The 57671-nt window shown below is 58.9% G+C and carries 44 protein-coding genes (2 of these 44 only partly in view); 28 read left to right on the top strand and 16 right to left on the bottom strand.

Annotated elements, in window-relative coordinates:
• The 4 genes from AWX27_RS10360 to serS all read left to right on the top strand — a co-directional run.
• Positions 1–1867: the 3' portion of a DNA translocase FtsK 4TM domain-containing protein gene (locus AWX27_RS10360; RefSeq protein WP_060421728.1), read on the top strand. The gene continues 1775 nt to the left of window position 1, outside the view; 1867 of the gene's 3642 nt are visible here — the last part of the coding sequence; its start codon lies off the left edge, out of view; the stop codon is at positions 1865–1867.
• A 198-nt stretch (positions 1868–2065) separates the two neighbouring features.
• Complete coding sequence (lolA, locus tag AWX27_RS10365) at positions 2066–2677, top strand: outer membrane lipoprotein periplasmic chaperone LolA (protein WP_019454555.1); 612 nt, start codon at positions 2066–2068, stop codon at positions 2675–2677.
• 67 nt (positions 2678–2744) lie between these two features.
• Positions 2745–4031, top strand: a complete 1287-nt coding sequence (locus AWX27_RS10370) for a replication-associated recombination protein A (RefSeq protein ID WP_060421860.1) — start codon at positions 2745–2747, stop codon at positions 4029–4031.
• A gap of 109 nt (positions 4032–4140) precedes the next feature.
• Positions 4141–5433, top strand: coding sequence for a serine--tRNA ligase (gene serS, locus AWX27_RS10375; RefSeq protein ID WP_038880767.1), 1293 nt, complete (start codon positions 4141–4143; stop codon positions 5431–5433).
• A gap of 51 nt (positions 5434–5484) precedes the next feature.
• On the opposite strand, the gene AWX27_RS10380 is transcribed toward serS, so the two are convergent.
• A complete protein-coding gene (locus tag AWX27_RS10380; protein ID WP_060421731.1) occupies positions 5485–5850 on the bottom strand; it encodes a DUF1801 domain-containing protein in 366 nt (121 codons plus the stop codon).
• Positions 5851–6013: 163 nt separating this feature from the next.
• On the opposite strand from AWX27_RS10380, the gene AWX27_RS10385 reads away from it, so the two are divergent.
• Positions 6014–7165: an MFS transporter gene (locus AWX27_RS10385; RefSeq protein ID WP_033637849.1), complete on the top strand. Its 1152-nt coding sequence runs from the start codon at positions 6014–6016 to the stop codon at positions 7163–7165.
• Between the two features lie 48 nt (positions 7166–7213).
• Here AWX27_RS10385 and pflA read toward each other — a convergent pair whose 3' ends face one another.
• From pflA to ycaO, 4 genes are all read right to left on the bottom strand, one after another.
• A complete protein-coding gene (pflA, locus tag AWX27_RS10390) occupies positions 7214–7954 on the bottom strand; it encodes a pyruvate formate lyase 1-activating protein (protein WP_015377324.1) in 741 nt (246 codons plus the stop codon).
• 281 nt (positions 7955–8235) lie between these two features.
• Positions 8236–10518 carry a formate C-acetyltransferase gene (gene pflB, locus AWX27_RS10395; RefSeq protein WP_016928324.1) on the bottom strand — a complete coding sequence of 761 codons (2283 nt, stop codon included), beginning with the start codon at positions 10516–10518 and terminating at the stop codon, positions 8236–8238.
• Between the two features lie 54 nt (positions 10519–10572).
• Positions 10573–11433: a formate transporter FocA gene (focA, locus tag AWX27_RS10400; protein WP_019454548.1), complete on the bottom strand. Its 861-nt coding sequence runs from the start codon at positions 11431–11433 to the stop codon at positions 10573–10575.
• 461 nt (positions 11434–11894) lie between these two features.
• Positions 11895–13658, bottom strand: a complete 1764-nt coding sequence (ycaO, locus tag AWX27_RS10405; RefSeq protein ID WP_060421733.1) for a 30S ribosomal protein S12 methylthiotransferase accessory factor YcaO — start codon at positions 13656–13658, stop codon at positions 11895–11897.
• Between the two features lie 148 nt (positions 13659–13806).
• On the opposite strand from ycaO, the gene ansB reads away from it, so the two are divergent.
• The 9 genes from ansB (at position 13807) to lpxK (ending at position 26113) form a co-directional block, all read left to right on the top strand.
• Positions 13807–14853, top strand: coding sequence for an L-asparaginase 2 (gene ansB / locus AWX27_RS10410; protein ID WP_060421737.1), 1047 nt, complete (start codon positions 13807–13809; stop codon positions 14851–14853).
• A gap of 302 nt (positions 14854–15155) precedes the next feature.
• A complete protein-coding gene (gene serC / locus AWX27_RS10415) occupies positions 15156–16241 on the top strand; it encodes a 3-phosphoserine/phosphohydroxythreonine transaminase (RefSeq protein WP_033637853.1) in 1086 nt (361 codons plus the stop codon).
• 113 nt (positions 16242–16354) lie between these two features.
• Positions 16355–17641 carry a 3-phosphoshikimate 1-carboxyvinyltransferase gene (gene aroA, locus AWX27_RS10420; protein ID WP_060421740.1) on the top strand — a complete coding sequence of 429 codons (1287 nt, stop codon included), beginning with the start codon at positions 16355–16357 and terminating at the stop codon, positions 17639–17641.
• A gap of 266 nt (positions 17642–17907) precedes the next feature.
• Positions 17908–18597: a (d)CMP kinase gene (gene cmk, locus AWX27_RS10425; RefSeq protein ID WP_004928270.1), complete on the top strand. Its 690-nt coding sequence runs from the start codon at positions 17908–17910 to the stop codon at positions 18595–18597.
• 184 nt (positions 18598–18781) lie between these two features.
• On the top strand, positions 18782–20455 hold the full coding sequence (gene rpsA / locus AWX27_RS10430; RefSeq protein WP_004928267.1) for a 30S ribosomal protein S1: 1674 nt from the start codon (positions 18782–18784) through the stop codon (positions 20453–20455).
• Positions 20456–20517: 62 nt separating this feature from the next.
• Positions 20518–20802, top strand: a complete 285-nt coding sequence (gene ihfB, locus AWX27_RS24495) for an integration host factor subunit beta (protein WP_004928264.1) — start codon at positions 20518–20520, stop codon at positions 20800–20802.
• Positions 20803–21078: 276 nt separating this feature from the next.
• On the top strand, positions 21079–23349 hold the full coding sequence (locus tag AWX27_RS10440; RefSeq protein WP_080432942.1) for a ComEC family protein: 2271 nt from the start codon (positions 21079–21081) through the stop codon (positions 23347–23349).
• Between the two features lie 35 nt (positions 23350–23384).
• On the top strand, positions 23385–25133 hold the full coding sequence (gene msbA / locus AWX27_RS10445) for a lipid A ABC transporter ATP-binding protein/permease MsbA (protein ID WP_047727931.1): 1749 nt from the start codon (positions 23385–23387) through the stop codon (positions 25131–25133).
• Positions 25133–26113 (top strand): tetraacyldisaccharide 4'-kinase, encoded by a 981-nt coding sequence (gene lpxK, locus AWX27_RS10450; protein ID WP_060421751.1) that lies wholly within the window; start codon positions 25133–25135, stop codon positions 26111–26113. The genes msbA and lpxK overlap by 1 nt, the downstream gene beginning before the upstream one ends.
• Before the next feature lie 2 nt (positions 26114–26115).
• Here the strand turns inward: lpxK and AWX27_RS10455 are convergent, their stop codons facing one another.
• Complete coding sequence (locus tag AWX27_RS10455; protein ID WP_060421754.1) at positions 26116–27522, bottom strand: 2-oxoadipate dioxygenase/decarboxylase HglS; 1407 nt, start codon at positions 27520–27522, stop codon at positions 26116–26118.
• A 525-nt stretch (positions 27523–28047) separates the two neighbouring features.
• On the opposite strand from AWX27_RS10455, the gene AWX27_RS10460 reads away from it, so the two are divergent.
• The 6 genes from AWX27_RS10460 (at position 28048) to AWX27_RS10485 (ending at position 32311) form a co-directional block, all read left to right on the top strand.
• The gene (locus AWX27_RS10460) at positions 28048–28257 is read left to right on the top strand and encodes a transcription antiterminator/RNA stability regulator CspE (RefSeq protein ID WP_019454537.1); all 210 of its coding nucleotides are present in this window, start codon (positions 28048–28050) and stop codon (positions 28255–28257) included.
• A gap of 222 nt (positions 28258–28479) precedes the next feature.
• Positions 28480–28701 (top strand): cold-shock protein, encoded by a 222-nt coding sequence (locus tag AWX27_RS10465; RefSeq protein ID WP_004928241.1) that lies wholly within the window; start codon positions 28480–28482, stop codon positions 28699–28701.
• A gap of 113 nt (positions 28702–28814) precedes the next feature.
• Positions 28815–30041 (top strand): winged helix-turn-helix domain-containing protein, encoded by a 1227-nt coding sequence (locus AWX27_RS10470; RefSeq protein WP_060421756.1) that lies wholly within the window; start codon positions 28815–28817, stop codon positions 30039–30041.
• A gap of 295 nt (positions 30042–30336) precedes the next feature.
• Positions 30337–30519: a Trm112 family protein gene (locus AWX27_RS10475; protein WP_004928237.1), complete on the top strand. Its 183-nt coding sequence runs from the start codon at positions 30337–30339 to the stop codon at positions 30517–30519.
• A complete protein-coding gene (gene kdsB / locus AWX27_RS10480; protein ID WP_004928235.1) occupies positions 30516–31265 on the top strand; it encodes a 3-deoxy-manno-octulosonate cytidylyltransferase in 750 nt (249 codons plus the stop codon). The genes AWX27_RS10475 and kdsB overlap by 4 nt, the downstream gene beginning before the upstream one ends.
• Before the next feature lie 149 nt (positions 31266–31414).
• On the top strand, positions 31415–32311 hold the full coding sequence (locus AWX27_RS10485) for a YcbJ family phosphotransferase (RefSeq protein WP_060421759.1): 897 nt from the start codon (positions 31415–31417) through the stop codon (positions 32309–32311).
• A gap of 7 nt (positions 32312–32318) precedes the next feature.
• Here the strand turns inward: AWX27_RS10485 and elyC are convergent, their stop codons facing one another.
• Positions 32319–33092 carry an envelope biogenesis factor ElyC gene (elyC, locus tag AWX27_RS10490; RefSeq protein WP_060421762.1) on the bottom strand — a complete coding sequence of 258 codons (774 nt, stop codon included), beginning with the start codon at positions 33090–33092 and terminating at the stop codon, positions 32319–32321.
• A gap of 152 nt (positions 33093–33244) precedes the next feature.
• Between elyC and cmoM the strand changes: the two genes are divergently transcribed.
• From cmoM to AWX27_RS10525, 7 genes are all read left to right on the top strand, one after another.
• Positions 33245–34030 carry a tRNA uridine 5-oxyacetic acid(34) methyltransferase CmoM gene (cmoM, locus tag AWX27_RS10495; RefSeq protein WP_060421765.1) on the top strand — a complete coding sequence of 262 codons (786 nt, stop codon included), beginning with the start codon at positions 33245–33247 and terminating at the stop codon, positions 34028–34030.
• On the top strand, positions 34027–35349 hold the full coding sequence (gene mukF, locus AWX27_RS10500; protein ID WP_004928228.1) for a chromosome partition protein MukF: 1323 nt from the start codon (positions 34027–34029) through the stop codon (positions 35347–35349). The genes cmoM and mukF overlap by 4 nt, the downstream gene beginning before the upstream one ends.
• A complete protein-coding gene (mukE, locus tag AWX27_RS10505) occupies positions 35330–36058 on the top strand; it encodes a chromosome partition protein MukE (RefSeq protein WP_033637863.1) in 729 nt (242 codons plus the stop codon). The genes mukF and mukE overlap by 20 nt, the downstream gene beginning before the upstream one ends.
• Positions 36055–40503, top strand: a complete 4449-nt coding sequence (gene mukB, locus AWX27_RS10510; protein ID WP_060421770.1) for a chromosome partition protein MukB — start codon at positions 36055–36057, stop codon at positions 40501–40503. The genes mukE and mukB overlap by 4 nt, the downstream gene beginning before the upstream one ends.
• Before the next feature lie 220 nt (positions 40504–40723).
• Positions 40724–42532, top strand: a complete 1809-nt coding sequence (gene ldtD, locus AWX27_RS10515; RefSeq protein WP_072265434.1) for a L,D-transpeptidase — start codon at positions 40724–40726, stop codon at positions 42530–42532.
• 180 nt (positions 42533–42712) lie between these two features.
• Positions 42713–43261 carry a peptidoglycan L,D-endopeptidase MepK gene (locus AWX27_RS10520; RefSeq protein WP_025302289.1) on the top strand — a complete coding sequence of 183 codons (549 nt, stop codon included), beginning with the start codon at positions 42713–42715 and terminating at the stop codon, positions 43259–43261.
• Positions 43262–43325: 64 nt separating this feature from the next.
• A complete protein-coding gene (locus tag AWX27_RS10525) occupies positions 43326–43973 on the top strand; it encodes an MBL fold metallo-hydrolase (protein WP_049195843.1) in 648 nt (215 codons plus the stop codon).
• A 72-nt stretch (positions 43974–44045) separates the two neighbouring features.
• Here the strand turns inward: AWX27_RS10525 and AWX27_RS10530 are convergent, their stop codons facing one another.
• The 5 genes from AWX27_RS10530 to AWX27_RS10550 all read right to left on the bottom strand — a co-directional run bounded on the left by AWX27_RS10530 (position 44046) and on the right by AWX27_RS10550 (position 51683).
• Complete coding sequence (locus tag AWX27_RS10530; protein WP_060421780.1) at positions 44046–45236, bottom strand: amino acid aminotransferase; 1191 nt, start codon at positions 45234–45236, stop codon at positions 44046–44048.
• Positions 45237–45481: 245 nt separating this feature from the next.
• The gene (gene ompC, locus AWX27_RS10535) at positions 45482–46606 is read right to left on the bottom strand and encodes a porin OmpC (protein WP_060421783.1); all 1125 of its coding nucleotides are present in this window, start codon (positions 46604–46606) and stop codon (positions 45482–45484) included.
• A 301-nt stretch (positions 46607–46907) separates the two neighbouring features.
• Entirely contained in the window at positions 46908–48308 is a 1401-nt protein-coding gene (asnS, locus tag AWX27_RS10540) for an asparagine--tRNA ligase (protein ID WP_038874233.1), read from the bottom strand.
• A 213-nt stretch (positions 48309–48521) separates the two neighbouring features.
• Positions 48522–49727 carry a nicotinate phosphoribosyltransferase gene (gene pncB / locus AWX27_RS10545; protein WP_060421786.1) on the bottom strand — a complete coding sequence of 402 codons (1206 nt, stop codon included), beginning with the start codon at positions 49725–49727 and terminating at the stop codon, positions 48522–48524.
• 255 nt (positions 49728–49982) lie between these two features.
• Positions 49983–51683 carry a GGDEF domain-containing protein gene (locus AWX27_RS10550; RefSeq protein WP_060421790.1) on the bottom strand — a complete coding sequence of 567 codons (1701 nt, stop codon included), beginning with the start codon at positions 51681–51683 and terminating at the stop codon, positions 49983–49985.
• Positions 51684–52018: 335 nt separating this feature from the next.
• Between AWX27_RS10550 and pepN the strand changes: the two genes are divergently transcribed.
• Positions 52019–54637: an aminopeptidase N gene (pepN, locus tag AWX27_RS10555; RefSeq protein ID WP_060421793.1), complete on the top strand. Its 2619-nt coding sequence runs from the start codon at positions 52019–52021 to the stop codon at positions 54635–54637.
• Positions 54638–54692: 55 nt separating this feature from the next.
• Here the strand turns inward: pepN and ssuB are convergent, their stop codons facing one another.
• The 4 genes in view from ssuB to AWX27_RS10575 are tightly spaced (at most 20 nt apart) and all read right to left on the bottom strand, a layout consistent with a single transcriptional unit that may run on beyond the window.
• On the bottom strand, positions 54693–55466 hold the full coding sequence (gene ssuB, locus AWX27_RS10560; RefSeq protein WP_060421797.1) for an aliphatic sulfonates ABC transporter ATP-binding protein: 774 nt from the start codon (positions 55464–55466) through the stop codon (positions 54693–54695).
• On the bottom strand, positions 55463–56257 hold the full coding sequence (gene ssuC, locus AWX27_RS10565) for an aliphatic sulfonate ABC transporter permease SsuC (RefSeq protein ID WP_060421801.1): 795 nt from the start codon (positions 56255–56257) through the stop codon (positions 55463–55465). Before ssuC ends, ssuB begins: the two co-directional genes overlap by 4 nt.
• Before the next feature lie 11 nt (positions 56258–56268).
• Complete coding sequence (ssuD, locus tag AWX27_RS10570) at positions 56269–57417, bottom strand: FMNH2-dependent alkanesulfonate monooxygenase (RefSeq protein WP_060421802.1); 1149 nt, start codon at positions 57415–57417, stop codon at positions 56269–56271.
• 20 nt (positions 57418–57437) lie between these two features.
• Positions 57438–57671 carry the end of a sulfonate ABC transporter substrate-binding protein gene (locus AWX27_RS10575; RefSeq protein WP_060421805.1) on the bottom strand. The gene runs 732 nt beyond the window's last position, so 234 of the gene's 966 nt are visible here — the last part of the coding sequence; the start codon falls outside the window, past its right edge; it ends in the stop codon at positions 57438–57440.

Consider the following 57671-nt stretch of genomic DNA (forward strand, 5'->3'; position numbering starts at 1 on the left):
TCCGGTCGATACCCGCAATGCTTTCAGCTTCTCGCCGATGGCGGATTTAGTGGACGATGGCCCGAGCGAGCCGATGTTCACGCTGTCCCCGCAGCTTGAAGAGCGCATTGAACAGCAAAGCGAGCAAGAGGACGACGTGCCGTTCGGCCAGTTTGAGCCTGCGGCGCCGGTTGCCCAACCTCAGCAACCGCACTCGCAGCCTCAACAGTACCAACAGCCGCAGCAACAGCAGTATCAACAGCCGTCGCAGCCGCAATATCAGCAGCCCCAGCAACCGGTGCAGCAGCCGCCTCAGCAAACTCAGGCCGAGCAACATCCGGCGATGGACAGCTTGATTCACCCGTTCCTGATGCGTAACGATCAGCCGCTGCAGAAGCCGACCACGCCGCTGCCGACGCTGGATCTGCTGACCGAAGCGCCGAAAGAGGTGGAGCCGGTCGACTCCTTCGCGCTGGAACAGAAGGCGCGCCTGGTGGAGGCCAGCCTGGCCGATTACCGCGTGAAAGCCGATGTGGTGGACATCCTGCCGGGGCCGGTCATCACCCGCTTCGAGCTGGATCTGGCGCCGGGCGTTAAAGCGGCGCGTATTTCCAACCTGTCGCGCGATCTGGCGCGCTCGCTGTCGACTTCGGCGGTGCGCGTGGTGGAAGTGATCCCCGGCAAGCCTTACGTCGGTCTGGAGCTGCCGAATGCCAAGCGGCAGACGGTGTACCTGCGCGAAGTGCTGGATTGCCCGGCCTTCCGTGACAACCCGTCGCCGCTGTCCATCGTATTGGGTAAGGACATCTCCGGCGAGCCGGTGGTGGCCGATCTGGGTAAAATGCCGCACTTGCTGGTCGCCGGTACCACCGGTTCCGGTAAGTCGGTCGGGGTCAACGCCATGATCCTGAGCATCCTGTATAAAGCCACGCCGAAAGAAGTGCGCTTTATCATGATCGACCCGAAAATGCTGGAGCTGTCGGTTTACGAAGGCATTCCGCACCTGTTGACCGATGTGGTCACCGACATGAAAGACGCCGCCAATGCGCTGCGTTGGTGCGTGGGTGAAATGGAACGCCGCTACAAGCTGATGTCTGCCCTGGGCGTGCGTAACCTGGCTGGCTACAACGAGCGAGTCGATCAGGCCGAAGCGATGGGGCGCCCGATCCCGGATCCGTTCTGGAAGCCGACCGACAGCATGGACATCACGCCGCCGGTATTGGAGAAAGAGCCGTACATCGTAGTGATGGTCGACGAATTCGCCGATCTGATCATGACGGTCGGCAAGAAGGTCGAAGAGTTGATCGCTCGCCTGGCGCAGAAAGCGCGTGCGGCGGGTATCCACCTGGTGCTGGCGACCCAGCGTCCGTCGGTGGATGTGATCACGGGTCTTATCAAGGCCAACATCCCGACGCGTATCGCCTTTACCGTGTCGAGCAAAATCGACTCCCGCACCATCCTCGATCAGGGGGGCGCCGAGTCCTTGCTGGGTATGGGTGACATGCTCTATCTGGCGCCGAACTCCTCGATTCCGGTGCGCGTACATGGCGCATTCGTGCGCGATCAGGAAGTGCACGCGGTGGTCAAGGATTGGAAAGCGCGCGAGCGGCCCCAATATAAAGAGGGCATTCTTAGCGGCGGCGAAGACGGCGAGGGCGGTGCCGGCGGCGGTATGGACGGTGACGAAGAGCTGGATCCGTTGTTTGACCAGGCGGTGGATTTCGTGGTGGATAAACGCCGTGCCTCCATCTCCGGCGTGCAGCGCCAGTTCCGCATCGGTTATAACCGCGCGGCGCGCATCATCGAACAGATGGAAGCGCAGGGCATCGTCAGCGAGCAGGGGCACAACGGCAACCGCGAGGTGCTGGCGCCGCCTCGGCACGATTGATGGTCGTTTAGCCATTGCAATTCAATAAGAAAGGGCCGCTTAAGCGGCCCTTGTGCAAAGAAGCGTAAACCCGTTTCTTCTCGGAACATTGGCCTACCGGCCGATCGCCGGCTTCGGGTAAAGTAAGCGGGTAAAGGGTTGATTTGACCCGCACGGCGTCGCCCTGCGGTTAACGCATTTCATAAGGTATCTGGAATAATGAAAAAACTGTTAGTTGCCTGCTGTCTGCTTTCGGGATTCGCTTCTACCTCCGTGCTGGCCGATGCCGCGCAGGATCTGCAAAGTCGCCTGGCGAAGGTGAACAGTTTCCACGCCAGCTTCTCACAAACCGTGACCAGCGCCGACGGCGCCGCGGTGCAACAGGGGGAAGGCGAGCTGTGGGTGAAGCGGCCAAACCTGTTCAACTGGCATATGACGTCGCCTGATGAGAGCGTGCTGGTCTCCGATGGCCAGACCCTGTGGTTCTATAACCCGTTCGTCGAGCAGGTGACGGCGACCTGGCTGAAGAACGCCACCGGCAATACGCCGTTTATGCTGATCACCCGCAATAATGCCAGCGACTGGAAACAGTACAACGTGAAGCAAAAGGGCGATGATTTCGAGCTGACGCCGAAGTCCGCCAGCGGCAACCTGAAGCAGTTCGCCATCAGCGTGACCAACAGCGGTACCATTCGTAGCTTCGCTGCGGTGGAGCAGGATGGTCAGCGCAGTTCCTACACGCTGAAAAGCCAACAGAACGTCGCCGCCGATCCGGCCAAATTCAAATTTACCCCACCGAAGGGGGTGACGCTGGACGACCAGCGCCAGTGAGGTGCAAGTGAGTAATAATCTGTCGCTCGATTTTTCCCAGAACGAGTTCCAGCCGTTGGCCGCGCGTATGCGGCCGACCACGCTGGCGCAGTATATCGGCCAGCAGCACCTGCTGGCCGCCGGCAAGCCGCTGCCGCGCGCCATCGAGGCCGGGCAGCTGCACTCGATGATTTTATGGGGGCCGCCGGGCACCGGGAAGACGACGCTGGCAGAGTTGATCGGCCGTTACGGTCAGGCGGATGTCGAACGGATCTCCGCCGTGACCTCCGGTATCAAGGAGATCCGCGAAGCGATCGAGCGGGCGCGGCAAAATCGCGACGCCGGCCGCCGCACCATCCTGTTCGTCGACGAAGTGCACCGCTTCAATAAGAGCCAGCAGGACGCTTTCCTGCCGCACATTGAAGACGGCACCATCACCTTTATCGGCGCCACCACCGAAAATCCGTCGTTCGAGCTGAACTCGGCGCTGTTGTCCCGCGCCCGCGTTTACCTGCTGAAGGCGCTGACCGCCGAAGATATCGGCCAGGTGCTGGATCAGGCGATGGGCGACAAGGCGCGCGGCTTTGGCAATCAGAACGTCGAACTGCCGGCGGAAACGCGCCGCCTGCTGTCGGAGCTGGTGGGCGGCGACGCGCGCCGGGCGCTGAACAGCCTGGAAATGATGGCGGACATGGCGGAGTTAGACGCCAAAGGCGTGCGGGTGCTGACACCGGAGCTGCTGAAAGAGGTGTCGGGCGAACGCAGCGCGCGCTTCGACAACAAGGGCGACCGCTATTACGACCTGATTTCCGCGCTGCATAAATCGGTGCGTGGCTCGGCGCCGGACGCCGCGCTGTACTGGTATGCGCGCATCATTACCGCCGGCGGCGATCCGCTTTATGTGGCCCGCCGCCTGCTGGCGATTGCCTCTGAAGACGTGGGTAACGCCGATCCGCGCGGCATGCAGGTGGCGATCGCCGCCTGGGATTGCTTCACCCGCGTGGGGCCGGCGGAGGGCGAGCGCGCCATCGCGCAGGCGATCGTTTATCTCGCCTGCGCGCCGAAGAGCAACGCGGTCTACACCGCGTTCAAGGCCGCCATGCGCGACGCCAAAGAGCAGGCCGATTATGACGTGCCGGAGCACCTGCGCAACGCGCCGACCAAGCTGATGAAGGAGATGGGGCTGGGGGCGGAGTACCGTTACGCCCACGACGAACCCAACGCCTACGCCGCCGGCGAGAACTATTTCCCGCCTGAAATGGCCCATACGCGCTACTATCAACCGACCTCGCGTGGGCTGGAAGGGAAAATCGGCGAAAAGTTGGCATGGCTGGCTGAGCAGGATCAAAATAGCCCGACAAAACGCTACCGCTAGCGAGGCCGTTGCGGTAAGGTTAGCGGGTATCACTCTTCTTTTATGCGGCTATAAATCAGCCGCATAGAACAACAACACTTCTTTCAATAACAACAAGCACAGGATTAGCATGCTCGATCCCAATCTGCTGCGTAATGAGCTAGACGCAGTCGCCGTCAAACTGGCTCGCCGAGGCTTTAAACTCGATCTGGATCTGCTGCGTTCGCAGGAAGAACGTCGCAAAGTTCTGCAGGTAGAAACTGAAACGCTGCAAGCGGAACGCAACTCCCGATCGAAATCCATCGGCGCGGCCAAAGCGCGTGGGGAAGACATCGAGCCGCTGCGTCGCGAAGTGAACGAGCTGGGTGACAAGCTGGATGCCGCCAAGGCGGCGCTGGATGCGCTGCAGAGCGAGATCCGCGATTACGCCCTGACGCTGCCTAACCTGCCGGACGACGCCGTGCCGGATGGTAAAGACGACAGCGAAAACCTGGAAGTGACCCGCTGGGGCGAACCGCGCCAGTACGACTTCGCGGTGCGCGATCACGTCGATCTGGGTGAAATGGCCGGCGGGCTGGATTTTGCCGCTGCGGTTAAGCTGACCGGTTCGCGCTTCGTGGTGATGAAAGGGCAAATCGCCCGCATGCACCGCGCGCTGTCCCAGTTCATGCTGGATCTGCACACCGAGCAGCACGGCTACCTGGAGGCCTACGTGCCTTACCTGGTCAACCACGCCACGCTGTACGGTACTGGCCAGCTGCCGAAGTTCGGCGAAGATCTGTTCCATACCCGTCCGCTGGAAGAAGAAGCCGACAGCAGCAACTATGCGCTGATCCCAACGGCGGAAGTGCCGCTGACCAACCTGGTGCGCGACGAGATCGTGGAAGAGGAATCTCTGCCGCTGAAAATGACCGCACACACGCCATGCTTCCGTGCGGAAGCCGGTTCTTACGGCCGTGACACCCGCGGTTTGATCCGCATGCACCAGTTCGACAAGGTCGAGATGGTGCAGATCGTTCGTCCGGAAGATTCGATGGATGCCCTGGAAGAGCTGACCGGCCACGCGGAAAAAGTGCTGCAGCTGCTGAACCTGCCTTACCGCAAGGTGCTGCTGTGCACCGGCGATATGGGCTTCGGCGCGTGCAAGACTTACGATCTGGAAGTGTGGCTGCCGGCGCAGGATACCTACCGCGAAATCTCGTCCTGCTCCAACATGTGGGACTTCCAGGCACGCCGCATGCAGGCGCGCTGCCGCAGCAAAGCCGACAAGAAGCCGCGTCTGGTTCACACCCTGAACGGCTCCGGCCTGGCGGTTGGCCGTACGCTGGTGGCGGTGCTGGAAAACTACCAGCAGGCCGACGGCCGCATTCAAGTACCTGAAGTGCTGCGTCCATATATGGGCGGCCTGGAATACATCGGCTAAACGACAAACCACGAAAAAAGCGCCTGCGGGCGCTTTTTTTATGCCGAGAGTTCAGCCCGTCGCCAGCGTATAAGCCTGTTGAATGTAGTCCGCCAGATGCTTGCTTTTCACCTCGTCGGGCGAGTGGAGCTTGATGTGCCGCCGATACTGGCCGTTGCCTTCGAGCTGGAGATAACGATCTTCCAATCGGTAGCCGTGGCCGAACTCCACCGTGACGTGGTGGCGATAGGCGAAAACGCCGCAGAAAAATTGGCTATGCGAGAACATGATGCCGCCGTATTTGACCGATTCGGTGACGCCGTTGCCGCTCGCCGCAGCGATCCGCCGCACCTGCTGCACAATAGCCAGCAGGTCACCTTGCGTACTGCCGATGTCCGCCAGCAGGGCCTCTACCGCCGCATCATTTGCCTGACTCATCTTGCCTCTTTGTCGTCAAATTCGCTCTGCGCTGAGCATAGCGCTTTTTCAGCCAGTTAGCCGGAAACAAATCGTGCGGTGGAATGATAAGAGGCGATTGACTTTTTTATCGCCAGTGGCATGATGCGCGCACTCTCATTGCGCGTTCGGTCACAATTTCACTATGTCCGCATACTCCCGCCCAGTGCTCTTATTGCTCTGCGGTCTCTTGCTGCTCACGGTATCCATTGCCGTTTTGAATACGCTCGTGCCTCTTTGGTTAACCCATGCTCAGCTGTCGACCTGGCAGGTGGGAATGGTCAGCTCCTCTTATTTCAGCGGCAACCTGTTGGGCACGCTGGTGGCGGGCAAACTGATCCAGCGCGTCGGCTTTACCCGCAGCTATCATCTTTCTTGTCTGGTGTTCGCCGCCGCGACCGCCGGCATGGTGCTGTCGATCGATTTTTGGAGCTGGCTGGGCTGGCGCTTCTTCGCCGGCGTCGGCTGCGCCTGGATTTGGGTGATCGTGGAAAGCGCGCTGTTGCGCAGCGGCAATCTCAGCAACCGCGGCCAGCTGCTGGCGGCCTATATGATTGTCTATTACCTCGGTACGGTGACCGGCCAATTGCTGTTGAGCATGACCTCGACGGAATTGCTGCACGTGGTGCCGTGGGTGACTGCCATCGTGATCAGCGCGATGTTGCCGATGCTGTTTGCGCGGGTCAACCGCCATGAAGACGAGCCGCAGCAGGCGGCGGTGTGGACAATGCTGAGACGCCGCAGCGCGCGCCTCGGCATCAATGGCTGCATCATTTCCGGCATCGTGCTCGGTTCGCTGTACGGCCTGATGCCGCTGTACCTCTCCCATCAGGGCATGAGCGACGCCAACGTCGGTTACTGGATGGCGCTGCTGGTCAGCTCAGGCATCGTCGGCCAGTGGCCGGTCGGGCGGCTGGCCGATCGTTACGGGCGCCTGCTGGTGCTGCGCATTCAGGTGTTCGTGGTGATCCTCGCCAGCGTAGCGATGCTCGGCAACTACGCCATGGCGCCTTCGCTGTTCATCCTCGGCTGCGCCGGCTTTACCCTGTACCCGGTGGCGATGTCCTGGGCCTGCGAGAAGGCGCTACCGCACGAGTTGGTGGCGATGAACCAGGCACTGCTGATGAGTTACACCATCGGCAGCCTGCTGGGCCCGTCGATGACGGCGCTGCTGATGCAAAACTACTCCGATCGCGTGCTGTTCGTGATGATCGCCGCCGTGGCGCTGGTTTACCTGCTGATGCTGCTGAAGAAGCAGAAGCCGGATCACCATCACACGCCGTTCGCCGCCGCCTGAGCATAAAAAAACCGGCTATGAGCCGGTTTTTCTTTGGCGCTGCGCCAATCAGTAAATGACTTTGTGGCCGTAGCTTTCCAGGATGCCTTTGACGCGATCCATGGTCTCGGCCTTCGGCGGATGAACGCCGTCCAGCTTGTACTCTTCCCCCATCGCCACCCATTTGTGCTTGCCCAGCTCGTGGTAGGGCAGCAGCTCGATTTTCTCGATGTTGGTCATGTCTTTGGTGAACTCGCCCAGCAGGTGCGCCGACTTATCGTCGTCTGACCAACCCGGCACCACCACATAGCGGATCCAGGTGCGCTGATTGCGTTTCGCCAGGTAGCGGGCGAATTCCAGCGTGCGGTGGTTGGAGACGCCGACCAGGTTCTGGTGGATCTCGTCATTCATCTGTTTCAGGTCCAGCATCACCAGATCGGTGGTGTCCAGCAGCTCGTCGATCACCGGATCGTAGCGGCGCACGAAGCCATTGGTGTCCAGGCAGGTATTGATGCCTTCGGCGTGGCAGGCGCGGAACCAGTCGCGCACGAATTCAGCCTGCAGGATCGCCTCGCCGCCGGACGCGGTCACGCCGCCGCCGGAGGCGTTCATGAAGTGGCGGTAGGCCACCGCGTCTTTCATCAGCTCTTCGACGGTCACTTCTTTGCCGCCGTGGGTATCCCAGGTGTCGCGGTTATGGCAATAGAGGCAGCGCATCAGGCAGCCCTGGAAGAAGACGATAAAGCGGATCCCGGGCCCGTCGACGGTGCCGCAGGATTCGAAGGAGTGGATGCGACCAGTTACTGACATTGCGGGGTTTTCTCCAATATTGACTGTCAAACGCAGTCTAAAAATAGGCGCGTGGCCGCCGGCCAGGTATCTGCGATGCAGTGGCGGGGTGAGCCCGCCACCGGGGGTAATGATGCCTGTCGGCCGGTCAGTTGCCGGATAACTGTTTTGCCGGCTATCCATTCAGTATAGATGTCCGGCAAAACAGACTCGTACAGAGTCAGGGGAGAGCGGTGGGAGAAAAGGGCCGGCAGAACCGGCCCCGACGTTGGCACCGGGCGGTTTCCCGCCCGGTTGGCGTATTACATCGTTTGAGTGAAGGTACGAGTAATGACGTCCTGCTGTTGCTCTTTGGTCAGCGAGTTGAAGCGCACGGCGTAACCGGAAACGCGGATGGTCAGCTGAGGGTATTTCTCAGGGTTTTCCATCGCATCCAGCAGCATTTCGCGGTTCATCACGTTGACGTTCAGGTGCTGGCCGCCTTCGATGGAGGCTTCATGGTGGAAGTAACCATCCATCAGGCCCGCCAGGTTGGCTTTACGCACGTCGTCGTCTTTACCCAGCGCGTTCGGCACGATGGAGAAGGTGTAGGAGATCCCGTCTTTCGCGTAGGCAAACGGCAGTTTGGCTACCGAGGTCAGGGAGGCTACTGCGCCTTTCTGGTCGCGGCCGTGCATCGGGTTGGCACCTGGGCCGAACGGTGCGCCTGCGCGGCGGCCATCCGGGGTGTTACCGGTTTTCTTACCGTACACCACGTTGGAGGTGATGGTCAGTACGGACTGGGTCGGTACCGCATTGCGGTAGGTGCGCAGTTTCTGAATTTTCTTCATGAAACGTTCCACCAGGTCGCAGGCGATGTCATCGACGCGGGCGTCGTTGTTACCGAACTGCGGATACTCGCCTTCTACTTTGAAGTCGATGGCCAGGCCGTCTTCGTCGCGAATGGTGGTGACTTTCGCGTACTTGATGGCAGACAGGGAGTCGGCCGCCACGGACAGACCGGCGATGCCGCAAGCCATGGTGCGATAAACGTCACGGTCATGCAGCGCCATCAGCGCAGCTTCGTAGCTGTACTTGTCGTGCATGTAGTGAATGATGTTCAGCGCGGTCACGTACTGCTTGGCCAGCCAATCCATAAAGTGGTCCATGCGCGCCATGACTTTGTCATAGTCCAGCACTTCGTCCATCATCGGCGCTTCTTTCGGGCCGACCTGCATTTTCAGTTTTTCGTCAACGCCGCCGTTGATGGCGTACAGCATGGTTTTCGCCAGGTTGGCGCGGGCGCCGAAGAACTGCATTTGTTTACCGACGATCATCGGGCTGACGCAGCAAGCGATGGCATAGTCATCGTTGTTGAAGTCAGGGCGCATCAGGTCGTCGTTTTCGTACTGAACGGAAGAGGTGTCGATGGACACTTTCGCTGCGAATTTCTTGAAGTTCAGCGGCAGCTTCTCAGACCACAGGATGGTCATGTTCGGCTCCGGAGACGGCCCCATGGTGTACAGGGTGTTCAGGAAGCGGAAGCTGTTTTTGGTGACCAGGGTACGGCCGTCGACGCCCATACCGGCCAGGGATTCCGTTGCCCAGATTGGGTCGCCGGAGAACAGCTCATCGTACTCAGGGGTACGCAGGAAACGCACCATACGCAGTTTCATCACCAGGTGGTCGATCAGTTCCTGCGCTTGTTCTTCGGTCAGTTTGCCCGCCTTAATGTCGCGCTCGATGAACACGTCGAGGAAGGTGGACACGCGGCCGAAGGACATGGCGGCGCCGTTCTGGGATTTTACCGCGGCCAGGTAGCCGAAGTAGGTCCACTGCACCGCTTCTTGCGCGCTGGTGGCCGGGCCGGAGATGTCGTAACCGTATTTGGCGGCCATCTCTTTGATCTGAGCCAGAGCGCGGTGCTGTTCAGCGATCTCTTCGCGCAGCTGGATGGTCATTTCCAGATCTTCGCCGTTTTCCAGTTTTTCCTGCAGCGATTTGAACTGGTTCAGTTTGTCGGCCATCAGGAAGTCGATCCCGTACAGCGCCACGCGGCGGTAGTCGCCGATGATGCGGCCACGGCCGTAGGCATCTGGCAGACCGGTCAGCACGCCGGATTTACGGCAGTTCAGGATGTCTTTGGTGTAAACGTCGAATACGCCCTGGTTGTGGGTTTTACGGTATTCGGTGAACACTTTTTTCAGCTGCGGATCCAGTTCGCGGCCGTACACTTTGCACGAACCTTCGACCATTTTGATGCCGCCGAACGGGATCAGCGCGCGTTTCAGAGGGGCGTCGGTCTGCAGACCTACGATGGTTTCCAGCTCTTTGGCGATGTAACCCGCGTCGTGAGAAATGATGGTTGAAGCAACGTTGGTGTCGAAATCAACCGGCGCGTGAGTGCGGTTTTCCAGTTTGATCCCTTCCATAACCTTGTCCCACAAGGTGGTGGTGGCTTGAGTTGCGCCAGCCAGGAAGGATTCGTCACCCTCATAAGGCGTGTAGTTTTTCTGGATGAAGTCACGAACGTTGACTTCATTCTGCCAGTCACCCTTGCTGAAACCTTCCCAAGCGTTGGCTAATTTCTCGTTAAGTTCGGTCATTGTACACCTACCTTTGATTGTGGATTTCTAACTCTGCGCGCGGTAACTCACAGCTTAGTGCTGTTCGCGGCCCCCGCGCAGATAAATTACCCAGTAAGTCAACCCAACCAGCAGACCGCCGCCGATGATGTTGCCGATGGTGACCGGAATCAGGTTGTCGATGATGAAATTGCTTACTGTCAGATGAGCGAATTGCTCAGGTACCGCCCCTACGGCTTGCCAGAACTCCGGCGTGGCGAAGTGTTTGACCACGATGCCCATAGGGATCATAAACATGTTGGCGATGCTGTGTTCGAAGCCGCTGGCGACAAACATCCCGACCGGCAGCACCATGGCGAGCATCTTGTCGGTCAGAGTGCGGCCGGAGTAGCTCATCCAGACCGCCAGGCAGACCATCAGGTTAGCCAGAATGCCGAGGCACACGGCTTCGATAAAGGTGTGATGCAGCTTGTGGTCTGCGGTTTGCAGGACATTCAGGCCCCACTGGCCGTTGGCGACCATATACTCGCCGGAGAACCAGATCAGCGCCACGAAGAACAGCGCGCCGACCAGATTGCCGAGATAAACGTTCAGCCAGTTGGCACCCAGCTGGCCCCAGCTGATGCGGCCGCTGGCCTTGGCGATGACGATAAGTACGGTAGAGGTGAACAGGTCAGCGCCCGACACCACCACCAGCATTAACCCGAGAGAGAAGCAGATGCCGCCGACCAGTTTCGCCAGCCCGAAAGGCACGCCGGCGGTGCCGGTGGTCGCCGTGATGTAGAAGACGAAGGCGATGGAAATGAAGACACCGGCGGTGATCGCCAAATAAAACGTTTTCAGCGGATGTTTGGTGGCTTTATACACGCCGGCATCTTCAGCGATTTTCGCCGTGGCCGCAGGTAAAATCAGATCGAAGGGGCTGTCAGTTTTCAAACTAACTCTCGCTCTTAAGGGTTAAAACAACGCAATGAGATACTAGCAAAGCAGTATAGGGGAAAATTTGATTTGGATCATAAGGCGGGGAAGTAGAGCGGCAAAATGGCGTGTTTTTTGTGTGGTTTTTATGGTTAATTTATTGATTTTTAAGTAAAAACATTTTTTTAATGTTTGCAAGATTTTTTGAATTCACCGGGTGGACGGCGTAGGGTAAAGTTAAATTTTTAGGCGTTTTGTCGCCGCGCAGCGCTGAAAGTTTAATTATCGGTTAATTATTATTTCACCGTCCGGCAACAATTGACGGTTTATTTATTTTTATGGTCGTTTAACCGCCAATTTTCCGGCGAGAAAATAAAAGCGAATGCGTTGAAATACACCGCAAAAATGAAAACGCCGCAGCGAAGTGCGGCGTTTGGCAGCAGGGGTACTCCCAAAGTGGCAGTACCCCCTGATGATGCTTAGGCCTTGGCCCAGTGGCGGCGTTTGGCCGCCTGCAGCTTCTCGTAGGCCGCCAGCAGCGCCTGATGGGCCGGCAACGCCTTCAGATCGGCATCGACGGCGAACAGCCCGTTGAAGCGCGCTTCACCGCTGATGGCGGCGGAGGCGGCGTCGACCGCTTCCTGGCCGTACATCTTCACGAACGCGGTGTAGTACTGCGCCGCTTCGCGTTCAGGCTCCTGCGCCAGCAGCAGCAGCGTTTGCAGACAGCGGTAGTAGTTGCTGCGCGCCGGGCTCAGCACCGAGGCGTTGAAGTCCTGCGTCCATTCGGTCCAGATCAGCGCCTGATCCAGATCGCCGCCCGCCAGCGCCAGCATCGACTTCAGCTCGCCCACGCGCAGGGTATGCCAGGCGTTGTCTTTGCCGCTGGCAATGCCCAGCAGTTCGCGTACGCGGGTGAAGTCGTCCAGCCCTTCGTCGTCCAACTGCTCGATCAGCGCCAGGTACTCTTCCGGCTCCCACTCGCTGCCCGGCAGCGCCAGCAGCGTATCGCGCAGGTGCGCGCCCATGCTGTTGTTGGCCAGCAGCAGGTCTTCCGCCGGATAAATGTCGGACATGCCCGGCACGATGATGCGGCAAGCGTAGACGCCCAGGTGCTCGTAGTCGGCGATGTACACTTCCGCGTCTTCTTTGTCGAAGATGCTCATCAGGGTGGCGAACTCTTCCTGCGTGCTGCCGCTGAAGTTCCAGTCAACGAACGGGTAATCGGCGTCCTGTTTGAACAGATCCCAGGAGATCAGGCCGCTGGAGTCGATGAAGTGCGTTTCCAGGTTGGTGTGTTCCGCCACTTCTTCGTCATCGAAGGTCGGTGCGGTGAACACGTCGAGATCTTTCAAGCTGCGGCCCTGCAGCAGTTCGGTTACCGTGCGCTCCAGTGCCACGCCGAAGTCCGGGTGCGCGCCGAACGAAGCGAAGCAGGTGCCGTTGGTCGGGTTGAACAGCACCACGCAAATGACCGGGTAGTTGCCGCCCAGCGAGGCGTCATAGGAGAGGATCGGGAAACCTTCCTCTTCCAGCTTGGCGATGGCTTCCACCACGCCCGGGTAACGGTTCAGCACGTCGTCCGGGATCGCCGGCAGGCTGATGGATTCGGCGATGATGCGGTTTTTCACATAGCGCTCGAACACTTCCGACAGGCCCTGCACGCGCGCTTCGTTGGCGGTGTTGCCAGCGGACATGCCGTTGGAAACATACAGGTTGCCGATGATGTTCATCGGGATGTACACGGTTTGCTGATCGGACTGACGGGTAAACGGCAGCGCACACACGCCGCGATCGGCGTTGCCGGATTGCAGATCGACAAGATCGCTGGCGCTCAGCTCTTGCTGCGGATCGTAGAAGGCGTGCAGGCGTTCGTCGAGGATGCCGGCCGGCAGCGCGTCGTCTTCAGGGATCGGGAACCATTTCTCATTCGGGTAGTGCACGAAATCGCCTTCGGCAATCTGCTTGCCCAGATAGAAATCGGCGAAGAAGTAGTTGGTGGACAGGCGCTCGAAATATTCACCCAGCGCGGAGGCCAGCGCGGCTTTTTTGCTGGCGCCTTTGCCGTTGGTGAAGCACAGCGGGCAATCGCGATCGCGAATGTGCACTGACCACACGTGCGGCACCGGGTTCAGCCAGGAGGCTTCTTCGATGTTGAAACCGAGATCGCTCAGTTTCTGCTGGAAACGGGCGATGGAGTCTTCCAGGGCGGCGTCTTTACCGGGGATAAAAGTTTGCGTCATTGTCTTCACTTTTTGCGCGTACTAAAAACGCGCAATGATACGGGGTTTTACGCTGGAGCTCCACGTATTCCTAAAGCGGCGGCAAAGTCACAGTTTTTTTAAGGATAAAGGCCATAATTCAGCGAGTTATCTGTCACGGAGAAATCTAATGAAATCAGTGAAACTCAGCGCGTTACCCCTCCTGTTGACCGGCTTCAGCGCCTCGGCGCTGGCGCTGCCCAACATCACTCTGCTGGCGACCGGCGGCACCATCGCCGGCGGCGGCGATTCGGCGACGAAATCCAACTATACGGCGGGCAAGCTGGGCGTCGAGGCGTTGGTCGATGCGGTGCCGGCGCTGAAAAACATCGCCAACGTGCAGGGGGAGCAGGTGGTGAACATCGGTTCGCAGGACATGAACGATCGGGTCTGGCTGACGTTGGCGAAGAAAATTGACGCCGACTGCGGCAAGACCGACGGCTTCGTCATCACCCACGGCACCGATACGCTGGAAGAGACGGCCTACTTCCTCGATCTGACGGTGAAGTGCGATAAGCCGGTGGTGCTGGTGGGGGCGATGCGGCCGGCGACGGCGATGAGCGCCGACGGCCCGTTCAACCTGTATAATGCGGTGGTGACGGCGGCGGATCCGCAATCGGCCAACCGCGGGGTGCTGGTGGCGATGAACGACACCGTGCTGGATGCGCGCGACGTCACCAAGACCAACACCACCGCCGTGCAGACCTTCCAGTCGCCAAACTACGGCCCGCTGGGGTATATCCACAACGGCAAGATCGATTACCAGCGCTCGCCGCAGCGTAAGCATACCCGGGATACGCCGTTCGACGTCAGCAAGCTGAACGAACTGCCGAAGGTCGGCATCGTCTACAACTATGCCAACGCCTCCGATGCGCCGGTCAAGGCGCTGATCGCCGAAGGCTATCAGGGCATCGTCAGCGCCGGGGTCGGCAACGGCAACCTGTATAAAACGGTGTTCGACACCCTGGCGACGGCGGCGCACAACGGTGTGGCGGTGGTGCGTTCATCGCGCGTGCCAACCGGCGCCACCACCGAAGATGCGGAAGTGGACGACGCCAAGTACGGCTTTGTTGCCGCCGGCACGCTGAATCCGCAAAAAGCGCGCATTTTGCTGCAGCTGGCGCTGACGCAAACCAAAGACGCGAAGCAAATCCAGCAGATGTTCAATCAGTACTGATCGTTTTCTCTTCTGCGGGGGCCGGCCGGGCTCTCGCAGCCATCTTGGCTGAATACAGCATAAAACACCGCGTTAACCCGATGAATTTCCCCATGTCGCAGGGTTTTATCGTCCAAACAATCGCGACGGCCGCAGAGCCTGTCATCACCCGGCGCGGCCGTTTGCCGCCGACGGGTGAATAAGCGTTGCAGCCATGGGGCGTGAGTGATAAAACCGATGGGTTGGTTAACGCGAGCGTTAACTTCGGGCGTCTTTTCGACAGGTCGCTTTTCTGCGGCGAACAGTGAATGTGGTGAGGGGAAATGACTCAGGTTTATAATTTTAGCTCTGGCCCGGCGATGCTGCCGGTGGAAGTGTTGCGTCGTGCGGAACAGGAACTGTGCAACTGGCACGGTTTGGGCACGTCAGTGATGGAGATCAGTCACCGCAGCAAAGAATTCATCGCCGTTGCCGAGCAGGCGGAACAGGATCTGCGCGATCTGCTGAAAGTCCCCTCCAACTATAAAGTGCTGTTTTGCCACGGCGGCGCCCGCGCGCAGTTCGCCGCGCTGCCACTGAACCTGCTGGGCGACAAGGCCACTGCCGACTATATCGACGGCGGCTATTGGGCGCACAGCGCCATCAAGGAAGCGGAAAAGTATTGCGCCCCGAACGTCATCGACGTGAAAACCCGTATCGACGGCCTGAGCGGCATCAAGCCGATGAAAGAGTGGCAGCTCAGCGACGACGCGGCTTATGTCCACTATTGCCCGAATGAGACCATCGACGGCGTGGCCATCGATGAAACGCCGGACTTCGGCGACAAGGTGGTAATCGGCGATTACTCCTCGACCATCCTGTCCCGCCCGCTCGACGTCAGCCGTTTCGGCGTGATTTACGCCGGCGCGCAGAAAAATATCGGCCCGGCCGGCCTGACGCTGGTGATCGTACGCGACGATCTGCTGGGTAAGGCGCGCAAAGAAGTGCCGTCGATCCTCGACTACACCGTGCTGGCCGAAAACGACTCGATGTTCAACACCCCGCCAACCTTCGCCTGGTACCTGTCCGGGCTGGTGTTCAAATGGCTGAAAGAGCAGGGTGGCCTGGTGGAGATGCAAAAACGCAATCAGGCCAAGGCCGAACTGCTGTACGCGACCATCGATAAATCCGACTTTTACCGCAGCCAGGTGGCGATCGCCAACCGTTCCTGGATGAACGTGCCGTTCCAGCTGGCCGATGCGGCGCTGGACAAGGTGTTCCTCAGCGAAGCCGAAGCCATCGGCCTGCAGGCGCTGAAAGGCCACCGGGTAGTTGGCGGGATGCGCGCTTCTATTTACAATGCCATGCCGCTGGCCGGCGTGCAGGCGCTGACCGACTTCATGGCCGACTTCGAACGTCGTCACGGTTGATTCCGTCAACCCGCCCGACGCGGGCTGCTCAGGCTGTTGTCCTTTTGCATTAAAGCGGCTCCGGCATTATTCCGGAGCCGTTTCGTTTATCAGAATTGGAGAGTTTTGTTCACATGGTGGATTCCCTGACGTTACACCCGGTCGCCCTGGTCAATGGCACCGTCAACTTACCCGGCTCCAAGAGCGTTTCTAACCGCGCTCTGCTGCTGGCGGCGCTGGCGAAAGGAACGACCCGGCTGACCAACCTGCTGGACAGCGACGACGTGCGTCATATGCTGAACGCGCTGCAGGCGTTGGGCGTGAACTATCAGCTTTCCGCCGATCGCACCGTGTGCGAAGTGACTGGCGTGGCCGGGCCGCTGGTGGCCGGCCAGCCGCTGGAACTGTTCCTCGGCAACGCCGGGACGGCGATGCGCCCATTGGCGGCGGCGCTGTGCCTCGGCGAAGGCGACGTGGTGTTGACCGGCGAACCGCGCATGAAAGAGCGCCCGATCGGCCATTTGGTGGACGCGTTGCGCCAGGGCGGGGCGCAGATTGATTACCTCGAGCAGACCGATTACCCGCCGATTCGCCTGCGCGGCGGCTTCCAGGGCGGCGACGTCACCGTTGACGGCAGTGTCTCCAGCCAGTTCCTGACCGCGTTGCTGATGACCGCGCCGCTGGCGCCGCAGGATACGCAGATCCACATCAAGGGCGAGCTGGTTTCCAAGCCGTACATCGACATCACGCTGCATCTGATGCGCACCTTCGGCGTATCGGTGAGCCACGACAACTACCGGGTGTTCCATATCCAGGGGCGTCAGACGTATATCGCGCCGGGCGATTACCTGGTTGAGGGCGACGCTTCTTCCGCCTCTTACTTCCTGGCGGCGGCGGCTATCAAGGGCGGCACCGTGCGCGTGACCGGCATCGGCCGCAAAAGCGTGCAGGGCGACACCAAGTTTGCCGACGTGCTGGAGAAAATGGGCGCGCGCATTACCTGGGGCGACGATTTCATCGAATGCAGCCGCGGTGAACTGCGCGGCATCGACATGGACATGAACCACATTCCGGACGCGGCGATGACCATCGCCACCGCGGCGCTGTTTGCCGAGGGGCCGACCACCATCCGCAATATCTACAACTGGCGGGTGAAGGAGACCGACCGCCTGGCGGCGATGGCCACCGAGCTGCGTAAAGTGGGGGCGGAAGTGGACGAAGGCGAAGACTACATTCACGTCGTGCCGCCGGCCAAACTGCAGTTTGCCGAGATTGGCACCTACAACGATCACCGCATGGCGATGTGTTTCTCGCTGGTGGCGCTGTCGGATACTCCGGTCACCATTCTCGATCCGAAATGCACCGCGAAAACCTTCCCGGACTATTTCGAACAGCTGGCGCGCATCAGCCAGCCGGCGTAACCCGTCAAACCGTTTATTTTAAGGCCCCTTTGTGGGCCTTTATCATTTTTAACCTTTGGCGACCGGCGTTTCTTCTATACTTTTTCGCGGTTGTGCGCTTATTTTCAACAACCGGACAGTTCCAGGGTAACAGATCGCCGTAGGGCAGCGTATAATACGCCACCGTATTTGCCCCTGATTGGGCAGGTGACAGAGAGTGCGGCGCGCGGGCCTTGAGCCGAAGCGCACCGTGTCTCTGTGAGGTTTTCTACCTGAAGGAGAGAGAAATGACGGCTACAGCCCCGGTGATAACCGTTGATGGACCAAGTGGCGCAGGCAAAGGCACGCTGTGTAAAGCGTTGGCCGAGTCCCTTGGTTGGCGTTTGCTGGACTCCGGCGCGATCTATCGCGTGCTGGCGCTGGCGGCGTTGCATCATCAGGTGGATATCACTTCTGAGGAAGCGCTGGTTCCGCTGGCCGCACATCTCGATGTTCGCTTCGTTGCCCAGGACGGCAAGCTGCAGGTGATTTTGGAAGGTGAGGACGTCAGCAATGAGATCCGCACCGAAACCGTCGGCAACACCGCGTCGCAAGCGGCGGCGTTTCCGCGCGTGCGCGAGGCGCTGCTGCGCCGCCAGCGTGCATTCCGCGAGGCGCCCGGCCTGATTGCCGATGGCCGCGACATGGGCACGGTGGTGTTCCCGGACGCACCGGTCAAGATTTTCCTCGACGCCAGCTCGGAGGAGCGCGCGCACCGCCGCATGCTGCAGTTGCAGGAGAAGGGCTTTAATGTTAACTTTGAACGTCTTTTAGCCGAGATAAAGGAACGGGACGACCGTGACCGTAATCGGCCTATCGCGCCTCTGGTGCCCGCTTCTGACGCCCTCGTGCTGGATTCTACCAGCATGTCGATCGAAGAAGTGATCCGGCAGGCGTTGACGTATGCACAGAAAGTGTTGGCGTTGCCGCAGCAATAAGCGCGGCGGCGCTATTGGCTTTTTGTCATATTTGTCATAGCGGTATCGCAATATATCGGGTAAAATTTTACCCCTGTAACCTTAAACCCTGTCGGCATGGAGCCAATGGCGGGGTATGTGAAACAACCCCATTCGGCGGGACGCTAAATGGACGTTAAACTAAAGAACCCTGAAGATTAACAACATGACTGAATCTTTCGCTCAACTCTTTGAAGAATCCTTAAAAGAAATCGAAACCCGCCCGGGTTCCATCGTTCGTGGCGTCGTTGTTGCTATCGACAAAGATATCGTACTGGTTGACGCCGGTCTGAAATCTGAGTCTGCCATCCCGGCTGAGCAATTCAAAAACGCCCAGGGCGAGCTGGAAATCCAGGTTGGTGACGAAGTTGACGTTGCTCTGGATGCTGTTGAAGACGGCTTCGGTGAAACCCTGCTGTCCCGTGAGAAAGCTAAGCGTCACGAAGCTTGGATCACGCTGGAAAAAGCATACGAAGAAGCTGAGACTGTAACCGGTGTTATCAACGGCAAAGTGAAGGGTGGCTTCACCGTCGAGCTGAACGGCATCCGCGCGTTCCTGCCAGGTTCCCTGGTTGACGTGCGTCCGGTACGTGACACTCTGCACCTGGAAGGCAAAGAGCTTGAGTTCAAAGTCATCAAGCTGGATCAGAAGCGCAACAACGTTGTCGTTTCTCGCCGTGCGGTTATCGAATCCGAGAACAGCGCTGAGCGCGATCAACTGCTGGAAAACCTGCAGGAAGGCATGGAAGTTAAAGGTATCGTTAAGAACCTCACTGACTACGGTGCATTCGTTGATCTGGGCGGCGTAGACGGCCTGCTGCACATCACTGACATGGCTTGGAAACGCGTTAAGCACCCAAGCGAAATCGTCAATGTTGGCGATGAAATCACTGTTAAAGTGCTGAAGTTCGACCGCGAGCGTACTCGTGTATCCCTGGGCCTGAAACAGCTGGGCGAAGATCCATGGGTTGCTATCGCGAAACGTTACCCAGAAGGCACCAAGCTGACTGGTCGTGTAACCAACCTGACTGATTACGGCTGCTTCGTAGAAATCGAAGAAGGCGTTGAAGGTCTGGTACACGTTTCTGAAATGGATTGGACCAACAAAAACATCCATCCGTCCAAAGTTGTTAACGTGGGCGACGTAGTGGAAGTGATGGTTCTGGACATCGATGAAGAGCGTCGTCGTATCTCCCTGGGCCTGAAGCAGTGCAAATCCAACCCATGGCAGCAGTTCGCAGAAACCCACAACAAGGGCGACCGCGTTGAAGGTAAAATCAAGTCTATCACTGACTTCGGTATCTTCATCGGCCTGGACGGCGGCATCGACGGCCTGGTTCACCTGTCTGACATCTCCTGGAACGTTGCAGGCGAAGAAGCAGTACGTGAATACAAGAAAGGCGACGAAATCGCAGCGGTTGTTCTGCAAGTTGACGCAGAGCGCGAGCGTATCTCCCTGGGCGTGAAGCAGCTGGCTGAAGACCCGTTCAATAACTACCTGTCTATGAACAAGAAAGGTGCTATTGTTACTGGTAAAGTCACTGCAGTTGACGCCAAAGGTGCTACAGTTGAATTGGCAGGCGGCGTAGAAGGTTACCTGCGTGCATCTGAAGCCTCTCGCGACCGCATTGAAGATGCAACTCTGGTTCTGAACGTAGGTGACGAAGTTGAAGCTAAATTCACCGGCGTTGACCGTAAGAACCGCGTTGTAAGCCTGTCCGTACGTGCTAAGGACGAAGCTGACGAGAAAGACGCCATCGCAACTGTTAACAACAAACAGGAAGAAGGCAACTTCTCTAACGCAATGGCTGAAGCTTTCAAAGCGGCTAAAGGCGAGTAATGACGGGGGGCGGTTTCTGACCGCCCCGATACGGTAGTTTAGCTGCAAAGCTTGGAGGTACTATGACCAAGTCTGAACTTATTGAAAGACTTGCTGGCCAGCAATCTCATATTCCGGCGAAGGCCGTTGAGGATGCAGTGAAAGAGATGCTTGAGCACATGGCCGCAACGCTGGCCGAGGGCGAACGCATTGAGATCCGCGGATTCGGCAGTTTTTCTCTTCACTACCGTGCCCCGCGTGTAGGCCGCAACCCGAAAACCGGTGACAAAGTTGAGCTGGACGGCAAGTACGTTCCTCACTTCAAACCCGGCAAAGAGTTGCGTGACCGCGCCAATATCTATGGCTAGTCGCTGACTGCTCATAGCGTTGTTGCTTGTAAAGAATATAAAACGGTGCCTTTAAGGCGCCGTTTTTTTTCGCCTGCGATTCTCCATGACACGCAAGTGAATTGCGTACTGCGCCGCATTTGCGGTGTGGCTGCTGCATAGGCCTCTCTTATCCTGCCATGCTCACCGCATCTTCGTTAAAGCCCGCTGGCGGCGACATATCGCCTCAACGATCCTGCTTGCTTGCCGTGACGCGTTTTTGCTCATGGTGGAGCCGATGGGAGAAGAGCGATCAAAATTTCGCTGGATCTGGCGATATTCGCCGTTATCTGCGGCATTCTGCCGCTGCTGGTTTTACCGCGGTTGCCAGAGCCATGGCTGTTGTGGCCGATGCTGTTTGTCGCCTGTTTACTGCTGCGCACCCGTTGGCCGATCTGCCGTTATTTGGCCTGTCTGGGTTTGGGATTCATATGGGCGGTTTTCAACGCCGGAAGCCTGCTTGGGCAAATGGAGCGCCTAAGCCGCATGCCGGATGTAACGGCGGTGGCGCAGGTGAGCAGTGTCGCACTGGAGCCTGCCGCCAGTAAGCAGACGCTGATGCGCATCGAGCGAGTCGACGGCCATTGGTTGGTGCCTGCGCTGGCGTTTACTACGACGTGGGCCCCAGAACGGCAGCGGCTGTGCGCCGGGCAGCGTTGGCAGTTGAAACTGCGTTTACGGCCGGTGCACGGCAAGCTCAATGAAGGCGGCTTTGACAGCCAGCGTTGGGCGATCGCGCAGCGCCAACCTTTGACCGCGCAGGTCAGGCAGGCTCGTTTGCTGGATGGCGATTGCGGCCTGCGCCAGCGCATAATCAGCCATGCGGAAACCAACATCGGTGAATTGCGTTACAAGGCGGTGTTGCTGGCGCTGGCGTTTGGGGAACGCACCGCACTGGAACAGGCTTTGCGCACGCTGATGCTGAAAACCGGCATTGCGCACCTGATGGCTATTTCGGGGCTACATGTGGCGATGGTCGCCATTTTGTTTTGGGCGGTGCTGCGTGCGCTGCAGTTTTTTCTTCCCGCCCATCTGATTGGTTATCGCTTTCCGCTGGTCGCGGGCTGGGTGGCGACGCTGATCTATGTCTGGTTGGTGGGCGCCCAGCCACCGGCGGTACGCACCGCGCTGGCGATGACGCTGTGGATGCTGCTGCGCTTGCGCGGCGTTCATTGTTCTTCCTGGCAAGTGTGGCTGTGGTGCGTCGGGCTGATTTTGTTGTGCGATCCGCTGGCGGTATTGTCAGACAGTTTTTGGCTGTCGGTGCTGGCAGTAGGGTGTTTGATTTTTTGGTTCGAATGGGCGCCGCTCGGCGAGCGATTTCGTTCCGCCTGGTATTGGGCGCCGGTACGCTGGCTGCATATTCAGCTGGGCATGACGCTGCTGTTGGTGCCGATGCAGGTCGCGCTGTTTTTAGGCCTGACGCTGACCTCGTTGCCGGCCAATCTCTGGGCGGTGCCCATCGTCTCATTGGTGACGGTGCCGTTGATTTTGCTGGCGGTGATTGGCGGCGTCTTCCCCTCGCTAAGTTACGGGCTTTGGTGGTTGGCCGATTTCACGTTGAGCGGGGTGTTTGTGCCGCTGCATTACCTGCAGCGCGGTTGGGTGGATTTGGGGGCTGCCTCGCTGCTGGCCAGCATAGCGGGATGGCTTATCGTTATCTGTTGGCGCTTTCATTGGTGGTGGCGCTATGCGCCGGGCCTGGCGACGATCGCGATATGCTGCGTGCTGTGGCGAGGAAAAGAGCCGGGATACCGCTGGCGCGTCGATATGCTCGATGTCGGGCACGGCCTGGCGATGGTGATAGAGCAAAACGGCAAAGGCATATTGTATGACACCGGCGATCGTTGGCCTGCAGGCAGCGCCGCCGAGCGGCATGTTTTGCCGATGCTGAACTGGCGGGGCATTGAACTGGAACAGATCATCATCAGCCATGCTCATCTCGATCATATCGGCGGGCTGTCGACGGTACAGAGTGCGTTTCCACAGGCGACGGTGCGCAGCCCGATACGCGGGGAGGGGCACTTGCCCTGCGTCGCCGGAGAGCGTTGGCGATGGCAGTCGTTGCAATTCGAGGTGTTGTGGCCGCCGAAAACGCTCAAAAGGCCGGTCAATGACGACTCCTGTGTGATTCGCATCGACGACGGGAAATACAGCCTGCTGCTTACCGGCGACGCGGAAAAGAAGGCGGAGGCACAGCTGATTCGATTGCGCCGCGACCGTTTGGCGGCCACGGTATTGCAGGTGGGGCACCATGGCAGCAGAACGTCTTCGACGCCGCCGTTTCTGCGCGCGGTCAATCCTGAGGTGGCGCTGGCGTCAGCATCTCGTTACAACAAATGGCGATTGCCGGCGCGTAAAGTGGTCGCCAGATACCGGGCAAATGGCATTACATGGCGTGATACGACGCGCTCCGGCCAGTTATCGGTACTTTTTTTCGACAACGATTGGCAAATTAAAGGCTTTCGCGAACAATTAATGCCCCGTTGGTACCATCAGCGGTTTGGCGTAGAGGGTGATAATGAGTAAAATAGGCCGCTATTTCTTCCGATGCTGGTATTTGCATGATGAATGATAAAGATCTCTCGACCTGGCAGACGTTCCGTCGACTCTGGCCGATGATCACTCCTTTTAAGACCGGGCTGATTGTGGCCGCCATTGCGTTGATTATGAACGCAGCGGGGGACACGCTGATGCTGTCTCTGCTTAAACCGCTATTGGACGATGGGTTTGGAAAAACCGACAGCAGCGTGCTGGTGTGGATGCCGCTGGCGGTGATTGCGCTGATGCTGATGCGTGGCGTGACCAGCTTTGTTTCAAGCTACTGCATTTCCTGGGTTTCCGGCATGGTGGTGATGCAGATGCGCCGCCGCCTGTTTGGCCACATGATGAGAATGCCGGTGGCCTTCTTCGATCAGCAGTCTACCGGGACGCTGTTGTCGCGCATTACCTATGACTCCGAGCAGGTGGCTTCCTCCTCTTCCAGCGCCCTGGTGACCGTGGTGCGTGAAGGGGCCTCGATCATTGGCCTGTTCATCATGATGTTCTACTACAGCTGGCAGCTGTCGGTGATCCTGATCGTGCTGGCGCCGATCGTCTCCATCGCCATTCGCCTGGTGTCCAAGCGTTTCCGCAACATCAGTAAGAACATGCAGAACACCATGGGACAGGTGACCACCAGCGCCGAGCAGATGCTGAAAGGCCATAAAGAAGTGCTGATCTTCGGTGGCCAGCAGGTGGAAACCGAGCGCTTTAACTCGGTCAGCAACCGCATGCGTCAACAGGGCATGAAACTGGTCTCCGCGTCTTCGATTTCCGATCCGATCATTCAGCTGATCGCTTCGCTGGCGCTGGCGTTCGTGCTGTTTGCCGCCAGCTTCCCAAGCGTGATGTCAACCCTGACCGCCGGTACCATTACCGTGGTGTTCTCGTCGATGATCGCGCTGATGCGCCCGCTGAAGTCGCTGACCAACGTCAATGCCCAGTTCCAACGCGGGATGGCGGCATGCCAGACGCTGTTCTCCATTTTGGATATGGAACAGGAAAAAGACACCGGCACCCGCGAAGTGAAGCGTGCGAAAGGCGATATCGAATTCCGCAACGTCACCTTCTACTACCCGTCCAAGGAAACGCCGGCGCTGCGTGATATCAACCTGAAAATCGCCGAAGGCAAGACCGTCGCATTGGTGGGCCGTTCCGGTTCGGGCAAATCCACCATCGCCAACCTGTTGACGCGTTTCTACGATATCCAGGAAGGCGAAATCCTGATGGACGGCCACGATCTGCGTGAATATACCCTGGCCTCACTGCGTAATCAGGTGGCGCTGGTCTCGCAAAACGTGCACCTGTTCAACGACACCATCGCCAACAACATCGCCTATGCGCGCGAGAGCGAATACAGCCGCGAGCAGATTGAGAAAGCGGCCGAAATGGCGTACGCGATGGACTTCATCAACAAGATGGAGAACGGCCTGGATACGGTGATCGGTGAGAACGGTGTAATGCTATCCGGCGGCCAACGTCAGCGTATCGCCATCGCGCGTGCGTTACTGCGCGACTGCCCGATCCTGATCCTGGATGAGGCGACTTCTGCGCTGGATACCGAGTCCGAACGTGCCATCCAGGCTGCGCTGGACGAGTTGCAGAAAGACCGTACTTCGCTGGTGATCGCGCACCGTCTGTCGACGATTGAGAAGGCGGACGAGATCCTGGTGGTGGAGGACGGCCGCATCGTCGAACGCGGCGAGCACGCCGAATTGCTTGAACGGCAGGGCGCCTATGCGCAGCTGCACCGCATGCAGTTTGGTCAATAATGATTGAGCGCATCTGGTCCGGCGGTTCGCTGCTTTATCTGGCGCTGCTGCCGCTCTCCTGGCTGTATGGCCTGCTCAGTTGGCTGATTCGCCTCAGCTATCGCTGTGGCCTGCGCAAAAGCTGGCGCGCGCCGGTGCCGGTGGTGGTGGTGGGCAACCTCACCGCTGGCGGCAACGGCAAAACGCCGATGGTGATCTGGCTGGTGGAACACCTGCAGCAGCGGGGCTATCGCGTTGGCGTGGTTTCGCGCGGCTACGGCGGCAAGTCGGCGGTCTATCCCCTGGTGCTCAATCAGAATACCTCGACCCGCGAGGCGGGGGATGAGCCGGTGCTGATTTATCAGCGCACCGGCGCGCCCGTGGCGATCGCGCCCAAGCGAGCCGAGGCGGTACAGGCCTTGCTGCAACAACAGCCGCTGGATGCGATCATCACCGACGACGGCTTGCAGCACTATGCCTTACAGCGTGACTTCGAGCTGGTGGTCATCGACGGCGTGCGCCGTTTCGGCAATGGCTGGTGGTTACCGGCCGGGCCGATGCGCGAGCGTGCCGCGCGGCTTGGCAGCGTCGATGCGCGCGTCGCCAATGGCGGCGTGGCGCAGGCGGGGGAGATTGCCATGCGCCTCCAGGCGCGTGACGCGGTGAACCTGCTGAGCGGTGAACGTCGCCCGGCGGCCGAGCTGCCGCGCGTGGTGGCGATGGCGGGCATCGGTCATCCGCCGCGTTTCTTCGCGACGTTGGAAAAGCTGAACGTCGAGGTGGTGCAGGAAGTGGCGTTTGCCGATCATCAGGAATATCAGCAGCCGCAGCTGACGGCGCTGGTTGCAGCCGATCAAACGCTGCTGATGACGGAGAAGGACGCGGTGAAGTGCCGCGCCTTTGCCCAGCCTAATTGGTGGTATTTACCGGTTGATGCGGTGCTACCGTCCGCTCAGGCTGAGCAACTGCTGCAGGGTATCGAATCTCTGCTGACCAAGTAACCTCAGGATGCCAGCGTGACAAGCCCCAGGGCTTGCGCGCAGGCCTCCAGCGAACGCTGCTGGGTTTGCTGATACAGCGCCAGCTCGTCGATCACCTCACTGCCCAACGCTTGTTCAAACGCAGCCCGGCTGGAAGCGGCATTGTACTGCGCGTGGCGGCTGTCCCCCAGATTTGACTGGAAAATCCCCGCTGCGCTGACCGGCAGAAAATCTTCATACACCAGCGGCTGGAAGCGAACGTGTTCTTTCTCGATCAGTTGCTCCAGGGTACTGTGCTTATCCAGCGACTCTTTGGCCGCCAGGCCGCATTCGGTCGGGAAATAGCGGAACCAGGCCAGCTGTTGCTCGCGCAGCGTGGCGTAATCATCCGGAAACGCCCGGAAGTTTTCCTCCAGCAGTTGATAGTAGCGCTCGGCGTTCTTCTCGCTTGGCGGTGCCTGCAGTGCATCGTTGGTCGCCTGCAGCAGGCGGTCGTAGAGGGCGCGCCCTTTAGGCGTCAGTGCCACGCCGCGCTGTTCGATCTCGCCGAAGCGCGCGGTATGGTGGCCGGCGATGGCGTGGCCGTCGTGCTCAACGAAATCGACGCTTTCTTCCAACGCCTTGAAGCTGGTCTGGCGCAGCAGGATTGCACGGCGGCGGCGCGGCGGGCCCTCGATGACCGCTTTGGGCGTAATGCCGCGGCCGGGCATCGCCTGTTGAACGCGATCGATATCCAGCGTGCGCGGCGTCAGGTGGTTGATATGCGGCCCTTTAAACGCTACGACGTCGGCGATCAGGCGATGCTGATCGTGCAACTGCCGGTATTCTTCGGCGCTGACCGTCGCCTGATTGTGCCAGCGGAAGGTCTCCAGCGCTTGTTCGACAAACTCTTGCGCCTGCGCTGCATTCAATCCGCCTTGCGCTTCCTGCAGCGCGATCAGTTCCAACGCGCGATCGGTAAAGATGCGGCGGCGCGCCAGCAAGCGCTCGGCCAGCTCACGCAGCGCGGGATCTTCTATCAGTTCCAGGCGCAGCAGGGAGGTGAACACGCGGAAAGGACTGATCTGCAGCGCGTCTTCATGTACGGCGCGAAAAGCGGTAGAGTGCACCGGAACGCCCGCTACCGACAGGTCATAGTAACCGACCGGCGCCATGCCCATCACCCGGAACAGGCGGCGCAGGGTGGCCAGCTCATCCGCGGTGCCGACCCGGATCGCGCCGTGGCGCTCCATGGCGAGGCGCTCTATCTCGCCGGTGATTTGCAACTGATGAGCCAGTGCGGCGTCTTCGCGCAGAACCTGTCGATTGGTTTCCGCCACCAACTCCAGCAGATCGCCGTACAGCGGTACCTCCTTTTGGTACATGTCCGACATCGCGTGGGAGAATCTGGCGCGGATTTCATTAGGTGAAACGAACTGCTGGGCGGTCATGCGCATAGCTCCTTGATTCAGCATAATCTGAAAAATCGTGTTTTTAGCGGCAAAAGTGCTGGCGAAAAAGCCGTCTGCCTTGTTTTCCCCTCAAGTTTAGCCATCTGATTTGGGATTTGTTATAGAGGCGCCAAGCATATTAGAGTTTTATGCGTTAGCTCTCATTTGCAGCGCACAGACGGACAAATGATGCGCCGGCCTGGGGGAAGAGGCGGTGGATGGGCTGCGAAGAACGGTAAATTAATTCATGTGTATTCAGGGGGATAAAAATAAATTCGGCGTAATGGCGAATTTAATGCAATAAACCTCTTGTGCATTCACCAGATTTATGAGTAAATGCAAGTCGGCCTGTAATCCAGACCTATTTATGTTCGAGTTTAGAGTTAAGCAGTTCCTCCAAAAACGTTATCATCCGATTCCGCTTCAAAGACGAACCTTCTAAGTACCTCCCATAAGTAATGTTTCTGAAATGGCCCCAATTGCCTCTTATGGCAGGTTTTGTAAATATATTTAAAGGTAAATGTAATGTCTAAGAAGACTGGTCAGGTTAAGTGGTTCAACGAAAGCAAAGGTTTTGGTTTCATTGAGCAGAACGACGGCGGCAAAGATGTATTCGTACACTTCTCCGCAATCATGACCGACGGTTTCAAGACCCTGGCTGAAGGCCAGCGCGTCGAGTACACCATCCAGGACAGCCCGCGCGGGCCGGCTGCCGCCAACGTAGTTGCTCTGTAAGAATACAGGGAACGCGTATAAGAGATCTTAATACAACCATGGTGACGCTTTAGCGCCGAGTCATGCGGAAGATATTAAGTTCAACAAGCCCGCCTTAGTGCGGGTTTTTTATTTTTTTGCTCACGAGAGGTTTGTTACGAAAAACTTTAGGATGGGCTGGTAGCGTCCAGACAATATAAAAAAAGACGTTGTCAAGGATGCTCAAGTAAAAGGATATAAGTTATGTTTAAAAATACTGTGTTAAAAATGGGCCGCGTGAAATGGTTTAATCAGGCCGAAGGCTATGGTTTTATTTCACCGGTAGATGGCAGCGACGAAATCTATGTCAATCGCAACGCTATCGCCAACACCAAAAATAAGTCGTTGAACGAAGGTCAGAACGTTGAGTTCTCGATCTATCGCAGCTCGCATGGGCTGTCCGCGGCAGACGTTATCGCGTTCTGATCGCACCCTCCTTCCTCGCCAGTGCCGGTGTCGCCACCCGCAAGCACTGGCGAAGATAAATCCCTCGATATCCACTATTATCAGGCCACTGCCTACTTGCCACGGATATCAGGATGACCACCCCGATAATTTCCCTTACCGCCGCTCGCGCGCTGCACCTTGCCGCCCAGGGGCTGCTTTCTCCGCTTAAACGCCAGGCTAAGCCCGATGACGTCGTGAGCGCGATCCAGCGCATGGGGCTGTTACAAATCGATACCATTAGCGTCGTCGCCCGCAGCCCGTATCTGGTGCTGTTCAGCCGTTTGGGCGCCTATCAGTCGGAATGGCTGGAGCAGGCGCTTGCCGGCCGCAAGCTGTTCGAATATTGGGCGCACGAAGCCTGTTTCCTGCCGATTGAGGATTTTGGTTTGCTGCGGCACCGCATGCTGGCGCCTCATGATATGGGCTGGAAATATTCCGCCGACTGGGTGCAGCAGCACCAGGCGGCGATGGACAGCCTGCTGCGGCACATCGAACAACAGGGGCCGGTGCGCTCCGCCGATTTCAGCGCCGAGAAAAAGGGCAACAGCGGATGGTGGGACTGGAAACCGGAGAAACGACACCTGGAGATCCTGTTTACCGCCGGCAAGCTGATGGTAGCCGAACGCCGCAACTTCCACCGGGTTTACGATCTGACCGAAAGGTTGCTGCCGGCCTGGGACGATGCGCGTCATACGCTGCCTGCGGAGCGGGCGCGCAGGCAGATGCTGCGCCGCACCTGCCGCTATCTGGGTATCTTTCGCGCTGAATGGTTGGCAGATTACTATCGGCTGAAACGCGTGGCGCCAAAAGCCTTGCTGGCAGAGCTGCAGGAGCAGGGGGAGATTACGCCCGTACAGGTAGAGGGGCTGGAAGGGCCGTTCTATGTGCATGAATCTCTGGCGGAACTGCTGCCGCTGGCGGAACAGAGCAAACTCAAATCGACGGTCACCAGCCTGTTGTCCCCCTTTGATCCGGTAGTTTGGGATCGGCGGCGGGCGCTGGAGTTGTTCAACTTTGACTATCGGCTGGAGTGTTATACGCCGAAAGAAAAACGTCGCTATGGGTACTTCACCCTGCCGGTGCTGCACCGCGGTGAGCTGGTGGGGCGCATTGACGCCAAGGCGCACCGTCGCCAGGGGGTGTTCGAGATCATCAGTTTCCATGCGGAGCCGCAGGTGCGCTTCGGCAAACAGCGGGCGCAGGATATCCGGCAGGCCATCGCGCGTACGGCCAAATGGCACGGTGCGCAACGCGTCGCGCTGGGCGACATTCCGGCGGCGTTGGCCGCTGAATGGGGGGCCGGCTGGGAAGTGGAATAACGAACGACGCCGTCGGTGGGTAAAACGAAGTTCAGCGCCGCTCGTTACAAAGGGGCTCAGTGGCTGAAGTTAGCGAACAGAGCGATGATTTTATGCAGACGTTTGATCACGTATCACGGCCTTTTTGTGATTTGTATCACAAAATTCTACGCTGGGATGCGCCCCAGTTCAAGCTGTTGCCCCCGCGCGATGAGGAAATATCGGTGGGTTGGCGCCACCGGTGATTAACCTGAGGCCGGGCGTTATGCTATCCTCACAGCCTTTCCCAGATGACCTATCCCCTTACGGAGGATGCATGGACCACCGTTTACTCGAAATCGTTGCCTGCCCGGTATGCAACGGCAAACTCTATTTCAATAAAGAAAACCAGGAACTGGTGTGCAAAGCGGACGGGTTGGCTTACCCGCTGCGCGACGGCATTCCGGTGCTGTTGGAAAATGAAGCGCGTGCGCTGTCGCTGGATGAGAAACACGCATGAGTTTTATCGCTATTATTCCCGCCCGCTACGCCTCGACCCGTTTGCCGGGTAAACCGCTGGCCGATATTCACGGCAAGCCGATGGTGGTACACGTCATGGAGCGCGCCCGCGAGTCCGGCGCCAGCCGCGTCATCGTGGCGACCGATCACCCTGAAGTCGCCAAAGCGGTGGAAGCCGCCGGTGGCGAAGTGTGCATGACCAGCCCGGATCACCATTCCGGCACCGAGCGGCTGGCGGAAGTGATCGCGCACTACGGCTTTGCCGACGACCAGATCATCGTTAACGTGCAGGGCGATGAACCGCTGATCCCACCGGTGATCGTGCGTCAGGTCGCAGAGAACCTGGCGGGCAGCCAGGCCGGTATGGCGACGCTGGCGGTGCCGATCGAGAGCGCCGAAGAGGCTTTCAACCCCAATGCGGTGAAGGTCGTGATGGACGCGCAGGGCTACGCGCTCTATTTTTCACGCGCCACCATTCCGTGGGATCGTGAGCGTTTCGCCGCGTCGAAAGAGAGCATCGGCGACAGCCTGCTGCGTCATATCGGCATCTACGCGTACCGCGCCGGCTTCGTGCGTCGCTACGTCAGCTGGGCGCCGAGCCAGCTGGAACAGATCGAGCTGTTGGAACAGCTGCGCGTGCTGTGGTACGGTGAAAAAATCCACGTGGCGGTCGCGAAAGCGATCCCGAGCGTGGGGGTCGATACGCCGGAAGATCTCCAGCGCGTGCGCGACAGCATCCAACCCTGAGCCTGAGTTCGTCGGCGCGCCGCGCAACGCGCCGACGATGCAACACCTCCCATGATTGTTCCCCGTTTTGTTGATCTGCGTTGAAGAATTTTTCCGCTCACCGTTCGATGATGTTACGTACCCCCTTATTAGCCTGAGGTGAATGCCTTATGGAGCAGTTACGCGCCGAACTGAGCATTGTGCTGGGTGAGTCCATCAGCCGGCTGGAGCGGGTGAGCGAGCAGCCTTATGCGCATATGTATTCGCTGTACGATCGGCAGGGCAACGCGATCCCGCTGATGGCGAAAAGCTTTATCTGTCAAGGCATCGCCCAGCAGGAGGCTTACAAGCTGTCGATGCTGGCGCGCGACGGGGATATTCGGCTGCCCACGGTGTACGGCGTGGTATGTACTCAACAGACGCCGTATAAGGAAATCCTGCTGATCGAGCGCCTGCGCGGCGTGTCGGCTGAAGCGCCGACGCGCTCGCCGGATCGCTGGAACATGCTGATGGAACAGATCGTTGACGGAATATTGGCCTGGCATCGCATCGACAGCCACGGCAGCGTCGGCAGCGTTGACAGCACGCAGGAGAACGACTGGTTTTGCTGGTATCAACAGCGGGTCGAAGTGCTGTGGGCGACGGTAGTCAATCTCACCACCCCGCAGCTGACCATGGCGGATCGGCGTTTGCTGTACCGCACGCGCGAAGCGCTGACCCATTTCTTCGTCGGCTTCGACGATCCCTGTGTTCTGGTGCACGGTAACCTGTCGCTGCGCAGCATGCTGAAGGATCCCAAAAGCGATCAGCTGTTGGCGATGCTCAATCCCGGCGTGGTGCTGTGGGCGCCGCGCGAATACGATCTTTTTCGCCTGTGCGAGGCGGGTATGCCCAGCCAACTGCTGTTCCGCTATCTGCAGCGCGCGCCGGTCGCCGACGCTTTCCTGGCACGGCGCTGGCTGTATGTGGTGTGGGAAGCGGTAGGGCGCTTGGTTCATACCGGCAAGCTGGAGCGGCGGCCGTTCGACTATGCATCGCAACAGCTGCTGCCCTGGCTGGCCGGTTGAACGGGCCTTACTCGGCGCCGGCGCGATCCGCGCCTTTCAGCCACTGCCACAGGCTGCCCAGCGTTTCATACCAGGCACGTTCGGTATGGCCGAGGAACATCGAGGACGGTGTGGCGCGATCCCAGATATTCAGCGGCGAGTCGATCGCCAACTGGTTGGCCGGCGCCGGGATCGGGTGCAGGCCTTTCGCCTCGAAGAAGCGCACGGCGCGCGGCAGATGGTTGGCGGAGGTCACCAGAATGAACGGTTGCTCGCCGACCAACTTGGCGACCTGAGCGGCTTCTTCCTCGGTATCGCGCGGTTCCCTCAGGATCACCATATCGCTGCGCGGCACGCCCAGGCTTTCGGCCACCAGCGCCGCCGTGGCGGCGTTGCTTTGCATGCTGCCGGCGGATGCGCCGGTAAACACCATTCTGGCGCCGGGATGCGCAAGGTAAAGCCGCACGCCTTCCGTCACGCGCGGCAGGCTGTTGCCGAGCAAATTCGAGCTGGGTGCCCAATCGGGATTGTAGGTATAGCCCCCGCCCAACACCACGATGTAACTGACCGGATCGTTGCCGCGATAAGTCTGGTATTGGGCTTCGATCGGCCTCAGCAGCCGGTCGGCCACCGGCTGCAGGCTGAAAAGCAGTAAAAACAGCCAGCTCAGCGTAAAAATCGTCTTACCGCTTTTTTGCCAGCGGGTGAACCACAGCAGCAGCAGCGCCAGCCCCATCAGCAGCATCAACAGCGGCAGCGGCATCAGCATGGCGCCAAAGAACTTTTTCAGGTTGAACAGCATCGAAAATCAGATCCTTTTGGGTGAAAAAGCGGCATCCAGGCATAAACAGGCCGCAAGAAGATACATTCTAAGCCAGTCTGTGCCAAAATAGCAGGTTTGAATGGGCGTGCGCTTTGCCGCCGACAAGAATGAGATCAGCGGAGCCGTTGTCCATGCAGGATCGCAATTTTGACGATATTGCTGAAAAATTTGCGCGTAATATTTACAGCACCACGAAAGGAAAAATCCGCCAGGCGGTGGTTTGGCAGGATCTGACCGGGTTGCTGGCGCAGTTGCCGCAGCGGCCGCTGCGCATCCTCGACGCCGGGGGCGGTGAAGGCCATATGGCCTGCCAGCTGGCAGAATTAGGACATCAGGTGTTGTTGTGCGATCTTTCTGGTGAGATGATCCAGCGCGCCGCGCAGCTGGCGGAACAGAAAGGTGTGAGCCAGAACATGCAATTCGTACAAAGTTCTGCGCAGGATATCGCTCAACATTTGGAACAGCCGGTTGATCTGATATTGTTTCATGCAGTGCTTGAATGGATCGCCGAGCCCGAAGCGGCGCTGCAGGCGTTGTATGACTGCCTGACGCCGGGCGGCGCGCTGTCGCTGATGTTCTTCAACGCCAACGGCCTCTTGATGCGCAACGTGGTGTTGGGTAATTTCCAACTGGTGGATCCCGAGGTCAGGCGGCGCCGCAAGCGTTCGCTGTCGCCGCAATATCCGCACGATCCGCTATTGGTCTACGGTTGGCTGGAACAGCTGGGCATGCGTATCGGCGGTAAAACCGGCGTGCGGGTGTTCCACGACTATCTGCAGAGCAGACAGCTGCAAACACAAAAATTTGAAGAGTTACTGGCGCTTGAACAGCACTATTGCCGGCAGGAGCCGTACGTGAGTTTGGGGCGCTATATTCACGTCATGGCGCATAAACCAAACCTGAAGGACGAACTATGAGTGAATTTTCCCAGACAGTACCCGAACTGGTCGCCTGGGCACGGAAAAATGATTTCTCTATTTCGCTCCCTACGGAGCGTCTCGCATTTCTGCTCGCCATCGCCACCCTGAACGGCGAACGGCTGGACGGCGAGATGAGCGAAGGTGAGCTGGTTGATGCATTTCGCCATGTCAGCAAGGGTTTTGAACAGACGCATGAAACGGTGGCGATGCGCGCCAACAATGCGATCAACGACATGGTGCGCCAGCGCCTGTTGAACCGCTTTACCAGCGAACTGGCGGACGGCAATGCGATTTACCGCCTCACGCCGCTGGGTATCGGCATTACCGATTACTATATTCGCCAACGCGAATTCTCCACGCTGCGTCTGTCGATGCAGCTGTCGATCGTGGCGCAGGAACTCAAGCGCGCCGCCGACGCCGCCGACGAGGGCGGCGACGATTTCCATTGGCACCGCAACGTGTTCGCGCCGTTGAAATATTCGGTGGCGGAAATCTTCGACAGCATAGACATGACCCAACGCGTGATGGACGAGCAGCAGCAGAGCGTGAAAAACGACATCGCGGCGCTGCTGAGTAAAGACTGGCGGGCGGCGATCTCCAGCTGCGAGATGCTGCTGTCGGAAACCTCGGGCACCCTGCGCGAGCTGCAAGATACGTTGGATGCGGCGGGCGATAAGCTGCAGGCCAACCTGCTGCGCATCCAGGACGCGACCCTCGGCAACGTGGAGCTGGGCTTCGTCGACAAGCTGGTGTTCGATCTGCAGAGCAAGCTGGATCGCATCATCAGCTGGGGCCAGCAGGCGATCGACCTGTGGATCGGCTACGATCGCCACGTACATAAATTTATCCGTACCGCTATCGATATGGATAAAAACCGCGTGTTCGCCCAACGCCTGCGCCAGTCGGTGCAAACCTATTTCGACCACCCGTGGGCGCTGACCCATGCCAATGCCGATCGTCTGCTGGACATGCGCGACGAAGAACTGGCACTGCGCAGTGAGGAAGTGACCGGGGAACTGCCGCCGGATCTGGAGTTCGAAGAGTTCAGCGAAATTCGCGAACAGCTGGCGGCGATGATCGAAGAGGCGCTGAAGGTGTATCAGGAACAGCAGATGCCGCTCAACCTTGCAGCGGTGATGCGCGATTATCTGGCGCAATATCCGCGTGCGCGTCATTTCGACGTGGCACGCTTAGTGGTCGACCAGGCAGTGCGCCTCGGTGTGGCTGAAGCAGATTTCTCAGGGTTGCCGGCGGAATGGCAGGCAATCAATGATTACGGAGCCAAGGTCCAGGCCCATGTCATCGACAAATATTGAACAAGTAATGCCAGTCAAGCTGGCCAAGGCACTGTCCAACTCGCTGTTCCCGGCGCTGGACAGCCAACTGCGTGCGGGTCGTCACATCGGTATCGATGAGCTGGACAACCACGCCTTTTTAATGGATTTCCAGGATGAGCTGGAGGAATTTTACACCCGTTACAGCGTCGAGCTGATTCGGGCGCCGGAAGGTTTCTTCTATTTGCGCCCGCGCTCCACCACGCTGATCCCGCGTTCGGTGCTGTCCGAGCTGGATATGATGGTCGGTAAAATCTTGTGCTACCTGTATCTCAGCCCCGAGCGCCTGGCGCATGAGGGTATTTTCAGCCATCAGGAGCTGTACGACGAGCTGCTGAGCCTGGCCGATGAGAACAAGCTGCTGAAGTTCGTCAACCAGCGCTCCACCGGCTCGGATCTCGATCGGCAGAAGCTGCACGAAAAGGTGCGCACCTCGCTGAACCGCCTGCGCCGCCTCGGCATGGTCTACTTCATGGGCAATGACAGCAGCAAGTTCCGCATTACCGAGGCGGTGTTCCGCTTCGGCGCCGACGTGCGCAGCGGCGACGATCCGCGTGAAGCGCAGCTGCGCATGATTCGCGACGGCGAGGCGATGCCGGTTGAAACCAGCCTGTCGCTGAACGATGAGAATGAGGCTGAGGATCAGCAGGTTGATAACGCTCCTGACGGTGCAGAGGATGAACAGGAATGATTGAACGCGGTAAATTTCGCTCGCTGACGCTGGTTAACTGGAACGGTTTCTTCGCCCGCACCTTTGATCTGGATGAGCTGGTGACCACGCTGTCCGGCGGTAACGGGGCAGGGAAATCCACCACCATGGCGGCCTTCGTCACCGCACTGATCCCCGATCTGACGCTGCTGCACTTCCGTAACACCACCGAAGCGGGCGCCACCAGCGGCTCGCGCGATAAAGGCCTGCACGGCAAGCTGCGCGCCGGCGTGTGTTACTCGACTCTCGACGTCGTCAACTCGCGCCACCAGCGCGTGGTGGTGGGCGTGCGTCTGCAGCAGGTGGCGGGGCGCGATCGCAAGGTCGACATCAAACCGTTCACCATCCAGGGCCTGCCGACCGCGGTGCAGCCGACCGAGTTGCTGACCCAGACCGTGGGTGAGCGCCAGGCGCGCGTGCTGTCGCTGCAGGAGCTGAAGGATCGCGTGGAAGAGATGGAGGGGGTGCAGTTCAAGCAGTTCAACTCCATCACCGATTACCACTCGCTGATGTTCGATCTGGGCGTGATCCCGAAACGTCTGCGTTCGTCCGCCGATCGCAGCAAGTTCTACCGTCTGATTGAAGCGTCGCTGTACGGCGGTATTTCCAGCGCCATCACCCGCTCGCTGCGCGATTACCTGCTGCCGGAAAACAGCGGCGTGCGCAAGGCGTTCCAGGACATGGAAGCGGCGCTGCGCGAAAACCGCATGACGCTGGAGGCGATTCGCGTCACCCAGTCGGACCGCGATCTGTTCAAACATCTGATCTCCGAGGCCACTTCCTATGTGGCGGCGGACTATATGCGCCACGCCAACGAACGCCGCATCCATCTGGACGGCGCGCTGGCGCTGCGCAGCGATCTGTTGGGCAGCCGCAAGCAGCTGGCCGCTGAACAGTATCGCCATGTGGAAATGGCGCGTGAGCTGAGCGAACAGAGCGGTGCCGAATCCGATCTGGAAACCGATTACCAGGCCGCCAGCGACCACCTGAATCTGGTGCAAACGGCGATGCGTCAGCAGGAGAAGATCGAACGCTATGAAGCCGATCTGGAAGAGCTGACCTACCGTCTGGAAGAGCAGAACGAAGTGGTGGCCGAGGCCAGCGAGCAACAGGCCGAAAACGAAGCGCGCGCCGAAGCGGCCGAGCTGGAAGTGGATGAGCTGAAGAGCCAGCTGGCCGACTACCAGCAGGCGCTCGACGTGCAGCAGACCCGCGCCATTCAGTACCAGCAGGCGCTGCAGGCGTTGGAGCGCGCACGCGCCCTGTGCCAACTGCCGGATCTGACTGCAGACAACGCCGAACAGTGGCTGGACACCTTCCAGGCCCGCGAACAGGAAGCGACCGAAGCGTTGCTGATGCTGGAACAGAAGCTGAGCGTGGCCGACGCCGCGCACGGCCAGTTCGAACAGGCCTATCAGCTGGTGGGGAAAATCGCCGGCCAGGTCAGCCGCAGCGAAGCCTGGCAGTGCGCGCGCGAATTGCTGCGCGACTGGCCTTCGCAGCAGCACCTCGCCGAGCGCGTTCAGCCGCTGCGCCTGCGCCTGAGCGAACTGGAACAGCGCCTGCGCTCGCAGCAGGACGCCGAGCGTCTGCTGCAAGAGTTTTGCAAACGCCATGGCCAAGAGTACCAGCCTGACGATCTCGATATGCTGCAGCAGGAGCTGGAAGAGCGCCTGGAAGCGCTGTCGCAGAACGTCAGCGAAGCCGGCGAACGCCGCATGGAGATGCGCCAGGAGCTGGAGCAGATCCAGCAGCGCATCCGTGAGCTGACGGCGCGCGCGCCGGTGTGGCTGGCGGCGCAGGACGCCCTGGGCCAGCTCAGCGATCAGAGCGGAGAGCCGCTGGAAAACAGCCAGCAGGTGACCGAATACATGCAGCAGCTGCTGGAGCGCGAGCGTGAAACCACCGTCGAGCGCGACGAAGTGGCGGCCCGCAAACGTGAAGTGGAAGCGCAGATCGAACGTCTCAGCCAGCCGGGCGGCGCGGAAGATCAGCGCCTGGTCACGCTGGCCGAACGTTTCGGCGGCGTGCTGCTGTCGGAAATTTACGATGACGTCACCATCGACGACGCGCCTTACTTCTCGGCGCTGTACGGCCCTTCGCGCCACGCTATCGTGGTGCCGGATCTGTCGCTGGTGCGCGAGATGCTCGAAGGTCTGGAAGATTGCCCGGAAGATCTTTACCTGATCGAAGGGGATCCGCAGTCGTTCGATGACAGCGTGTTCGCCGTCGAAGAGCAGGACAAAGCGGTGGTGGTGAAAATCGCCGATCGCCAGTGGCGTTACTCCCGTTATCCGGAAGTGCCGTTGTTCGGCCGCGCGGCGCGCGAAAACCGTCTGGAAGTGCTGCATGCCGAGCGTGAAACGCTGGCGGAGCGCTATGCCACGCTGTCGTTCGACGTGCAGAAAACTCAGCGTTCGCATCAGGCTTTCAGCCGCTTTATCGGTACCCATCTGGCGGTGGCGTTCGACGCCGACCCGGAAGCGGAGATCCGCGGCCTGAACGCCCGTCGTGGCGAGATCGAACGTGCGCTGAACAATCACGAAGCGCAGAACCAGCAGCAGCGTCAGCAGTACGAACAGGCTAAAGAGGGCATTTCCGCGCTCAACCGCCTGATGCCGCTGGTGTCGTTGCTGAACGATGAAACGTTGCAGGACCGCGTCGACGAGATCCGCGAAGAGCTGGAAGAAGCGCAGGACGCCGCGCGTCATATCCAACAGCACGGCATGTCGCTGACCAAGCTGGAACCGCTGCTGTCGGTGCTGCAGAGCGATCCGCAGCAGCATGAACAGCTGCAGCAGGATTACGCGCAGGCGCAAAGCGTGCAGCGTCAGGCTAAACAGCAGGCGTTCGCGCTCACTGAAGTGGTGCAGCGTCGTGCGCACTTCAGCTACACCGATTCTGCCGGCATGCAGAATGCCAACAACGATCTGAATGATAAGCTGCGCCAGCGTCTGGAGCAGGCGGAAGCCGAACGCGCCCGCGCCCGTGAGCAACTGCGTCAGTATCAAACCCAGTTCACCCAGTACAGCCAGGTGCTGGCCTCGCTGAAAAGCTCGTACGACGCCAAGCGCGACATGCTGAAAGAGCTGAGCCAAGAGCTGGTGGACATCGGCGTGCAGGCCGACGCCAATGCCGAAGCGCGCGCCCGTGCGCGTCGCGACGAACTGCATGCGGCGCTGAGCAACAACCGCGCTCGCCGCAACCAGCTGGAGAAGCAGCTGACCTTCTGCGAAGCCGAAATGGACGGCCTGCAGAAGAAACTGCGCAAGCTGGAACGCGATTATCATCAGCTGCGTGAGCAGGTGGTGACCGCCAAGGCGGGCTGGTGCGCGGTGATGCGCCTGGTGAAAGACAACGGCGTGGAACGCCGCCTGCACCGCCGCGAGCTGGCGTATATGGATGGCGACGAGCTGCGCTCGATGTCGGATAAGGCGCTCGGTGCGCTGCGTCTGGCCGTGGCGGATAACGAACACCTGCGCGACGTGCTGCGCCTGTCGGAAGATCCGAAACGGCCGGAGCGTAAGATTCAGTTCTATATCGCGGTGTACCAGCACCTGCGCGAGCGCATCCGTCAGGACATCATCCGCACCGACGATCCGGTCGAGGCCATCGAACAGATGGAAATCGAGCTGGGCCGTCTGACCGAAGAACTGACCGCGCGCGAGCAGAAGCTGGCGATCAGTTCGAAAAGCGTGGCCAACATCATTCGCAAAACCATTCAGCGCGAGCAGAACCGCATTCGCATGCTGAACCAGGGGCTGCAGGCCGTTTCCTTCGGCCAGGTGAAGAGCGTGCGCCTGAACGTCAATGTGCGCGAAGCGCATGCCACCCTGCTGGACGTGCTCTCCGAGCAGCAGGAGCAACATCAGGATCTGTTCAACAGCAACCGTCTGACCTTCTCCGAAGCGTTGGCCAAGCTGTATCAGCGCCTGAATCCGCAGATCGACATGGGGCAGCGCACACCACAGACCATCGGCGAGGAGTTGCTGGACTACCGCAACTACCTGGAGATGGAAGTGGAGGTATACCGTGGCTCCGACGGCTGGCTGCGTGCGGAAAGCGGCGCGTTGTCTACCGGTGAAGCCATCGGTACCGGGATGTCAATCCTGGTGATGGTGGTGCAGAGCTGGGAAGAAGAATCCCGCCGCCTGCGCGGTAAAGACATCTCGCCGTGTCGCCTGCTGTTCCTCGATGAAGCGGCGCGTCTGGATGCCAAGTCGATCGCTACGCTGTTCGAACTGTGCGACCGTCTGGAAATGCAGCTGATCATCGCGGCGCCGGAAAACATCAGTCCGGAGAAGGGCACCACCTATAAACTGGTGCGTAAAGTGTTCCAGAACCACGAGCATGTGCACGTGGTGGGGCTGCGCGGTTTCGCCGGTGAGCCGCCGGCGCTGGGTACTGCGCCGGTTGAAACGCCGTAACGCAGAAAAACGCCCTAAAAATCTGAAAATAGCCGCCGCAGGGTGGCTATTTTTTTGTGCGCGTGGATGATAGTCCTGCTTTTTTATCCGTTGAAAAGCGGTTAGTTTAATCACATAAACAGTTATTCGACGCCCGCAGGGCGAAACGGCCTTTCTGTTTGTATACTGAAACTATATGCAGTTTTTGACGTTTTTTTTGTGAGCATACAGGGGGCAAGGGATGTTGCTTAAAAAGGGAAACTCTCTACGACGTTTGGCGCTGAGTGGCGCTATCGCCTGTAGTCTTGTGTCGTCGTTTTCCGCATCGGCTACCGTTACGGCGTTGCCGGTGGCATCAGCAGGCATGTCCGTTGCGCAGAGCCGTTCTGAGCTGCTGGCCGCGTTACCGCGCGGCATGGATTTGCACTACCTTTCCACGCTGGCACCGCTGTATGCGGCGAATCACATGCAGCCGATGTGGCAGGATCGCGAAGCCGTTCAGCAGTTTCAGCAGCAGCTGGCCGAACTGGCGATGTCCGGCGTGCAGCCGCAGTTTACCCAATGGGTGAAGATGTTGACCGATCCGGCGCTCAGTGAAGCGGGCCGCGATGCGGTGCTGTCCGATGCGATGCTGGGCTATTTGCAGTTCGTCTCTGCCATCGGTGCCAACGGCAACAACTGGCTGTACAGCAATATTCCCTACAAGCTTGGCTTGCCGCCCACCGCGGTGATCAACCAATGGCAGCTGGCGGTGCGCCAGGCGCGTACCCTGAGCTATGTGAATTCGCTCGCGCCGCAGCATCCGCAATACGCCAAGATGCATCAGGCGCTGCGCGACATGCTGGCGGACAATCGTCCGTGGCCACAGGTGGGCAGCGGCCCGAGCCTGCGCCCAGGCCAAATGAGCAACGATATCCCGGCGCTGCGTGAGATCCTGACGCGCACCGGCATGCTGGCCGCCTCGGCGCCGGAAGCGGAGCCGGAACCGGCGGTGGTCTCGGCGAAGAGCAATGAGCCCGACGACGGTGGCCTGACGGTAGACGAAGAGAAAAGCCGCGTGACGGTCAGCCCATCGGCGGCGCCGGTAACGGAGTTGACTGCGGAGCAGACGCCGCCGCAGGTTGGCAGCGTGGTGAGCGACAATCTTTATACCAATGAGCTGGTGGAGGGCGTCAAGCGCTTCCAGAAATGGCAGGGGTTGACGGCGGACGGCGTGATCGGCGTGCGCACCCGTGAGTGGCTCAACGTGTCACCGAAAACCCGCGCCGCGCTGCTGGCGCTGAATATCCAACGCCTGCGAATTTTACCGGGGCATGTTGGCACGGGCATTATGGTGAACATTCCCAACTACTCGCTGACCTACTACCAGAACGGCAATGAAGTGCTGTCTTCCCGCGTTATCGTCGGGCGGCCGAGCCGTAAGACGCCGCTGATGAGCAGCGCGTTGAACAACGTGGTGGTCAACCCGCCGTGGAACGTGCCGACCACGCTGGTGCGCGAGGACATTGTGCCGAAGGCGATGCGCGACGGTAATTACTTCCAGAAACACGGCTATACGGTGCTGTCGGGTTGGAGCAACGATGCGGAAGTGATCAACCCGGCGATGATCGACTGGAGCATGGTTTCTGCGCGCAACTTCCCGTATCGCGTCCGCCAGGCGCCGGGTGCCACCAACTCGCTGGGGCGCTTCAAGTTCAATATGCCGAGCTCGGACGCCATCTACCTGCACGATACCCCGAACCACAGCCTGTTCCAGAAAGATATCCGTGCGCTCAGCTCCGGCTGCGTGCGGGTGAACAAGGCTTCCGATTTGGCGAATATGCTGCTGCAGGACGCCGGCTGGAACAACAGCCGCGTGTCTTCCACGCTGAAAGAGGGGAATACCACTTATGTGAATATTCGCCAGCGTATTCCCGTAAAACTGTATTATCTGACCGCCTGGGTTTCGGATGACGGCCAACCGCAATTCCGTACAGATATTTACAATTATGATAATACGGTGCGATCGGGCGCACAAATTTTGGCTCAGGCCAAAAAATTAATGCAGTAAATGCAGTAATTATAAATAAATAACGGTCAGAATGTTTGGCTATACCGCAGGCCCTCGTCGCCGGGGGCCTGTAAACCTAGGCGTATCGCGGGTTGACTCAGCATACGCAGGCGGTTATGGTTCGGACAGTGCGCTGCTTTGTGCATTTATTTTGACATTCTTGCCGGGTTTAACAGAGTCATGGACAAAATTGATCATCACCGCCGTAAATGGCTGGCGCTAGGTGGCGCCGCTATGGGCATAGCGCTGCTTCCAGGGCAGGCGTTTGCCAGTCTTTCCACCGCTCGGCCGCGTATTTTAGTGTTGAATAACCTGAATACCGGTGAATCTATTAAAGCCGAGTTCTTTGACGGCAAAGGTTACAATAAAGAAGAGTTGGTGCGGCTAAATCATCTGTTCCGCGATTATCGCGCCAACAAGGTTAAATCGATCGATCCCCGCTTGTTTGATCACCTCTATCGCCTGCAGGGGCTGCTGGGCACCAGCAAGCCGGTGCAGCTGATCTCCGGATACCGTTCCGTAGATACCAACAACGAACTGCGTGCGCATAGCCGCGGCGTGGCCAAGCACAGCTACCACACCAAAGGCCAAGCGATGGATTTCCATATCGAAGGCATCCAATTGAGTAATATCCGTAAAGCGGCGTTAAAAATGCGCGCCGGTGGTGTAGGATATTACCCACGTAGCAACTTCGTACACATCGATACCGGCCCGGTTCGGACCTGGTAATCGCTGTGCCATCAGTGAATAACGCCGCCCCTTGCGGATGCGGCGTTATTGTCGTTGGAGCCTTATGAAATACCATCTTATTCCCGTTACCGCCTTTAGCCAGAATTGCAGCCTGATTTGGTGCGAAAACACGCAGCAGGCGGCGTTGGTCGATCCCGGCGGTGAAGCCGAGAAAATCAAAGCGGAAGTCGCGCGGCAGGGGGTGACGATCACTCAGATTTTGCTGACGCACGGCCATTTGGATCACGTCGGTGCGGCGGCGGAGCTGGCGGACCATTATCAGGTGCCGATCTACGGCCCGGATAAAGAAGACGCGTTTTGGCTGGACGGTTTGCCGGCGCAGAGCCGGATGTTTGGACTGGAAGAGTGCGCGCCGCTGACGCCGACCCGCTGGCTGTTGGAAGGCGATGAGATGCAGGTGGGCGAGATGACGCTCAAGGTGCTGCACTGTCCTGGGCATACGCCGGGCCACATCGTCTTTATCAATGAGCAGGCGCGTTTGGCGCTGGTGGGCGACGTGCTGTTTAACGGCGGCGTGGGGCGCAGCGACTTCCCGCGCGGAGACCATCAGGCGCTGATTGCCTCTATTCGTACCAAACTGCTGCCGTTGGGCGACGACATGCGCTTTATTCCCGGCCATGGCCCGATGTCGACCTTCGGCCACGAGCGCCAGACCAACCCGTTCCTGCGCGAAGAGCCGGCGGTGTGGTAACGATTATTTCCCGGCAGGAAAAATCAAGGGGCGCATAGAGCGCCCCTTTTTTTATGACCTGCGTCGATGCTTTTAGAGCACGGCGACGATGGCTTCACACAGCGGCGCCATGTTGTCCGGCGTCATGCCAGCCACGTTCACCCGGCCTGAGTTCACGGCGTAGACGCCGAACTCTTCGCGCAGACGCAGCACCTGTTCTTTGGTCAGGCCGCTGAACGAGAACATGCCGTTCTGCTGGATGATGAAGCTGAAGTCCTGCTGCGCGCCTTTCTCCTGCAGGGTGTTCACAAACAGCTGACGCATGCGGTGAATACGCTGGCGCATGTCGGTCAGTTCCTGCTCCCACATCGCGCGCAGCGCGTCGTTGCCCAGAATGGTGGCGACCACGGCCGCACCGTGTGACGGCGGGTTGGAATAGTTGGCGCGAATCGCCGCTTTCACCTGGCTGAAGGCGCGATCGGCGGTTTCGGCATCGGCAGCCACAATGGTGCAAGCGCCGACGCGCTCATTGTACAGACCGAAGTTTTTCGAGTAGGAACTGGCGACGATCAGCTCTTTATGTTTGGCGGCGAAAATACGCAGGCCCTGCGCATCCTCTTCCAGTCCATTGGCGAAGCCCTGATAAGCGAAGTCGAACAGTGGCAGCCAGCCGTTGGCGACGGAAAGTTCGGCCAGCTGCGCCCACTGCTCCGCCGTTGGATCGATACCGGTCGGGTTATGGCAGCAGCCGTGGAACAGCACCACATCGCCGGCCTGCGCCTGTTTCAGGCTGTTCAGCAGGCCGTCGAAATCCAACGCGTGGTTGGCGGCGTCGTAGTAGGCGTATTCCAGCACTTCCAGGCCCACGGCGCTAAAGACGTTCTTGTGGTTCGGCCAGCTTGGGTTGCTGATCCAGATGCGTTTGGCGCTGGTCTGGTTAGCGATAAAGTCTGCCGCCACGCGCAGGCCGCCGGTGCCGCCTGGCGTCTGTGCGGTGCGCGCGCGACGATCGGCGATGATCGGGCTCTCTTTGCCGAACAACAGCGCTTGCGTGCAGCTGGCGAACGCCGGGATGCCTTCAATACCGAGATAGTTTTTGGTGGTCTCATTTTCCAGCAGATACTGCTCAGCTTTTTTTACGCTGGTCAGCACCGGGGTTTTACCGGTTTCGTCTTTATAAACGCCAATCCCTAAATTGATTTTATTCGGGCGGGCGTCGGCGCGGAAAATGTCGGTCAGGCCCAGGATCGGGTCGGCGGGTGCGGCGGTGATTTTTTCAAACATGTCAGGTGCTTCCAAATCTCGGAGTTAAGCAGACAGAAGCATCAGGGTAACGCCAGTTACCGGCTTTGCCAACCGTTTGCGACAAAAACACCGCGATCTTGCGAAGGGGGAGTATTAGGCAGAAAAAATGATGGGGAAGGAGAAATTGGCAGGATAAAAAGTTACCGGCTGACACAAACAAAAACAGGGCCGAGGCCCTGTTTTTTTAACTTAGCCGACGGTAAACCGCCGTTAAGCGAGACAACTTAGAACTGGTACACCAGACCAACAGCTACGATATCGTCAGTAGCGGTGCCGGTTGCTTTGGTGAACGCGTTGTCATCCAGCAGGTTGATTTTGTAATCAACGTAGGTGGACATGTTTTTGTTGAAGTAGTAAGTGGTACCAACAGAAACATATTTAACCAGATCCTGGTCAGAACCCGCGCCTGGGACGTTCAGGTTTTTACCTTTAGACTGCAGGTAAGACACTTCTGGACGCAGACCGAAGTCGAACTGGTACTGAGCAGTCACTTCGAAGTTCTGAGTTTTGCTGGCGAAGCCGCCGCATTTTTCAGAAGCAGCACAGGTGTTAGTGAAGTCACCGCCGCCGAATGGAGTCATGTTACGGGTTTCTGCATACATGGCCGCCAGGTAAACGTTGTTGGCGTCGTATTTCGCGCCCACGGTCCATGCGTCAGCCTTGTCGCCACGCTCGTTGGAACGCAGTTTCTGATCGTCGGTACGGTTGGAAGAAGCGTATGCAGCGCCGAAGCTTACGCCTTCGCCGATGTCATAAGTAGAGGAGATACCCCAGCCGTCGCCGTTCTGTTTCTTAACGTCACGACCGTCGTTCTGGTTCTTGCCCTGGTATTGCAGAGCGAAGTTCAGGCCGTCAACCAGACCGAAGAAGTTGTTGTTACGATAGGTCGCAACGCCGTTGGTACGGCCAGTCATGAAGTTGTCGGTGTAGGTGTAGGTATCGCCACCGAACTCTGGCAGCATATCGGTCCAGCCTTCCACGTCGTACAGTACGCCGTAGTTACGGCCGTAGTCGAAGGAGCCGTAGTCAGCGAATTTCAGACCGGCAAAGCCCAGACGGGTTTTGGTGCCTTCGGTGCCCTGAGACTCGGAGTGGTTGGACTGAACGTTGTATTCCCACTGGCCGTAACCGGTCAGTTGGTCAGTAATCTGAGTTTCACCTTTGAAGCCAAAACGAACATAGGTCTGATCGCCGTCATTACCTTTGTCTTTGGAGAAGTAGTGCAGACCGTCAACTTTGCCGTACAGATCCAGCTTGTTGCCGTCTTTGTTGTAGATTTCAGCTGCGTTTGCTGCACCAGCAGCCAACAGAGCCGGGATAACCACTGCAAGAATGTTGCGCTTCATCATTATTACCCTCATTGGTGTTATTCGGACACCTTTGCCACTGCCGCCAATAATTCTTTGGGAACTATTGTTGATAGATTGGTGTCGTCCTGTGTCTGAACGCAGTGTTCCATTCACAGGCGGGTTAATCTAGGACGAAAATGATACCAATGTCCCAATCAGGTTGCAAAAAGAAAGTATTTGTAACTGAATGTAATTTTTAGGGAACTTTGTGACGTGCGTCAATATTAAAAAATGCGAAAGGCCAGCAATGCTGGCCTTTGTTTTGTAACGAAATCGTTTAAAAAACGTTTGATCGTATAAATTAGAAGCTTGCGTTACGTGGCGTGCGCGGGAATGGAATCACATCGCGCACGTTTTGCACGCCGGTGACATAGGCGATTAAACGTTCAAAACCCAGGCCGAAACCGGAATGCGGCACGGTGCCGTAGCGGCGCAGATCGCGATACCACCAGTAGTCTTCTTTATTCAGCCCCATCTCTTCCAGACGCTGATCGAGCACGTCGAGGCGTTCTTCACGCTGCGAGCCGCCGATGATTTCGCCGATGCCCGGTGCCAGAACGTCCATGGCCGCGACGGTTTTGCCGTCTTCGTTCATGCGCATATAGAACGCTTTGATGTCTTTCGGGTAGTTTTTCACCACCACCGGCGCCTGGAAGTGTTTCTCAGCCAGGTAACGTTCATGCTCGGAAGAGAGATCGATGCCCCAGGAAACCGGGTTTTCGAAGGTTTGGCCCGAGGCCAGCAGGATCTCGATGGCGTCGGTGTAGTCCACCTGCGCGAAATCGGAAGAAACGAAACGCTCCAGACGAGAGATTGCGTCTTTATCCACGCGCTCGGCGAAGAATTTCAGGTCATCGGCACGTTCATCCAGCACCGCCTGGAACACATACTTCAACATACTTTCGGCCAGGCCGGCAACGTCGTCCAGCGTCGCGAAGGCCACTTCCGGCTCGATCATCCAGAATTCCGCCAGGTGGCGGCTGGTGTTGGAGTTTTCGGCGCGGAAGGTTGGGCCGAAAGTGTAAACCTTGGACAGCGCACAGGCGTAGGTTTCGCCGTTCAGCTGTCCGGAAACGGTAAGGAAGGCTTCTTTACCGAAGAAGTCTTCGCTGAAGTCGACGGTGCCCTTGTCGGTGCGCGGCAGGTTTTCCAGATCCAGCGTGGACACGCGGAACATCTCGCCGGCGCCTTCGGTATCGGAGGCGGTGATCAGCGGGGTGGACACCCAGAAATAGCCGTTTTCATGGAAGAAGCGGTGGATCGCCTGCGCCAGGGTATGACGCACGCGCGCCACGGCGCCGATCAGGTTGGTGCGCGGGCGCAGGTGAGCCACTTCGCGCAGGTATTCGATGCTGTGGCGCTTGGCCGCCATCGGGTAGGTGTCTGGATCGTCGACCCAGCCGACCACTTTGATCGCGGTGGCCTGCAGTTCGAAGCTCTGGCCTTCGCCCGGTGAGGCGACGACCTTACCGGTCACTTCAACTGAGCAACCGGTGGTCAGGTGCAGTACTTCATCCTGATAATTCGGCAGAGAATTATTAACGACGGCCTGTAACGGATCAAAGCAGGAACCGTCATAGACGGCCAGGAAGGAGATACCAGCTTTTGAATCTCTCCGGGTACGTACCCAGCCGCGTACGGTGACTTCACTGTCAACCGCAGCACGACCTTGCAGTACGTCGACTACAGGCACTACGCTCATAGATTTCTCTCTTTAATAATTTGGTTTAGAAATAGCTTACAACCCAAGAATATGGGGGTAATGGCTATGTTACTTGCCGCGGTGCAGAGCACAAGCAGAAATCATCGGATTGGCGCAACATTTATCGTGGCTGGCTGAAAAGAGGGCGTTCGGGATAAAAACAAAAAAGCCGGCGCGTGAATCGGGCCGGCTTTCTCTCTATATAAAGAAGGATCAGCTGGCTTTTTTCACCAGCGGCAGATCGAAGGCTTTGCGCAGGGCCCTGACGAACGCCTGATCCTGACAAATGGTTTTGCCGGGGCTGTCGGAGAGCTTGGCCACCGGTTTGCCTTTGCACTCGACCAGTTTGATCACGATATTCAGCGGCTTGACGTCGGGAATATCGCAGGTCAGGCGCGTGCCGATGCCGAATCCGAGGTTGATGCGTTGATAGAAGTGGCGGTAGAGCGCCAGCGCTTTGTCCAGATCCAGGTTGTCCGAGAACACCAGCGTTTTGCTCATCGGATCGATGCCCAGTTTCTCGTAGTGGGCAATGGCCTTTTCACCCCACTCGACGGGATCGCCCGAATCGTGGCGCAGCCCCTGATAACGCTCGGCGAACTGCGGGCCGAAGTCGCGCAGGAAGGCATCCATGGTGATGCAGTCGGTGAGCGCGATGCCAAGCTGGTCCGGGTATTCATCCAGCCAGGCTTGCAATGCGGCGCGCTGGCTGTTGGCCAGCACCGGGCTTATCTGCTGGTGCGCCTGGAACCATTCATGCGCCTGCGTGCCGACCGGCGCCAGGCCGAGCTGGTGAGCCAGATCGTAATTGCTGGTGCCCGACAGGTACGGGAATTCGGCCTGCAAGGTGCTGACGATGGCCTGCTGAACGCCCTGAGAGAAACGGCGACGGGTGCCGAAGTCCATCAGCTTGAAGCGCGAAAGGTCCAGATCGCCCGCCAGCGTCTTGAACTGTGCCAGCTTGGTCTGCAGATGTGCCACCGCCTGTTCCGGCGTCACCTGCGCAGAGCGGCGGCGATGCACCACTTCGCTGATCACCGCCAGCAGCGGCACTTCCCACATGATCACTTCGCGCCACGGCCCGGCGATGCGGATGTGCAGCTTGCCGTCGCGGTTCTCGACGATCACCTGCTGCGGATCGTAGCGGAACGTCCGCAGCCAGTTCAGATAATCCTGACGGAAGAAGGGCAGGCCCGAGAGGTAAGCGAATTCGGCGTCGGTCAGCGCCAGCCGGCTCATCAGCGCCACCTGCGCGCGGATCTCGTCGGCATATTCGCCCAGCAGTTCGTCGCCGCGGCAGCGGAATTCCGCCGCCACGCTGATCGCGGGATAGCGATGGAACACTGCTTGCTGCATATGAAGCTTATAAGCATCGGTATCAAGCAGTGATGTCAAAATCGGGGAAGCGTATTGAGTCATAGCGCGTTACAGCATCCTCGTCAGGCGCGTGTCCAAATCCGGATAATCATAAAAGTGGGGGTGGAGTATACCCGGATTATCCTGTTATTGAAGCTGCATCACACCATAAATCACCAAAGCGGGTCGAGGATTAAACGTGCCTTTATGGCGGCCTGGCGGCGGCGGGGAAGAAAAAAAGCCAGATATGCCTGTAAGGTGAATGACTTAGCCTAATTAGTCATAAAAATTATAATGTTAATTATTTTAAACAGCGAATCAGATAAACCCGACCTGAGTGTGTACGCTGACCCGATCCTTGCCGTTCTTTTTGCAAAAATAGAGCGCTTCGTCCGCCTGTTTGATCGCCGCCTGCAGCGCGGTGAACGCGTTGACCGGCGCAATGCCGCAGCTGGTGGTGAAACGCACTTGCCGTCCGTCGGTCAGATTTAGCGTCAGGCGATGAGTACGGGTGCGCAATTGCTCCATGATGTCCCGCGCGTTGTCCAACGAACAGTTGCCCAGCAGCACCGCGAACTCTTCGCCGCCGTAGCGGCAGAAAATGTCGCTGGCGCGGAACGCGCGTTGCAGCAGGTGGCCGAATGCCACCAGCGCCTGGTCACCTACGTCGTGGCCATAGCTGTCGTTGAGCTGTTTGAAGTTGTCGATATCGATCAGGCAAAAGGCCTGTGGATAGCTGCTGTCACCCAGCAGCTGACATTCAAGGAAGAATTTACGGCGGTTATAAATATTGGTGAGCGGATCGAGGAAGGAAGAGGCCTCGAGCTCTTTAATCAACAGTTGCTTCTCACTTTCCAGCGAGACCTTGTCCAGCTGGTATTGCCTGAGCTGCTGAATGGCGTCGCTGATGGCGATCAGTTCCCGGCTGTAGAAGGCGTCGTTGCGATCGATATTCATCTCGCCGCGCGACAACCGAACGATATTGTTGTGAGTCTTGGTCAGCCAACGGTTGATGTTGGTGCAGAACACCAGCGCCGGCAAAATGAACAGCAACACCACCAGGCCGGCGAGCGCGATCATGCCGTAAATGGTGGTCTGGCTATCGTAAATTTTGTGACGCGAAGCGACGGTTTCCAGCTCGAAGCTGCGTTGATACAGCGCCTGCGAAAGCCCGCTCAGCTCGTCGACATAGCGCGAAATAAGCGCTGCGGGATAGGGTTTTTGAGTATTGATGGCGGTGTATAACCCATCGGTGATCTGCTTGAGACGTTCGGCCGACACCAGGGTGAGCAACTGATTGACGAGCTCGGTGGTTTGCACGTCGTCGTAGTTGATCTTCATGAAGATCAATCGGGTGCTCAGCGCGTTCAGCACGCCGGTCAACTGAATGGACTTCAGGTAGGCGTCTTTGCGATCGATCGGGTTGACGTTGACGTCGATAATCTGATCGCTTAACTCCGTCAGTGACATATTCAGCCGGTTGTTGAGGCGAATGGCCTCGAGAAACATAAAGGAATCGGTATCCACCATCCGGGTATCGTAGGTGTAGCGGTAATAGCTCTTGCTGGTTTGCGAGATGTAATAGGCGCTGTTGATGTTGAACAGATTGGCATTGGCGTTGTTGACCTGCGAAAGCTGCAGGTTGTCGTTATCCAACAGCTGTTCCATCAGGCCGATCATCGACAGCGCGGCGATTTTTTGCCGCACCCCGAGCTGCCTGGCGACCGGATCGTTCAGATGCTCGCGGATCCGGGTAATTTTCTCACGCGCCACCCGATCGGCGGCCAAACATTGCGCGCGGGTGATTTGCGGATCGATCAGGCTCAATCGTTTGAGGCGGTGAGCCTGCAGCGAAGCCTGGAAGGCCTCGGAGATTTCTTTGGCGCGATCGATCTTATACAGGTTGAGCTGGTTATCGCGGTAGTCGGTATGGGCTTCGAGCAGCTCCTCGACGATGAAAAGCGAGAAGGAGGTCATCAGGCACAGGGTAAAAAAATAGATTGCGTATTTGATTTTCATAGTGCGAGTCATCCCTGGGCCTGATTCGGCAATTATACCACTATGCCGCCTGTGCCGCCTCAACTATGCCGGCGCGCCCGGACGGCGGTTTTTTAGCATTAAATGCTGATTTCTATTTAGCCATTGGTCACCCGCGCTGTCGTCTGGCGGGCGATTTATGATTTGCCTCTGATTTCTCTCTCGTGGTCGCCCGGCGGCTCTGGGCTTTTCGGCCAGCTGTGATACAGTTTATTCACAATCAGGTCCGCCGTGCGCCGCAGGGGAACACACCGGCTGCGGCGCGGAGGAGAAGAGCGGCCTGCACCTATAACTCACTGAGACGTTTAAGGGTTTTTATGACACAACAGCCACAGGCAAAATATCGCCACGATTATCGCGCGCCTGATTACACCACGACCGATATCGATTTGGACTTCAGTCTGGACGCGGAAACCACGCGCGTGACCGCCGTCAGTAAAATCAAACGTCAGGGCACGGCCGGCGCCCCGCTGGTGCTGGATGGCGAAGATCTGACGCTGGTGAGCATTCAGGTCGACGGTCAACCGTGGAGCGCCTATCGTCAGCAGGATAACCAGCTGATCATCGAAGAGTTGCCGGCACAATTCACTCTTACCATCGTCAACGACATTCACCCGGCGAAAAACACCGCCCTGGAAGGGCTGTACCTGTCCGGCGATGCGCTGTGCACGCAATGCGAAGCCGAAGGCTTCCACCACATTACCTATTATCAGGACCGCCCGGATGTGCTGGCGCGCTTTACTACCCGCATCGTGGCCGACAAGGCGCGCTATCCGTTCCTGCTGTCGAACGGCAACCGCATCGGCCAGGGCGAATTGGCCGATGGCCGCCACTGGGTGCAATGGCAGGATCCGTTCCCGAAACCTTGCTACCTGTTCGCGCTGGTGGCGGGGGACTTCGACGTGCTGCGCGACAGCTTCACCACCCGCTCCGGCCGTAAGGTCGCGCTGGAGCTGTTCGTCGATCGCGGCAACCTGGATCGCGCCGACTGGGCGATGACGTCGCTGAAGAACTCGATGAAGTGGGACGAGACCCGCTTCGGCCTGGAATACGATCTCGACATTTATATGATTGTGGCGGTCGATTTCTTCAATATGGGCGCGATGGAGAACAAAGGGTTAAATATCTTTAACTCCAAATATGTGCTGGCGAAGGCGGAAACCGCCACCGACAAGGACTACCTGAACATTGAAGCGGTGATCGGCCACGAATACTTCCACAACTGGACCGGTAACCGCGTGACCTGCCGCGACTGGTTCCAGCTCAGCCTGAAAGAGGGGCTGACGGTGTTCCGCGATCAGGAGTTCAGTTCCGATCTGGGATCGCGCTCGGTCAACCGCATCGATAATGTGCGCGTGATGCGCGGCGCGCAGTTCGCCGAAGACGCCAGCCCGATGGCGCACGCCATCCGCCCGGACAAAGTGATCGAGATGAACAACTTCTACACCCTGACGGTGTATGAAAAGGGTTCCGAAGTGATCCGCATGATGCACACCTTGCTGGGGGAAGCGAATTTCCAGAAAGGGATGCAGCTCTATTTCGAACGCCACGACGGCAGCGCCGCCACCTGCGACGATTTCGTGCAGGCGATGGAGGATGCGTCCAACGTCGATCTGTCGCGCTTCCGCCGTTGGTACAGCCAGTCCGGCACGCCGCTGTTGACGGTGCGCGACGAATACGACGCACAAACCCAGCAGTATCGCCTGCATGTCAACCAGAAAACCGCGCCAACCGCCGATCAGCCGGAGAAGTTGCCGCTGCATATCCCGCTGGATATCGAACTGTACGACAGCGAAGGCAACGTCATTCCACTGCAAAAGGGCGGTCTGCCGGTCAACAACGTGCTGAACGTCACCGAAGCGGAGCAGACCTTCGTGTTCGACGGCGTGGCGCACAAGCCGGTGCCGTCGCTGCTGCGCGAATTCTCCGCGCCGGTGAAGCTGGACTATCCGTACAGCGACCAGCAGTTGACCTTCCTGATGCAGCACGCGCGCAATGAATTTGCGCGCTGGGATGCGGCGCAGAGCCTGCTGGCGACCTATATCAAGCTGAACGTGGCGCGGCACCAGCAGAAGCAGCCGTTGTCGCTGCCGCTGCACGTGGCCGATGCGTTCCGCGCGGTGCTGCTGGACGAAAAACTGGATCCGGCGCTGGCGGCGCAGATCCTGACGCTGCCGTCGGAGAACGAAATCGCCGAGCTGTTCGCCACCATCGATCCGGAAGCGATCGCTGCGGTGCACGAAGCGATAGTACGCTGCCTGGCGCGTGAGTTGGCCGATGAGTGGCTGGCGGTGTATCACGCCAACAAGACCGACGGCTACCGCGTGGAGCACGCCGAGATCGCCAAGCGCGCCTTGCGCAATGTGTGCCTGGGCTACCTGGCGTTCGGCGAAGATGTGGCGCTGGCGGATCAGCTGGTGAGCGAACAGTATCGCCAGGCGGATAACATGACCGATTCGTTGGCGGCGCTGTCCGCCGCGGTCGCGGCCCAGCTGCCGTGCCGCGATGCGCTGCTGGCGGCGTTCGACGAGCGCTGGCATCAGGATGGCCTGGTGATGGACAAATGGTTCGTGCTGCAGGGCAGCAGCCCGGCGGCAGACGTGCTGAGCAAGGTGCGTGCGCTGTTGCAACACCGCTCGTTCAGCCTGAGCAACCCGAATCGCACCCGCTCGTTGATCGGCGGCTTCGCTTCCGGTAACCCGGCGGCGTTCCATGCGGCGGACGGCAGCGGCTATCAGTTCCTGGCGGAGATCCTCAGCGATCTCAACCAGCGTAACCCACAGATCGCCGCGCGCCTGATTGAACCGCTGATTCGCCTGAAGCGTTACGACGCGGGCCGCCAGGCGCTGATGCGCAAGGCGCTGGAACAGTTGAAAGGGTTGGAAAACCTGTCCGGCGATCTGTACGAGAAGATCAGCAAGGCGCTCGACGCCTGATTTTTCACGCTGAATAGATCAAGGGACGGCTTTTGCCGTCCCTTTTTTTATCCGTTCAATTCGCCGCCTGGCGCGGGCTGGCCCCGGTAGCCAGCGGCGATAATACCCGTTCCAGCACTTCGGCTTCCAGTTCCGCCAGCCGGGCCGAGCCTTTGCGGCGCGGCCGCGGCAGATCGAGGGAGAGATCCAGCCCGATGCGCCCCTCTTCGATCAGGATCACCCGATCCGCCAGCGCGATGGCTTCGCTGACGTCGTGCGTGACCAACAGCACGGTAAAACCGTGCTGTTGCCACAGCGTTTCTATCAGCCCCTGCATCTCGATGCGCGTCAGGGCATCCAGCGCCCCGAGCGGTTCGTCCAACAGCAGCAGGCGAGGGCGGTGGATCAGCGCGCGCGCCAGGGCGACCCGTTGCTTTTGCCCGCCGGACAGCGCCGCCGGCCAGTCGCGGGCGCGATCCGCCAAGCCGACCGCGTCCAGCGCCTGCAGCGCCGCATCGCGCCACTGGCCGCGCAGCCCCAGCCCCACGTTGTCGATCACCGTTTTCCACGGCAGCAGGCGCGCATCCTGAAACATCAGCCGGGTATCCTCTTTAACGGCGGCAAGCGGCGCGTTGCCGCTGAGCAGCACGCCGTTGCTGGCCTGTTCCAGGCCGGCCAGCAGGCGCAGCAGGGTGCTTTTGCCGCAGCCGCTGCGACCGACTACCGCCACGAACTGCCCGGCGGAGATGTGCAGCTGAATATTGTCCAGCACCGTGCGGTTGCCGTAACCTTTGCCGATGGACTCCAGCGTCACCGGCGTGCCTTGCGCAAGGCGAGCGGGAAGGGTCATAGTGCTTCTCCCTGTTTCAGTTGATAGGCCGGATGCCAGCGCAACCAGACGCGCTCCAGCAGCTGCGCGCCCACGTCCGCCAGCTTGCCGAGCAGGGCGTACAGCACGATGGCCACCACTACCACATCGGTTTGCAGAAATTCACGCGCGTTCATCGCCAGATAGCCGATGCCCGAATTGGCCGAGATGGTTTCGGCGACGATCAGCGTCAGCCACATGAAGCCGAGAGCGAAACGCACGCCGACCATAATCGACGGCAGCGCGCCCGGCAGCACCACCTGTGTAAACAGGTGGAAACCGCTCAGGCCGTAGCTGCGGGCCATCTCCAACAGGCCGCGATCGATGTTTTTGATGCCGTGGTAGGTATTGAGATAAATCGGGAACAGCGTACCGAGCGCCACCAGAAAGATCTTGGCGGATTCATCGATGCCGAACCACAGGATCACCAACGGGATCAGCGCCAGGTGCGGCACGTTGCGGATCATTTGCACCGAGCTGTCCAGCAGGCGTTCGCCCCAGCGCGACAGCCCGGTAATAAAGCCGAGGGTAAGCCCGATGCTGCCGCCGATGGCAAAGCCGATCAACGCGCGCTGGCTGCTGATGCTCAGATGCTGCCACAGTTCGCCGCTTTGGCTCAGGCTCCAGAAGGCGGCCAGCACTGCGCTCGGCGCCGGTAAAATGCGGTTGGACAGCCAGCCGGTTTCGACAGCGATCTGCCAGAGGATCACCAGCGCCAGCGGCAGCGCCCAGGGGGCCAGCCGATACAGGATGCGTTGCGCGTTCTTTGCCATCGGGGCGCTCCTCAGCTCTGCGACACTTTTTGCGGAACATAGATGTTGGCCACCACTTCGCCCTGCGGGCGCACCGGCTGAAGGCGCACGGGCGTTTCCTCCTGCGCCAGATCGAGGTGCGGGAACAGCAGTTCGCCGACGCGGTAGGCCTCTTCCAGATGCGGATAGCCGGAGAGAATAAAGGTGTCGATGCCCAGATCGGCATATTCCTGCATGCGCGCCGCGACCGTCGGGCCGTCGCCCACCAGCGCGGTGCCGGCGCCGCCGCGCACCAGGCCGATGCCGGCCCACAGGTTCGGGCTGATCTCCAGGTTATCCTTTTTGCCGCCGTGCAGCGCCGCCATGCGCCGTTGGCCGACGGAGTCGAAACGCGCAAAGGCCTGCTGCGCGTTAGCGATGGTTTCCTCATCGAGGTGCGCGATCAGCCGGTCGGCGGCGCGCCAAGCCTCTTCGGTGGTTTCCCGCACGATGACATGCAGGCGGATACCGAAGCGTACCTGGCGGCCTTTCGCCGCTGCTTTGGCGCGCACCTCTTCGATCTTCTCTTTAACCTGCGCCGGCGGCTCTCCCCAGGTGAGATACAGTTCTACCTGTTCGGCGGCCAGATCCTGCGCGGCGGCGGAGGATCCGCCGAAATAGAGCGGCGGGCGCGGCTGCTGCACCGGCGGGAACAGCAGTTTGGCGCCTTTCACCTGAATATGCTTGCCGTCGAAATCGACGGTTTCGCCTTCCAGCACCCGGCGCCAGATATGGGTGAACTCGGTTGAGGCTTCGTAGCGCTCTTCATGGCTCAGGTGCAGCCCCTCGGCCGCCAGCTCTTCCGGATCGCCGCCGGTGACCAGATTGAACAGCGCACGCCCATTGGACAGGCGATCCAGCGTCGCCGCCTGGCGCGCCGCCAGCGTAGGGGAGATGATGCCCGGCCGCAGCGCGACCAAAAACTTCAGCCGCTGGGTGACCGGGATCAGCGAGGCGGCCACCAGCCAGGAGTCTTCGCACGAGCGGCCGGTGGGGATCAGTACCCCACCGAATCCCAGCCGATCCGCCGCCTGGGCGATCTGCTGCAAATAACCGTGATCGACGCTGCGCGCGCCCTGTGCGCTGCCAAGATAGTGGCCGTCGCCGTGGGTGGGTAAAAACCAGAAAACGTTCAGGCTCATCGTTAATCTTCTCCCATGAGTTATTGTGCGCTTGGGCGCCAGATGCGTTGCGAGATGTCAACCTTCACCGGCACCAGCCGGTTGGCGTAAAACAGGTCGGCGGTTTGCTGCTGCGCGGCGATCGTCCGCGCATCGAGCGGTGTGATGGCGGTCGGCGGGCGGTGATCCAGATAGCTGGCGATCACCGGTTCCGGCAGCCCCATGGCGTTAGCCAGCAGGGTCACGCTTTGCGCCCGGTCGCTGCGGGTGAGCGC

Origin of the sequence: Serratia sp. 2880STDY5682894 (assembly GCF_001537385.1) — a bacterium.
Classification (GTDB): domain Bacteria; phylum Pseudomonadota; class Gammaproteobacteria; order Enterobacterales; family Enterobacteriaceae; genus Serratia; species Serratia nevei.

Excerpts from the sequence above, each read along its gene's own strand:
- lolA (WP_019454555.1), top strand. The coding sequence starts at position 2,066 with ATGAAAAAACTGTTAGTTGCCTGCTGTCTGCTTTCGGGATTCGCTTCT.
- AWX27_RS10370 (WP_060421860.1), top strand. The coding sequence starts at position 2,745 with ATGCGGCCGACCACGCTGGCGCAGTATATCGGCCAGCAGCACCTGCTG.
- serS (WP_038880767.1), top strand. The coding sequence starts at position 4,141 with ATGCTCGATCCCAATCTGCTGCGTAATGAGCTAGACGCAGTCGCCGTC.
- AWX27_RS10380 (WP_060421731.1), bottom strand. The coding sequence starts at position 5,850 with ATGAGTCAGGCAAATGATGCGGCGGTAGAGGCCCTGCTGGCGGACATC.
- AWX27_RS10385 (WP_033637849.1), top strand. The coding sequence starts at position 6,014 with ATGTCCGCATACTCCCGCCCAGTGCTCTTATTGCTCTGCGGTCTCTTG.
- pflA (WP_015377324.1), bottom strand. The coding sequence starts at position 7,954 with ATGTCAGTAACTGGTCGCATCCACTCCTTCGAATCCTGCGGCACCGTC.
- pflB (WP_016928324.1), bottom strand. The coding sequence starts at position 10,518 with ATGACCGAACTTAACGAGAAATTAGCCAACGCTTGGGAAGGTTTCAGC.
- ycaO (WP_060421733.1), bottom strand. The coding sequence starts at position 13,658 with ATGACGCAAACTTTTATCCCCGGTAAAGACGCCGCCCTGGAAGACTCC.
- ansB (WP_060421737.1), top strand. The coding sequence starts at position 13,807 with ATGAAATCAGTGAAACTCAGCGCGTTACCCCTCCTGTTGACCGGCTTC.
- serC (WP_033637853.1), top strand. The coding sequence starts at position 15,156 with ATGACTCAGGTTTATAATTTTAGCTCTGGCCCGGCGATGCTGCCGGTG.
- aroA (WP_060421740.1), top strand. The coding sequence starts at position 16,355 with ATGGTGGATTCCCTGACGTTACACCCGGTCGCCCTGGTCAATGGCACC.
- cmk (WP_004928270.1), top strand. The coding sequence starts at position 17,908 with ATGACGGCTACAGCCCCGGTGATAACCGTTGATGGACCAAGTGGCGCA.
- rpsA (WP_004928267.1), top strand. The coding sequence starts at position 18,782 with ATGACTGAATCTTTCGCTCAACTCTTTGAAGAATCCTTAAAAGAAATC.
- ihfB (WP_004928264.1), top strand. The coding sequence starts at position 20,518 with ATGACCAAGTCTGAACTTATTGAAAGACTTGCTGGCCAGCAATCTCAT.
- msbA (WP_047727931.1), top strand. The coding sequence starts at position 23,385 with ATGATGAATGATAAAGATCTCTCGACCTGGCAGACGTTCCGTCGACTC.
- lpxK (WP_060421751.1), top strand. The coding sequence starts at position 25,133 with ATGATTGAGCGCATCTGGTCCGGCGGTTCGCTGCTTTATCTGGCGCTG.
- AWX27_RS10455 (WP_060421754.1), bottom strand. The coding sequence starts at position 27,522 with ATGACCGCCCAGCAGTTCGTTTCACCTAATGAAATCCGCGCCAGATTC.
- AWX27_RS10460 (WP_019454537.1), top strand. The coding sequence starts at position 28,048 with ATGTCTAAGAAGACTGGTCAGGTTAAGTGGTTCAACGAAAGCAAAGGT.
- AWX27_RS10465 (WP_004928241.1), top strand. The coding sequence starts at position 28,480 with ATGTTTAAAAATACTGTGTTAAAAATGGGCCGCGTGAAATGGTTTAAT.
- AWX27_RS10470 (WP_060421756.1), top strand. The coding sequence starts at position 28,815 with ATGACCACCCCGATAATTTCCCTTACCGCCGCTCGCGCGCTGCACCTT.
- AWX27_RS10475 (WP_004928237.1), top strand. The coding sequence starts at position 30,337 with ATGGACCACCGTTTACTCGAAATCGTTGCCTGCCCGGTATGCAACGGC.
- kdsB (WP_004928235.1), top strand. The coding sequence starts at position 30,516 with ATGAGTTTTATCGCTATTATTCCCGCCCGCTACGCCTCGACCCGTTTG.
- AWX27_RS10485 (WP_060421759.1), top strand. The coding sequence starts at position 31,415 with ATGGAGCAGTTACGCGCCGAACTGAGCATTGTGCTGGGTGAGTCCATC.
- elyC (WP_060421762.1), bottom strand. The coding sequence starts at position 33,092 with ATGCTGTTCAACCTGAAAAAGTTCTTTGGCGCCATGCTGATGCCGCTG.
- cmoM (WP_060421765.1), top strand. The coding sequence starts at position 33,245 with ATGCAGGATCGCAATTTTGACGATATTGCTGAAAAATTTGCGCGTAAT.
- mukF (WP_004928228.1), top strand. The coding sequence starts at position 34,027 with ATGAGTGAATTTTCCCAGACAGTACCCGAACTGGTCGCCTGGGCACGG.
- mukE (WP_033637863.1), top strand. The coding sequence starts at position 35,330 with ATGTCATCGACAAATATTGAACAAGTAATGCCAGTCAAGCTGGCCAAG.
- mukB (WP_060421770.1), top strand. The coding sequence starts at position 36,055 with ATGATTGAACGCGGTAAATTTCGCTCGCTGACGCTGGTTAACTGGAAC.
- ldtD (WP_072265434.1), top strand. The coding sequence starts at position 40,724 with ATGTTGCTTAAAAAGGGAAACTCTCTACGACGTTTGGCGCTGAGTGGC.
- AWX27_RS10520 (WP_025302289.1), top strand. The coding sequence starts at position 42,713 with ATGGACAAAATTGATCATCACCGCCGTAAATGGCTGGCGCTAGGTGGC.
- AWX27_RS10525 (WP_049195843.1), top strand. The coding sequence starts at position 43,326 with ATGAAATACCATCTTATTCCCGTTACCGCCTTTAGCCAGAATTGCAGC.
- AWX27_RS10530 (WP_060421780.1), bottom strand. The coding sequence starts at position 45,236 with ATGTTTGAAAAAATCACCGCCGCACCCGCCGACCCGATCCTGGGCCTG.
- ompC (WP_060421783.1), bottom strand. The coding sequence starts at position 46,606 with ATGATGAAGCGCAACATTCTTGCAGTGGTTATCCCGGCTCTGTTGGCT.
- asnS (WP_038874233.1), bottom strand. The coding sequence starts at position 48,308 with ATGAGCGTAGTGCCTGTAGTCGACGTACTGCAAGGTCGTGCTGCGGTT.
- pncB (WP_060421786.1), bottom strand. The coding sequence starts at position 49,727 with ATGACTCAATACGCTTCCCCGATTTTGACATCACTGCTTGATACCGAT.
- AWX27_RS10550 (WP_060421790.1), bottom strand. The coding sequence starts at position 51,683 with ATGAAAATCAAATACGCAATCTATTTTTTTACCCTGTGCCTGATGACC.
- pepN (WP_060421793.1), top strand. The coding sequence starts at position 52,019 with ATGACACAACAGCCACAGGCAAAATATCGCCACGATTATCGCGCGCCT.
- ssuB (WP_060421797.1), bottom strand. The coding sequence starts at position 55,466 with ATGACCCTTCCCGCTCGCCTTGCGCAAGGCACGCCGGTGACGCTGGAG.
- ssuC (WP_060421801.1), bottom strand. The coding sequence starts at position 56,257 with ATGGCAAAGAACGCGCAACGCATCCTGTATCGGCTGGCCCCCTGGGCG.
- ssuD (WP_060421802.1), bottom strand. The coding sequence starts at position 57,417 with ATGAGCCTGAACGTTTTCTGGTTTTTACCCACCCACGGCGACGGCCAC.